At 65.2% G+C, this 57,671-nt stretch carries 55 protein-coding genes (1 of these 55 running past the window's edge); 7 read left to right on the forward strand and 48 right to left on the reverse strand.

Annotated features, from left to right (window positions below):
* The 9 genes from QZ149_RS03745 to QZ149_RS03785 all read right to left on the reverse strand — a co-directional run.
* A partial coding sequence (locus tag QZ149_RS03745) for a histidine phosphatase family protein (RefSeq protein ID WP_291449942.1) occupies positions 1-698 on the reverse strand: 698 nt, incomplete at its 3' end.
* Positions 695-1,120 (reverse strand): ribosome silencing factor, encoded by a 426-nt coding sequence (gene rsfS, locus QZ149_RS03750; protein WP_009649150.1) that lies wholly within the window; start codon positions 1,118-1,120, stop codon positions 695-697. The genes QZ149_RS03745 and rsfS, both read right to left, overlap by 4 nt.
* 13 nt (positions 1,121-1,133) lie before the next feature.
* Positions 1,134-1,844: a nicotinate-nucleotide adenylyltransferase gene (nadD, locus tag QZ149_RS03755; protein WP_291449943.1), complete on the reverse strand. Its 711-nt coding sequence runs from the start codon at positions 1,842-1,844 to the stop codon at positions 1,134-1,136.
* The gene (locus QZ149_RS03760; RefSeq protein WP_291449944.1) at positions 1,841-3,121 is read right to left on the reverse strand and encodes a glutamate-5-semialdehyde dehydrogenase; all 1,281 of its coding nucleotides are present in this window, start codon (positions 3,119-3,121) and stop codon (positions 1,841-1,843) included. Before QZ149_RS03760 ends, nadD begins: the two co-directional genes overlap by 4 nt.
* 37 nt (positions 3,122-3,158) lie before the next feature.
* Positions 3,159-4,286: a glutamate 5-kinase gene (gene proB, locus QZ149_RS03765; RefSeq protein ID WP_291449945.1), complete on the reverse strand. Its 1,128-nt coding sequence runs from the start codon at positions 4,284-4,286 to the stop codon at positions 3,159-3,161.
* Positions 4,283-5,806 (reverse strand): GTPase ObgE, encoded by a 1,524-nt coding sequence (gene obgE / locus QZ149_RS03770; RefSeq protein WP_291449946.1) that lies wholly within the window; start codon positions 5,804-5,806, stop codon positions 4,283-4,285. Before obgE ends, proB begins: the two co-directional genes overlap by 4 nt.
* A gap of 75 nt (positions 5,807-5,881) precedes the next feature.
* Complete coding sequence (gene rpmA, locus QZ149_RS03775) at positions 5,882-6,139, reverse strand: 50S ribosomal protein L27 (protein WP_003792637.1); 258 nt, start codon at positions 6,137-6,139, stop codon at positions 5,882-5,884.
* Positions 6,140-6,173: 34 nt separating this feature from the next.
* The gene (gene rplU / locus QZ149_RS03780; RefSeq protein ID WP_291449947.1) at positions 6,174-6,494 is read right to left on the reverse strand and encodes a 50S ribosomal protein L21; all 321 of its coding nucleotides are present in this window, start codon (positions 6,492-6,494) and stop codon (positions 6,174-6,176) included.
* A 219-nt stretch (positions 6,495-6,713) separates the two neighbouring features.
* Positions 6,714-9,494 (reverse strand): Rne/Rng family ribonuclease, encoded by a 2,781-nt coding sequence (locus tag QZ149_RS03785; protein ID WP_291449948.1) that lies wholly within the window; start codon positions 9,492-9,494, stop codon positions 6,714-6,716.
* A 385-nt stretch (positions 9,495-9,879) separates the two neighbouring features.
* Here QZ149_RS03785 and QZ149_RS03790 point away from each other — a divergent pair, with 385 nt between their 5' ends.
* The 5 genes from QZ149_RS03790 (at position 9,880) to QZ149_RS03810 (ending at position 17,744) form a co-directional block, all read left to right on the forward strand.
* A complete protein-coding gene (locus QZ149_RS03790) occupies positions 9,880-11,427 on the forward strand; it encodes a cytochrome ubiquinol oxidase subunit I (RefSeq protein WP_291449949.1) in 1,548 nt (515 codons plus the stop codon).
* Between the two features lie 16 nt (positions 11,428-11,443).
* On the forward strand, positions 11,444-12,565 hold the full coding sequence (gene cydB, locus QZ149_RS03795) for a cytochrome d ubiquinol oxidase subunit II (RefSeq protein WP_291449950.1): 1,122 nt from the start codon (positions 11,444-11,446) through the stop codon (positions 12,563-12,565).
* Between the two features lie 120 nt (positions 12,566-12,685).
* Positions 12,686-14,353 carry a thiol reductant ABC exporter subunit CydD gene (cydD, locus tag QZ149_RS03800; protein WP_291449951.1) on the forward strand — a complete coding sequence of 556 codons (1,668 nt, stop codon included), beginning with the start codon at positions 12,686-12,688 and terminating at the stop codon, positions 14,351-14,353.
* Positions 14,350-16,104 carry a thiol reductant ABC exporter subunit CydC gene (cydC, locus tag QZ149_RS03805; protein ID WP_291449952.1) on the forward strand — a complete coding sequence of 585 codons (1,755 nt, stop codon included), beginning with the start codon at positions 14,350-14,352 and terminating at the stop codon, positions 16,102-16,104. The genes cydD and cydC overlap by 4 nt, the downstream gene beginning before the upstream one ends.
* Positions 16,101-17,744, forward strand: coding sequence for a GAF domain-containing protein (locus tag QZ149_RS03810; protein WP_291449953.1), 1,644 nt, complete (start codon positions 16,101-16,103; stop codon positions 17,742-17,744). Before cydC ends, QZ149_RS03810 begins: the two co-directional genes overlap by 4 nt.
* Positions 17,745-17,778: 34 nt before the next feature.
* On the opposite strand, the gene QZ149_RS03815 is transcribed toward QZ149_RS03810, so the two are convergent.
* The 9 genes from QZ149_RS03815 to QZ149_RS03855 all read right to left on the reverse strand — a co-directional run bounded on the left by QZ149_RS03815 (position 17,779) and on the right by QZ149_RS03855 (position 25,853).
* A complete protein-coding gene (locus QZ149_RS03815) occupies positions 17,779-18,018 on the reverse strand; it encodes an immunoglobulin domain-containing protein (protein WP_291449954.1) in 240 nt (79 codons plus the stop codon).
* Between the two features lie 254 nt (positions 18,019-18,272).
* Positions 18,273-18,887, reverse strand: coding sequence for a response regulator transcription factor (locus tag QZ149_RS03820; protein ID WP_291449988.1), 615 nt, complete (start codon positions 18,885-18,887; stop codon positions 18,273-18,275).
* Positions 18,888-18,962: 75 nt separating this feature from the next.
* Positions 18,963-19,688, reverse strand: a complete 726-nt coding sequence (rnc, locus tag QZ149_RS03825; protein ID WP_291449955.1) for a ribonuclease III — start codon at positions 19,686-19,688, stop codon at positions 18,963-18,965.
* Positions 19,688-20,257 (reverse strand): YceD family protein, encoded by a 570-nt coding sequence (locus tag QZ149_RS03830; protein ID WP_291449956.1) that lies wholly within the window; start codon positions 20,255-20,257, stop codon positions 19,688-19,690. The genes rnc and QZ149_RS03830 overlap by 1 nt, the downstream gene beginning before the upstream one ends.
* Positions 20,250-20,960 carry a hypothetical protein gene (locus tag QZ149_RS03835; protein WP_291449957.1) on the reverse strand — a complete coding sequence of 237 codons (711 nt, stop codon included), beginning with the start codon at positions 20,958-20,960 and terminating at the stop codon, positions 20,250-20,252. The genes QZ149_RS03830 and QZ149_RS03835 overlap by 8 nt, the downstream gene beginning before the upstream one ends.
* Before the next feature lie 30 nt (positions 20,961-20,990).
* Positions 20,991-21,461 (reverse strand): pantetheine-phosphate adenylyltransferase, encoded by a 471-nt coding sequence (coaD, locus tag QZ149_RS03840; RefSeq protein ID WP_291449958.1) that lies wholly within the window; start codon positions 21,459-21,461, stop codon positions 20,991-20,993.
* Entirely contained in the window at positions 21,458-22,093 is a 636-nt protein-coding gene (gene rsmD / locus QZ149_RS03845) for a 16S rRNA (guanine(966)-N(2))-methyltransferase RsmD (RefSeq protein WP_291449959.1), read from the reverse strand. The genes coaD and rsmD overlap by 4 nt, the downstream gene beginning before the upstream one ends.
* Before the next feature lie 23 nt (positions 22,094-22,116).
* Positions 22,117-24,255 carry an ATP-dependent DNA helicase RecG gene (locus QZ149_RS03850; RefSeq protein ID WP_291449960.1) on the reverse strand — a complete coding sequence of 713 codons (2,139 nt, stop codon included), beginning with the start codon at positions 24,253-24,255 and terminating at the stop codon, positions 22,117-22,119.
* Positions 24,243-25,853, reverse strand: a complete 1,611-nt coding sequence (locus QZ149_RS03855) for a DAK2 domain-containing protein (protein ID WP_291449961.1) — start codon at positions 25,851-25,853, stop codon at positions 24,243-24,245. Before QZ149_RS03855 ends, QZ149_RS03850 begins: the two co-directional genes overlap by 13 nt.
* A 204-nt stretch (positions 25,854-26,057) precedes the next feature.
* On the opposite strand from QZ149_RS03855, the gene rpmB reads away from it, so the two are divergent.
* Positions 26,058-26,249: a 50S ribosomal protein L28 gene (rpmB, locus tag QZ149_RS03860; protein ID WP_003792657.1), complete on the forward strand. Its 192-nt coding sequence runs from the start codon at positions 26,058-26,060 to the stop codon at positions 26,247-26,249.
* Between the two features lie 192 nt (positions 26,250-26,441).
* Here rpmB and QZ149_RS03865 read toward each other — a convergent pair whose 3' ends face one another.
* From QZ149_RS03865 to QZ149_RS03945, 17 genes are all read right to left on the reverse strand, one after another.
* Entirely contained in the window at positions 26,442-30,005 is a 3,564-nt protein-coding gene (locus QZ149_RS03865) for a bifunctional proline dehydrogenase/L-glutamate gamma-semialdehyde dehydrogenase (RefSeq protein ID WP_291449962.1), read from the reverse strand.
* Between the two features lie 277 nt (positions 30,006-30,282).
* The gene (locus tag QZ149_RS03870) at positions 30,283-30,927 is read right to left on the reverse strand and encodes a TetR/AcrR family transcriptional regulator (protein ID WP_291449963.1); all 645 of its coding nucleotides are present in this window, start codon (positions 30,925-30,927) and stop codon (positions 30,283-30,285) included.
* A gap of 137 nt (positions 30,928-31,064) precedes the next feature.
* Complete coding sequence (locus tag QZ149_RS03875) at positions 31,065-32,267, reverse strand: hypothetical protein (RefSeq protein ID WP_291449964.1); 1,203 nt, start codon at positions 32,265-32,267, stop codon at positions 31,065-31,067.
* 227 nt (positions 32,268-32,494) lie between these two features.
* A complete protein-coding gene (locus QZ149_RS03880; RefSeq protein ID WP_291449965.1) occupies positions 32,495-33,628 on the reverse strand; it encodes a hypothetical protein in 1,134 nt (377 codons plus the stop codon).
* A gap of 201 nt (positions 33,629-33,829) precedes the next feature.
* Positions 33,830-34,948, reverse strand: a complete 1,119-nt coding sequence (locus tag QZ149_RS03885) for a hypothetical protein (RefSeq protein ID WP_291449966.1) — start codon at positions 34,946-34,948, stop codon at positions 33,830-33,832.
* A 184-nt stretch (positions 34,949-35,132) separates the two neighbouring features.
* The gene (locus QZ149_RS03890; RefSeq protein ID WP_291449967.1) at positions 35,133-35,825 is read right to left on the reverse strand and encodes a hypothetical protein; all 693 of its coding nucleotides are present in this window, start codon (positions 35,823-35,825) and stop codon (positions 35,133-35,135) included.
* A gap of 176 nt (positions 35,826-36,001) precedes the next feature.
* A complete protein-coding gene (locus QZ149_RS03895; RefSeq protein ID WP_291449968.1) occupies positions 36,002-36,778 on the reverse strand; it encodes a hypothetical protein in 777 nt (258 codons plus the stop codon).
* A complete protein-coding gene (locus QZ149_RS03900; protein WP_291449969.1) occupies positions 36,771-37,034 on the reverse strand; it encodes a hypothetical protein in 264 nt (87 codons plus the stop codon). The genes QZ149_RS03895 and QZ149_RS03900 overlap by 8 nt, the downstream gene beginning before the upstream one ends.
* Before the next feature lie 200 nt (positions 37,035-37,234).
* Complete coding sequence (locus QZ149_RS03905; RefSeq protein WP_291449970.1) at positions 37,235-37,426, reverse strand: hypothetical protein; 192 nt, start codon at positions 37,424-37,426, stop codon at positions 37,235-37,237.
* Positions 37,427-37,507: 81 nt separating this feature from the next.
* Positions 37,508-38,503 (reverse strand): thiamine-phosphate kinase, encoded by a 996-nt coding sequence (gene thiL, locus QZ149_RS03910; RefSeq protein WP_291449971.1) that lies wholly within the window; start codon positions 38,501-38,503, stop codon positions 37,508-37,510.
* Between the two features lie 49 nt (positions 38,504-38,552).
* Positions 38,553-39,401, reverse strand: a complete 849-nt coding sequence (locus QZ149_RS03915) for an RNA methyltransferase (RefSeq protein WP_291449972.1) — start codon at positions 39,399-39,401, stop codon at positions 38,553-38,555.
* A gap of 3 nt (positions 39,402-39,404) precedes the next feature.
* Positions 39,405-39,785, reverse strand: coding sequence for a 50S ribosomal protein L20 (gene rplT, locus QZ149_RS03920; protein ID WP_007587751.1), 381 nt, complete (start codon positions 39,783-39,785; stop codon positions 39,405-39,407).
* 27 nt (positions 39,786-39,812) lie between these two features.
* Positions 39,813-40,007 carry a 50S ribosomal protein L35 gene (gene rpmI, locus QZ149_RS03925; RefSeq protein WP_005871559.1) on the reverse strand — a complete coding sequence of 65 codons (195 nt, stop codon included), beginning with the start codon at positions 40,005-40,007 and terminating at the stop codon, positions 39,813-39,815.
* A 36-nt stretch (positions 40,008-40,043) separates the two neighbouring features.
* Positions 40,044-40,709: a translation initiation factor IF-3 gene (gene infC / locus QZ149_RS03930; RefSeq protein WP_081445781.1), complete on the reverse strand. Its 666-nt coding sequence runs from the start codon at positions 40,707-40,709 to the stop codon at positions 40,044-40,046.
* Positions 40,710-40,997: 288 nt separating this feature from the next.
* Positions 40,998-41,765, reverse strand: a complete 768-nt coding sequence (locus QZ149_RS03935; RefSeq protein WP_291449973.1) for an SseB family protein — start codon at positions 41,763-41,765, stop codon at positions 40,998-41,000.
* Positions 41,765-42,487 carry a HisA/HisF-related TIM barrel protein gene (locus tag QZ149_RS03940; RefSeq protein WP_291449974.1) on the reverse strand — a complete coding sequence of 241 codons (723 nt, stop codon included), beginning with the start codon at positions 42,485-42,487 and terminating at the stop codon, positions 41,765-41,767. The genes QZ149_RS03935 and QZ149_RS03940 overlap by 1 nt, the downstream gene beginning before the upstream one ends.
* Positions 42,484-43,131: a hypothetical protein gene (locus QZ149_RS03945; RefSeq protein WP_009647305.1), complete on the reverse strand. Its 648-nt coding sequence runs from the start codon at positions 43,129-43,131 to the stop codon at positions 42,484-42,486. The genes QZ149_RS03940 and QZ149_RS03945 overlap by 4 nt, the downstream gene beginning before the upstream one ends.
* Positions 43,132-43,224: 93 nt before the next feature.
* Here QZ149_RS03945 and QZ149_RS03950 point away from each other — a divergent pair, with 93 nt between their 5' ends.
* Positions 43,225-43,455, forward strand: coding sequence for an RNA-binding S4 domain-containing protein (locus tag QZ149_RS03950; protein ID WP_291449975.1), 231 nt, complete (start codon positions 43,225-43,227; stop codon positions 43,453-43,455).
* Positions 43,456-43,506: 51 nt separating this feature from the next.
* Here the strand turns inward: QZ149_RS03950 and dnaE are convergent, their stop codons facing one another.
* From dnaE to murD, 13 genes are all read right to left on the reverse strand, one after another.
* A complete protein-coding gene (gene dnaE / locus QZ149_RS03955) occupies positions 43,507-47,049 on the reverse strand; it encodes a DNA polymerase III subunit alpha (protein ID WP_291449976.1) in 3,543 nt (1,180 codons plus the stop codon).
* A gap of 120 nt (positions 47,050-47,169) precedes the next feature.
* Positions 47,170-48,075 (reverse strand): RluA family pseudouridine synthase, encoded by a 906-nt coding sequence (locus tag QZ149_RS03960; RefSeq protein WP_291449989.1) that lies wholly within the window; start codon positions 48,073-48,075, stop codon positions 47,170-47,172.
* Between the two features lie 8 nt (positions 48,076-48,083).
* Positions 48,084-48,587, reverse strand: a complete 504-nt coding sequence (locus tag QZ149_RS03965) for a signal peptidase II (RefSeq protein WP_291449977.1) — start codon at positions 48,585-48,587, stop codon at positions 48,084-48,086.
* Positions 48,588-48,657: 70 nt separating this feature from the next.
* Complete coding sequence (locus tag QZ149_RS03970; RefSeq protein WP_291449978.1) at positions 48,658-49,230, reverse strand: DivIVA domain-containing protein; 573 nt, start codon at positions 49,228-49,230, stop codon at positions 48,658-48,660.
* Between the two features lie 173 nt (positions 49,231-49,403).
* Positions 49,404-49,715, reverse strand: coding sequence for a YggT family protein (locus QZ149_RS03975; RefSeq protein ID WP_291449979.1), 312 nt, complete (start codon positions 49,713-49,715; stop codon positions 49,404-49,406).
* Between the two features lie 8 nt (positions 49,716-49,723).
* Complete coding sequence (gene sepF / locus QZ149_RS03980; protein ID WP_291449980.1) at positions 49,724-50,197, reverse strand: cell division protein SepF; 474 nt, start codon at positions 50,195-50,197, stop codon at positions 49,724-49,726.
* A gap of 176 nt (positions 50,198-50,373) precedes the next feature.
* On the reverse strand, positions 50,374-51,132 hold the full coding sequence (locus QZ149_RS03985) for a polyphenol oxidase family protein (protein WP_291449981.1): 759 nt from the start codon (positions 51,130-51,132) through the stop codon (positions 50,374-50,376).
* Positions 51,132-52,385 carry a cell division protein FtsZ gene (gene ftsZ, locus QZ149_RS03990; RefSeq protein ID WP_291449982.1) on the reverse strand — a complete coding sequence of 418 codons (1,254 nt, stop codon included), beginning with the start codon at positions 52,383-52,385 and terminating at the stop codon, positions 51,132-51,134. The genes QZ149_RS03985 and ftsZ overlap by 1 nt, the downstream gene beginning before the upstream one ends.
* Before the next feature lie 127 nt (positions 52,386-52,512).
* A complete protein-coding gene (locus tag QZ149_RS03995; protein ID WP_291449983.1) occupies positions 52,513-53,625 on the reverse strand; it encodes a cell division protein FtsQ/DivIB in 1,113 nt (370 codons plus the stop codon).
* On the reverse strand, positions 53,622-55,013 hold the full coding sequence (gene murC, locus QZ149_RS04000; RefSeq protein WP_291449984.1) for a UDP-N-acetylmuramate--L-alanine ligase: 1,392 nt from the start codon (positions 55,011-55,013) through the stop codon (positions 53,622-53,624). Before murC ends, QZ149_RS03995 begins: the two co-directional genes overlap by 4 nt.
* Positions 55,006-56,130: an undecaprenyldiphospho-muramoylpentapeptide beta-N-acetylglucosaminyltransferase gene (murG, locus tag QZ149_RS04005; RefSeq protein WP_291449985.1), complete on the reverse strand. Its 1,125-nt coding sequence runs from the start codon at positions 56,128-56,130 to the stop codon at positions 55,006-55,008. The genes murC and murG overlap by 8 nt, the downstream gene beginning before the upstream one ends.
* Before the next feature lie 34 nt (positions 56,131-56,164).
* Positions 56,165-57,421 (reverse strand): putative peptidoglycan glycosyltransferase FtsW, encoded by a 1,257-nt coding sequence (locus QZ149_RS04010; RefSeq protein ID WP_291449986.1) that lies wholly within the window; start codon positions 57,419-57,421, stop codon positions 56,165-56,167.
* On the reverse strand, positions 57,408-57,671 hold part of the coding region annotated (murD, locus tag QZ149_RS04015) for a UDP-N-acetylmuramoyl-L-alanine--D-glutamate ligase (RefSeq protein WP_291449987.1) (this coding region is incomplete at its 5' end). The annotated region continues 1,154 nt past the right edge of the window; 264 of 1,418 annotated nt are visible. The genes QZ149_RS04010 and murD, both read right to left, overlap by 14 nt.

Consider the following 57,671-nt stretch of genomic DNA (forward strand, 5'->3'; position numbering starts at 1 on the left):
TGCGCCGCCACGCGCCAGCCGGTGCGCGCCGCGCTCTTGGCCGTCGAGACGCCGACAGACACGAGCTCCGACCAGTGGCAGTTATCGACGCCGCGCAGCCCATTGAAGACCGCCGGATCCAGGCCCAGCAGCGACACGATGCCACGCGCGATCGCGGAGCCGTGCGAAACGACGATCAGAGACTGGTCCCCGCGGCATGCCCGTGCCGCTTCCAAGACAGCATCGCGAACGCGCTCACCCACGACCTCGGAGCGTTCCACCTCGGCGAGGTCACACTCCCCCGGCGCGCGGTACTGGGCATAGGCCTCGGGCTGCTCGCGGGCGATCTCCTCGTAGGTCTTACCCTCGAAGCTTCCGTAATAGCGCTCCGTGAGCCGTTCATCGAGCTCCGGCCCTTCGCAGGGGTAGCCCGCGATATCGAACACACGGGCGACGATTGTCGCGGTATCGACCGCACGCCCCAGGGGCGAGCTCACGATACGCACTCCCCCGTCGTCGTAGCTGCGCCCATCTTCGGCGGCAACCATGCCAACCTCGGCGCTCGGCTCGCACAGTCGGCTCACCAGCACACCGGCGGCGCCCGCCGCCTGGGACCGTCCGGCCTCATTCAGGGGCTTATCGATGCGCCCTTGGAAGCGCCGCGCCAGGTTGAAGTCCGTCTGGCCGTGGCGCAGCAGGACGATACGCGACGCGCTCACTGCGCGGACTCCGCGCCATGGGTCGCAGCACGCTCAGCTGCGGCTGCGCGGGCCTCCTCCGTATCCACGTCGATGGGCACCGCCGGGCAGTCACCCCACAGGCGCTCGAGCGCGTAGTACTCGCGCTCCTCCTCGGAGAGAACGTGCACGAGCATATCCGAGTAGTCGAGGAGCACCCAGGTGCCCTCCGCGCGCCCCTCAATGTGAGCGGGACGGCGATGCTGTTCGGCCCAGATGCGGTCCATGATGTCCTCAGCGATGGCGCGCACCTGACGGTCCGTCGGGGCCGAGACAACCACGAAGGCATCCGCCAGGGCGAGTTTGCTGGTCACGTCAACGAGCACCGGGTTGATGCCGCCGCGGTCGTGTGCGGCGCGAGCAACCAGGCTCGCCAGTTCTGCGGTAGCGTCGGGAAGGCTCACGTTTCTCCTTGAGTTAGAACCGGTACAGGCCGTATTTGTTGATGTATTGGACGACGCCGTCGGGCACCAGGTACCAGACCGGTTTGCCCTCTTCGACGCGCGTGCGGCAGTCCGTCGAGGAGATCGCCATGGCGGGAACCTCCAGCAGCGACACGGACTCGTGCGGCAGGCCGGGGTCCGACAGGTTGTGCCCGGGACGCGTCACGCCGATGAAGTGCGCCTGCTCAAAGAGCTTGTCGGCGTTCTTCCACTGCGCGATCTGTGCCAGCGCGTCGGCACCCGTAATGAAGTAGAAATCCGAATCCGGGTACTCGCGCGACAGATCCGCCAGAGTGTCGATCGTGTACGTCGTGCCCCCGCGGTCGATATCGACGCGCGAGACTGCGAAACGTGGGTTCGAGGCGGTCGCGATGACCGTCATGAGGTAGCGGTGCTCGGCTGAGGTGACGCGCCGCCCCGCTTTGAAGGGCTGCATAGCGGCGGGTACAAACACAACCTGGTCGAGTCCGAATACGTCCATGACCTCTGAGGCGGCGACGAGGTGTCCGTGATGGATCGGATCGAAGGTGCCGCCCATGATGCCGATCGCCCGCCTCCTGCGCAGGGCGCGCGGAGGATGCTGGGGCAGCGCGGGGGCGGCTGTCGCGCCCGCGGTGGCCTCCGTGGTCTTTTCGATCACTTCCCCGTCCGAGGCCGGGCCTGCTTCCTTGTCCTGCGTGCTCACGGGCGGATGGTTCCTTCCCCCTCGTAGATCCAGGTGGTCGTCGTCAGCTCCGTCAGCCCCATGGGGCCGCGCGCGTGGAGCTTCTGAGTGGAGATGCCGACCTCGGCTCCCAGCCCCAGCTGGCCGCCGTCGGTGAAACGCGTCGAGGCGTTGATCGCGATCGCGGCGGCGTCCACCCCGGCGCGGAAAGCGCGAATGGCGGCGACATCGGATGCGACAATGCCCTCAGTGTGGCCGGTCGAGTAGCGGCGGATGTGCTCGGTCGCTTCCTCCACGCTGCCGACGACGCGCACCGCGAGGTCCATCGACAAGTATTCGGTCGACCAATCGGCCTCGGTGGCATCCACGATCATGTCGGCGTCGATGGAGGGCTGGTCGTCCACGATGGCGCGAGTGGCACCGTCAGCGTGGATGGTCACACCCGCGGTCGTCAGGCGAGTGATGGCGGCGGCCAGGAAGCGGGCGGCGACGGCGGCGTGAACCAGGAGGGTCTCCGCCGCATTGCACACGCCCACGCGCTGCGTCTTGGCGTTCATGATGATGGCTTCCGCTGCCTCAAGGTCAGCGGAGGCGTCGACGTACAGGTGGCAGTTGCCGGTGCCCGTCTCGATAACGGGCACGCGTGACTCCTCGACGACGGCGTTGATGAGGCCCGCTCCCCCACGCGGGATGAGTGCGTCAATCGCACCGCGCGCACGCATCATGGCGCGTGCACCCGCGCGACCCCACTGGTCGACGGTCTGGATCGCGTCAGCGGGCAGGCCGACGGAGGTCAGTGCGTCGCGGCACACCTCGATGAGAACCCGGTTCGAGGCCTGGGCTGCGCTTCCGCCACGCAGGATGACCGCGTTACCAGCCTTGATCGCCAGGGTCGCGGCGTCAATGGTGACGTTCGGGCGGGCCTCGTAGATGATGCCGACGACACCGAGGGGCACGCGCTCCTGAGTGACGCGCAGGCCGATCTCAGTGCGGGTTCCTCGCACGACCTGGCCGACCGGGTCGGGCAGGGCAACGATCTCGTGAACGGCGTCAGCGATGGATCGGATGCGGTCCTTTGTCAGGGCAAGACGGTCGAGGAGGCCCTCGCTCATCTGCTCCTTGCGGCCGCGCGCCACGTCCTCGGCGTTGGCGGCCAGGATCTGGTCGGAGCGCTCGATGAGCGCCGCCGCGATCGCTTCAAGCCCGCGGTTCTTCAACTGGGTCGTCGCGTTTGCGAGCACGCGCGCCGCGTCGCGGGCAGCGTCAGTCACCTGGGAAATATCAGCAACAGTATCCACTCGCACATCATGTCACACGAGTGCGGGGCGGTCCCTGTCAGTCAGCGCTCAGCGCAGAAAATGCGTCACCTAACACCGCCAGATCATCGCGATGAATTGCTGGCCTGGGATGCTCGTATCCTGCCGCCACCAGCTGCTCCATACCCGCGCCGGCGATCTGGCCCAGTGTGTCCGAATCGTAGCCGGACACGCCGCGCGCGATGAGTCCGGTCGGGCTGGCAACGTCCACAACGTCCCCGGCCTCGAAATGACCGAGCACCGAGTGCACGCCAGCAACCAGCAGAGACTTCTTGCCGACCGTGATCGCCTTCGCAGCTCCCTCGTCGACAATGATCTCGCCGCGAGAGGGTGCCACGTGTGCGATCCACAGGCGACGAGAGGCTGGACGCTGGGCCGACGGTTCGAACCAGGTGCCGACGCGGCGGCCTTCCAGGACGGACCCCAGGTCGTTTGCGCTGGCCAGCTGCACGCCGATGCCGCTGGCCGTCGCCAGCATCGCGGCCTGCACCTTCGTCGCCATGCCGCCCGTGCCAACGCGAGAACCCGCACCGGTCACGAGCACACTCATGAGGTCATCCGCACTGGCGACGCGTTCGATCAGCTCCGAACCCGGATGATCTGGAGGAGCCGTATACAGGCCGTCAACGTCCGTCAGCAGCACGAGGGCATCGGCCTTGATCATCTGGGCGATGAGCGCAGCAAGTCGATCATTGTCGCCGAAACGCAGCTCGCGGGTGGTCACCGCATCATTCTCGTTGAGGATCGGCACGACGCCGAGGCCGAGGAGCCGCGAGAGGGCCGCGCGCACGTTCGTGTAGTGGTCGCGGCGCATCACGTCGTCCGTGGTCAGCAGCACCTGGGCGGCGTCGAGGTGATGCGCCTGGAAGGCGGCGGTCCACCTCGCTATCAGGAGCCCCTGGCCCATCGCGGCGGCGGCCTGCACGCTCGGCAGGTCCTTCGGCTTGGCCGAAAAACCGAGCGGATCCAGCCCCGCGGCGACAGCGCCCGAGGAGACAATCACGACCTCGCGGTCGCGCCCGCGCCAGCGAGACACGAGGCGAGCGACGGCGTCAATACGGTTCAGGTCCAGACCGCCGTCCTCGCGCGTGAGCGAGGAGGATCCGATCTTGACGACAATGCGTGAAGCCGCAGTCATTCCGCTCATGACTGATCCGATGCATCCGTCCAATGACCGGCCTCACGCTCAGTCCACAGCTGCTCACGGGCCGCGCTCTTGGCATCCATGACCTGGTGGTACACCTCGCGGCGCTCCTTACGGCTCGGGCGGGTGTTCTGGTCTAGGCGCAGGTCGGTGCCGCGAGAACCCAGCAGCTCGGGACCAGTCGTCAGGGTCGGCTCCCAGTCAAAGACGACACCTCCATCCAGGTCGCCGATCACGACGGTGTCGCCAGCGACCGCGCCAGCCTTCATCAGCTCGTCCTCAACGCCCGCGGCGTTCAGACGATCCGCAAGGTACCCCACGGCCTCGTCGTTGGCAAAGTCTGTCTGACGCACCCAGCGCTCGGGCTTGTCGCCACGCACCTGGAAGACATCCTCGCCGTCCTTGCGGGTCTTGCGCACCGTGATCTCCACGCTGCGGCCCACGGCCTTCGGGCGAATGATGGGACGTGCGACCTCGAGGGCGGGACGCTTCGCGCGCTCCTCCTCGACGATGCCGGCCAGAACAAAAGACAGCTCCTTGAGGCCCTCGTGGGACACTGCGGAAACCTCGAGGACAGGCCACCCGAAAGACTCGAGGTCCGGGCGCGTGATCTCGGCCAGGTCACGGCCATCTGGGATGTCGATCTTATTCAGAACGATGACGCGGGGGCGCTCCATGATCGGCACGTAGCCCTCGACCTGGGTGAGGTCACCCTGGTACGCCCGCAGTTCGGCCTCGATGATGCGCAGATCCTCCACGGGTTCGCGATCAGTCTCAAAAGCAGCCGTGTCCAGCACGTGCACGATAACCGCGCAGCGCTCAATGTGACGCAGGAAATCCAAGCCAAGGCCTCGGCCCTGGGAGGCGCCAGGAATAAGGCCGGGAACATCAGCGACCGTGTAACGCGTGTCGCCAGCGGAGACAACGCCGAGGTTCGGAACCAGCGTCGTAAATGGATAGTCGGCAATCTTCGGACGAGCCGAACTCATGGCCGCGATCAACGAGGACTTACCCGCCGACGGGAAACCGACGAGGGCCACGTCCGCCACGGACTTCAGCTCCAGGATGACGTCGCGTTCCTCGCCCGGCTCACCCAGGAGCGCAAATCCGGGGGCCTTGCGAGCCTTCGAGGCCAACGCCGCGTTGCCCAGACCGCCGCGACCGCCCTCGGCGACCACAAAGCGCGCACCAGCGCCCGTCAGGTCGGCCAGCAGCTCGCCCGACATCGACTTCACGACCGTACCCTCGGGGACCGGCAGGATGATATCCGCACCGGTCTTACCCTGGCGGAAGTCACCCATGCCCGGCGTTCCGTTGTCTGCGCGGCGGTGCGGGCTGCGGTGGTAGTTCAGCAGCGTGGTCTCCTGCTCACTCACCTCCAGGATGACCGAGCCGCCGTTGCCGCCGTCGCCGCCGTCGGGGCCGGCCAGCGGCTTGAACTTTTCACGCTTAATCGAGGCAACGCCATTACCGCCGTTACCGCCTGCCGCGTGCAGCGTCACGCGATCCACGAAGTCTGCCACTGGTGCTCCTGATGACTGAAAATGAATGTTGAAAAGGGCGCCCGGCAACGCCGGACGCCCTTCATGCGCGCGGTCTCAGGCAGAGACCGGCGAAACGCTGACAACCTTGCGATCACGCTTGCGACCGAACTCGACCGCACCCGCGCGCAGGGCGAACAGAGTGTCGTCCTTGCCACGGCCAACGCCGTCGCCAGGGTGGAAGTGGGTGCCGCGCTGACGAACGAGGATCTCACCAGCGTTGACCAGCTGGCCGCCGTAGCGCTTCACGCCGAGGCGCTGCGCGTTGGAGTCGCGGCCGTTACGGGAGGAACCAAGGCCCTTCTTATGTGCCATCAGTTGCTACTTTCTGCTCGTGGGTCCGTCGGATTCAGGCGATCGCGGTGATCTTGACGACCGACATCTTCTGACGGTGTCCCTGGCGCTTGCGGTAGCCCGACTTGTTCTTGTACTTAATGATGGAAATCTTGGGGCCCTTGGCCGAGTCGACAACCTCAGCCTTAACGGAAACCTTGTCCAGCTTGGCTGCGTCAACAGTGATGGCGTCGCCATCCACCAGCATCAGCGGCTGAAGCTCGATGCTCGAACCGATTTCTTCTGCCAGCTTGTCGACGACGACGACGTCACCGACGGACACCTTTTCCTGCCGGCCGCCAGCCTTGACGATCGCGTAGACCACGTTGGAGCTCATCTCTTCTCGTATTCCTAACCGGAATCTCGCCTCGAAACTGCCGAGGGCTTGTCTGTTTTCACGATTCCGTTGGCGCTTGTTGCGCCGACGATCAAATTTAGCCGATTGACACGCCCGAGTGCAACCCGGCATGGCCACCGGCCAGGTGGAATAGCTGTGCGATTCCACACCTCGAGGCGACGGGAGAACCCACAGGGCCCTCCCGTCGACGCTCAGCGATTAGCCCGCATCCACGATTCCCGTGGACACGACGCGACGGCGGCGCTTGGCGCGCGGCTGCTCAGACGCCTCGGGGAGCAGGATGTCGTCGGTCGAGCGCGTCGGCGCGGCGGGTGCGGCGGCCTCGGCACGGACAGGCAGCTCAATGACGAGGGGAGCCGGTGCGGCGTCGGGTTCAATGACCCCCGAGGACGCGGCGGCGCGGCGCTTGCGGGTTTTACGCGGCGCGGGAGCCTGGGCGTCCTGCTCAGCGGCTGCCTCGACGAGCGCGTGAGATGCCGGAGCCTCGGGGGCACCCGCCTCGGCAGGCAGCGTGGAGGTCACCTCGGGAGCGGGGGCCGCGGCAGGCTCAGCGGACGAGGCCGTGGCCACCTTGCGGGAGGCGCGACGGCGGCTAGTCGGTGCTTTCTCATGCTGCTCGGGCAGCTGGATATCGGAGGCATCCTTGAGGGGCACTGCGGGCTTATCGGAGGCCTCAACGGGGTCGGGCAGCTCGATGTAGATCGGCAGCTCGGGCACGGGCGCGGTTTCCGCGACGCGGCGACGGCGGCGGGGACGCTTGGTCCCACCATCCTCGGCGGCTGCCGTGACGGAGGCTGCGGGAACCTCAACCGTCGGCGCGTCGGCCGCAGACTCCCCGTCCGCGGACTCGGACACGGCACCACTGTCCTGAGCAGGCACAGCAGACTCGGCGTTCGCGCCGCGCGGGCGGTGTTTCTTGGCGGGCGTCTTCTCGTGCTCAGCCGATGCCTCGTCACCCTTGTGCGCCGATGCGGCAGCGATCGCGCTCAGCGCTTCCTTGGCGCGCTCATGCTCGGCGTTATCCTCGATGCGGCGTGCCTCGGCCTTCTTCTGCTGCTTTTTCGACGCCTTGGAGGACTTCGCGGAGTTGTCGGCCCCGGAGGTCTCCACCGGGTGGTGGTGAACGATGAAGCCGCGGCCCTCGCAGGCCTCACACGAGGAGGAGAACGCCTCGACGAGGCCCTCGCCCACGCGTTTGCGGGTCATCTGCACCAGGCCCAGCGACGTGATCTCAGTGACCTGGTGGCGCGTACGGTCGCGTCCCAGGCACTCGACCAGGCGACGCAGCACGAGGTCCCGGTTGGATTCCAACACCATATCAACAAAGTCGATGATGACGATGCCGCCAATGTCACGCAGGCGCAGCTGACGGACAATTTCTTCGGCCGCCTCAAGGTTGTTGCGGGTCACCGTCTCCTCGAGTGTGCCGCCGGCACCGATGAACTTGCCGGTGTTGACATCGATGACGGTCATCGCCTCGGTGCGGTCAATGATGAGGGTGCCTCCCGAGGGCAGCCAGACCTTCCGGTCCATACCCTTCGCCAGCTGCTCGTCAATGCGGTGCGCGTGGAAGACATCCTCCGTGCCCACCCACTGCTCGACGCGGTCGGACAGCTCGGGGCTGAGCTCGTCCACGTACTCCTTGACGGTCGCGTAGGTGTCGCGGCCCTCAATGATGAGCTTCGAGAAGTCCTCATTGAAGATGTCGCGCACGACGCGCACGGCCAGCTCGGGTTCGCCGCGCAGCAGCGTCGGGGCACTCTTCGTGTTGGTGCGCTTCTTCTCGATGTCCTCCCACTGACGGGTCAGGCGAGCGACGTCGTCGCGGATCTGTTCCTCCGTCGCACCTTCGGCGGCGGTGCGCACGATGACACCCGAACCCGAGGGCACGACGGCCTTGAGGATCTTCTTCAGGCGAGCGCGCTCCTTATCCGGGAGCTTGCGGGAAATACCCATCATGGAGCCGCTGGGAATCAGGACCAGGTAGCGGCCAGCCAACGTAATCTGCGAGGTCAGGCGCGCACCCTTGTGCCCGATCGGGTCCTTCGTCACCTGGACGAGGACGGGGTCACCGGACTTGAGCGCGGACTCGATGCGGCGGGGCTTACCCTCCAAGCCGACGGCGTCCCAGTTCACCTCACCGGCGTACAGGACGGCGTTGCGTCCGCGGCCCACGTCGACGAACGCGGCCTCCATCGACGGCAGGACGTTCTGGACGCGGCCCAGGTAGATATTGCCAACCATCGAGGACTGCGTGCGCCGGGCGACGTAGTGCTCGACGAGCAGGCCATCTTCGAGGATCGCGATCTGATCGAGGCCATCCTGGTCTCGAATGACCATCGTGCGCTCGACCGACTCGCGGCGCGCCAGGAACTCGGACTCAGAGATCGAGTGGCGGCGGCCCTCTCGGCGCCCCTCACGGCGGCGCATCTTCTTGGCTTCCAGGCGCGTGGACCCCTTGAGGGCCTGCACCTGGTCCGCGGGATCGCCGCCCTCGTCGGAGGAGGCGGAGCTGCGCGCGCGGCGACGGCGGCGACGACGGCTCGAGGATTCTTCCTCGTCGCCGCCCTCGGGTTCGCCGGAGGATGCATCGGTTTGCTCAGTGCTGTCCTCGGTCGCTGCCGAGGCCTCGTCTGCCTTCTTGGAGCGGCGGCGACGGCGGGTCTTGGGTTCCGAGGGGGTCCCCTCGGTATCCGTGCTCGGCGCGCTGTCCTCGGTGGGGGCCGAGGCCTCGTCAACAGATTTCTTGGAACGACGGCGACGCTTGGGGGTCGTCTCCTCCTGCGAGGCACTGGCCTCGTCGTCGGAGGAGCCGCGGCGGCGCTTCGGCTTCGTCTCAGGTTCCTCAAAGGCGGCAGGCGAGGCCACCTCGGGCGCGGCCTGGAAGACGGGTGCCTGGAAGAGTAGCGACGCGGCGGGAGCCATGGGCGCATTTGATTCGGTTGTCACGATTCTCCAATGGTGGGGCGCGCGCCCCATGCCAAGACGCGCCCGTTGTATCGCTCGCGAGGGGCGGAAACTTAGTGGAGCGCTGGTGCGCAGGTGCCGGCGGCTCGTCGATAGGGTCATCGCTCGGCTCTCATCGCGGAGGCATGCCCGCGACATCCATTCACCTCAATTGTCGCACAACACCGACCTCCATCAACCGATGGGAGACACGTTCAACCTCACACACCCACAATCTCAGGGAACAATCCCTCCAAAACAATCGGACACATATGTCACAAAACCGTCACATAACCGGCATTTCAGGCGTTCCACCTCTGTCTTTTGAGCTACATTAAAAACAGCCCGTGACGTAGGTCCTATCACCTCCGCTGCGGGGCATACTCGATCCCCAATCCCTACACGGGAAGGTCCCATCATGACCCTCGCGCAAACAGCGCTCGACGCGGTCACGGTCGGACGGTGGCAGTTCGGTATCACGACCGTCTACCACTTCGTCCTCGTACCGCTGACGATCGGCCTGTCCCTGCTGGTCGCGATCATGCAGACCGCATGGCACCGCACCGGCAAGGAGTACTGGCTGCAAGCTACCCGCTTCTTCGGTAAGCTCCTTCTTATTAACTTCGCTCTCGGCGTCGCCACTGGCATCGTCCAGGAGTTCCAGTTCGGCATGAACTGGTCCGAGTACTCCCGCTTCGTCGGTGACATTTTCGGCGCTCCCCTGGCTGTCGAGGCCCTCCTGGCTTTCTTCCTCGAGTCCACCTTCCTGGGCTTGTGGATCTTCGGCTGGGGCCGTCTCTCCAAGGGCATCCACCTGGCGACCATTTGGTGCGTCGCTATCGGCACGATGCTCTCCGCCGCCTGGATCCTCGCGGCCAACGCATGGATGCAGCACCCCGTGGGTGCCCGCTTCAACCCTGAGACGGGCCGCGCCGAGCTCGACGGTGTCGGCGGCTTCCTGAAGCTCATCACTTCTGGCGTCTACCTGTCCGAGTACTCCCACGTCATCACCTCCGCGTGGCTGGTCGCCGGTTCCTTCGTGGCTGGCATCGCCATCTGGTGGATGGTCCGTGCGTCCCGCGAGGGCAGTGACGAGGCCGTGGCTCAGGCACGCGACGTGTGGCGTCCCATCGCCCGCTTCGGCCTGATCGTCGTCCTCATCGGCGGCCTCGGCACCGCCCTGAGCGGCCACATCCAGGGCCAGGAGATGGTTAAGGTGCAGCCCATGAAGATGGCTGCCGCCGAAGGCATCTGCGTGGACACCGACGGCGCCGCCTTCACGGTCGCGCAGTTCGGCTCCTGCCCGCTGGGCACCGACGGTACCCAGCCGACCCAGTTCATCAAGGTCGCCGGCGTCGCCTCCTTCATGTCACACAACTCCTTCACCGCTACCTCCGAGGGCGTCGCGGATATCCAGGAGCGCATGGTGACGCTGCTCAACTCGGATCCGAATTTCACCGCCAAGTACGGTGATGCCTCTCAGTTCGACTTCCGTCCCCCGCAGATGGTGGCCTTCTGGTCCTTCCGATTCATGATCGGCCTGGGCATGGTGGCCTTCCTGCTGGCTGCGTGGGGTCTGTGGGCCACCCGCGGCGGCAAGGCTTCCTCCAACAAGTTGCTGAGCCTCCTCGCCCTCATCAACCTCCCCCTGCCCTTCCTGGCAGCTTCCTTCGGCTGGATCTTCACAGAGATGGGTCGCCAGCCGTGGGTTGTCGTTCCGAACCTGGATGCCCTGTCCATGGGTTCCGACCTCGGATCGGTCAACATGCTGACGGAAATCGGCATCTCCCCTAACGTCCCCGCAGGACAGGTGCTGGTGACGCTGATCCTCTTCACCCTCCTGTACGGCGTGCTGGGCGTCATGTGGTTCGTCCTCATGAAGCGCTATGCGCTCGAGGGCATCCACTCCTCCAAGGCCAACAAGGCCGCGGATGAGGCTCCGACCGACCTGTCCTTCGGATACTGAGAAAGGAACAACGATCATGACTCTGTCAATCCTGTGGTTCATTCTCGTCGCCGTTCTGTGGACGGTCTACCTGATCCTCGAGGGCTTCGACTTCGGCGTCGGCATGCTCCTCCCCTTCGTTGCCAAGGGTGATCGTGAGCGCACTCAGGCAGTGCGCACCATCGGCCCCCACTGGGACGGTAACGAGGTCTGGCTGCTCACTGCGGGCGGCGCGACCTTCGCCGCGTTCCCCGAGTGGTATGCGACCATGTTCTCCGGCATGTACCTGGCCCTCTTCCTCGTCCTGGCGGCCCTGATTGTGCGCGTCATGGCACTCGAGTGGCGCTCGAAGGTCGCCACCGAGAAGTGGCGCTTCACCTGGGACTGGGCGCACACGATCTCCGCGTGGCTCGTCCCGCTGCTGCTGGGTGTGGCCTTCGCGAACTTCGTGCAGGGCATGAAGATTGAGGTCATCGACGTCGCTACCGGCACCGTCGTTGACCCGACGCTGGTTGACCAGTCGCTGTCCAGCGCCACCCATCAGCTCACCGGTGGCTTCTTCTCGCTGCTGACCCCGTTCACGATCCTGGGTGGCCTGGCCGTCCTGGTCGTCTGCCTGGCTCACGGTGCCCAGTTCCTGGCTCTGAAGACCACGGGTGACGTGCGCGACCGCGCCAACGCGATTGCCGCTCCGGCTTCTATCGCCGCGACCGTGCTCGCCGCCGCTTGGCTGATGTGGGGCCAGTTCTCCTACACGACGAATGTCCTGGCGTGGATCCCGCTCGTGGTGGCGGCCCTGGCGATCATCGCCTCGACCGTCCTGTCGCAGGCGACGCTGCGCCGTGAGGGCCTGTCCTTCGTGGCCTCCGCCGTGGCGATTGCCGGCACGGTGGCGTGGGTCTTCGCTTCGATGGCTCCCGCCGTCCAGAAGTCCTCAATCAACCCGGCGTACTCGCTGACGATCGATCAGGCTTCGTCGACGACCGCGACGCTCACCGTCATGACGATCGTGACCGTCTGCCTGCTCCCCATCGTCCTGGCGTACGTCATCTGGTCCTACTGGACTTTCCGTTCCCGCGTGGGCACGGAGGACGTCACCACCAAGACGGGTCTCCTCATGAAGAAGATCCGCCTGGGCGAAAACTTCCTCGCCGGCTGATTCATCCGGCTCGCTGCGCCCGGTCCTTCGATGAGGGGCCGGGCGCAGTCGTATGCGCGACATGGACGAGGCCGGGGACTTTCGACCCATGACGTGGCCTTTTGGGGCACAATAGTACCCGTGCGTCCCTTTGATCCTCGTTTGTTGCGTTACGCCCGTTCGGCTCGCATTCCCATCGCTCTGACCGCCCTGCTGGGCACCATCACAGCCCTGTTGGTGCTGGCCCAGGCGCTGCTCATTTCCGCGGCTTTGTCTCCCATCGTCTCGGGAACGGCGATGCTGGGCGACGTTATTCCTTTTATCGTGGGTATCGCGGCTGTCTTCGCCTGCCGCGCCGTGATCGTTGCGGCGCGCGAGGCCGTCGCCGCGCGAGCCGCCACCGAGGCTGTGACCGAGCTGCGCGGGCGCGTCATCGATGCCACCATCGCGCTGGGTCCGCGCTGGCGAGCCATGAACGGAGCCGAGACCGCGACGCTGCTGTCGACCGGCCTGGAGGATCTGCGCCCCTACTTCGTTTCTTTCCTGCCCCAGCTGGTCCTCGTTTCGACGGTGACACCCGCCGCTCTGGGCGTGATCCTTCTCCTCGACTTCTGGTCGGCTCTCATCGCGCTCCTGGTCGTCCCCCTCATCCCGATCTTCATGATCCTCATCGGTCGATTCACGCAGGCCGCCTCCCAAGACAAACTGGATTCCATGAAGCGCCTGACTGCCCAGCTCCTGGACCTCATGTCGGGCCTGCCGACGCTGCGAGCACTCGGTCGCGAGAAGGGTCCGCGCGCCCACCTGCGCACACTCGGCGATGCGAACACGAAGGCAACCATGGCGACCCTGCGCGTCGCCTTCCTTTCCGGCGGTGTCCTGGAGTTCCTGACGACCCTGTCGGTGGCCCTCGTGGCCGTCGAAGTTGGCATGCGCCTCGTGTTCGGCAATATTTCTCTCTTCCATGGCTTAGCCGTCATCATGCTGGCCCCCGAAGTCTTCGAACCCCTGCGTCAGGTCGGCGCTCAGTTCCACGCGTCGGCCAACGGCGTGACTGCCTCGCGAGCGGCCTTCGACATCATCGAGGCGGCCGACGACGTGGCACGCCCCGGCTCCACGCTCTGTCCGGATATGAACAGCACTGACATCGTCATCGACGGTGTCGGCGTGCGTGCACGGGGAGCCTGGGGTCCCGCTCCCACCGATGGGGTCATTCGCCCCGGCACGGTCACGGCCTTCGCGGGTCCCTCGGGTGCCGGCAAGTCGACGCTCGTCGCCTGCCTCCTGGCCGACATCACGCCCGACGTCGGCCAGATCCACCTGCGCGCCCAGGCCTCGTCCGAGGAAGGACTCCCTCTGGCTGACGTGGATCCCGATTCCTGGCGCTCCGCGCTCTCGTGGGTCCCCCAGTCTCCCACACTGGTCCCGGGATCGATTCTGGACAACATGGGCGGCCTGCCTCTGGCTGACCTAGAGCAGGCAGCCAAGGCGACCGGCTTTGATGCGGTCCTGGACACCACCCCCGATGGCTGGAACAGCATGATTGGCGTCGGCGGCGTCGGCCTGTCCGTCGGTCAGCGCCAGCGCCTGGCGCTCACTCGCGCCCTCGCCGCCCACTCACAGATCGTCATCCTGGACGAGCCGACCGCTCACCTGGACGCCGTCAGCGAAAAGACCATCGTGCGCGCCATCACCACCATGCGCGACGAAGGCCGCACGGTCATCGTCATCGCCCACCGCAATGCCATCATCGAGGTCGCCGACGCAATCATCGACGTCGTGTCCGCCGACGAGGAGGCACTGGCATGAGGCTCTTCCTGACCCGCTCCGAATCCGCCGCACTGCGCCGGTGCATCTCCATGCTGAACGTGTCGCGCTCGGGCTTCGCGTTGGCCCTTCTGCTAGGTATCACCGCCCTCGGCTCAGCCATCGCCCTGGGCGGCACAGCCGCGTGGCTCATCGCGCGCGCCTCCCAGCAGCCGCCCGTCCTCTACTTGACGGTCGCGGCCACATCCGTGCGTCTCTTCGGTGTCTCGCGCGCACTCGCACGCTACCTATCGCGCCTGGCCTCACACAAGGTCGCGTTGGCGGGCATGGATGCGCTGCGCGGCAACCTCTACGACCGTCTCTGCGAGGAACCCGCCGCATCCCTGACGAGCCTGCGCCGCGGCGACCTTATGACCCGAGCTGGCTCTGACGTCGACGAGGTCGGCAACGTCGTGGTCAAGACACTGCTGCCCTCCCTCGTCGCCCTCGTCGTTGGCGTGGGAACGGTTGGCGTCATCTCCCTCATTTCGTCGGCGGCCGGGCTGGTCCTCGCGCTCACCCTCATCGTCTCCGGCATCATTGCGCCCGCACTCATCGCGCGCTCAGTGCGTCTGGCAGAAACTCAGGGGGCGAACGCACGCACCGACATCGCAGCTACGACCCTCGCTATGCTCGAGGGAGCCACCGAGCTGTCCCTCGCAGGCACACTCCCCCACGCACGTGCTTCCCTTGACGAGGCCGAGACCATCTTGGCGAGTGCGATCACCCGATCGGCGAAGCTGTCAGCCCTGGCACGTGCCCTCGACGTGTGCGCGATGGGTGCAGCCGTCATCGGCGCACTCCTCATCGGCATTCCGCAGACCACGTCGGGTGTCCTGGCCCAGGTACTCCTGGCCGTCATCGTCCTCGTCCCCCTGTCCTCCTTCGAGGGCACCGCCGAACTGGCCCCCGCCGCGGCACAACTGGTTCGCAGCGCGCAAGCAGCCGAGCGAATCTGCGTGCTCTTGAGCGAGGAGGAATCCGCCCCGGCCCACGAGATTCCCCAGGGCGAGTCCGTCATCGAAGCGCGCGACCTGGCGATTGGCTGGCCGGGCGGCCCCACCCTGGCCACCGGAATCTCGCTGACACTGCGCCCCGGGTCCTCCCTGGCCATCGTTGGAGCGTCCGGCATCGGCAAGACCACGCTGCTGGCAACCCTCACCGGCGTCATCCCTCCCAAGTCGGGCCAAGCACTAATTAACGGCGTTCCCGCCTGGGGAGCGGAGCGCCACCAGGTAGCCGCCCACATCACGATGACAGCCGAAGACGCCCACGTCTTCGCCACGACCATCTTTGAGAACCTGCGCGTCGCGCGCGCCTCCCTGACCCGCGACGAGGCCACCGACCTCCTTGCTCACGCTGGCCTGAAAGAATGGATTGCTTCCCTGCCCGAGGGGATCGACACCCTCGTCGGCTCAGGTGGCACCACTGTTTCCGGCGGCGAGCGACGCCGTCTTCTCATGGCCCGGGCACTGGCCGCCCCTGCCCCCATTATGGCGATCGACGAGGCTTCGGAACACCTCGACGCTGCCACCGCCGACACACTCATGGATACGCTCCTGGCCCCCTCACCGACACGCGCTACGCTGGTCGTCACGCACCGGCTCAGCGCTCTCGACCAAGCCGACCACGTCCTCGTGCTCGCGGCGACGCAGCCCGGAGCGTGCGCACACGTCGCCGCCCAGGGGACCCACAGTGATGTCCTTCGCGCCCTCCCCACTTACCGATGGGCCCTCGATCAGGAGGAACAATGAGTCCCGATCACACCGATTTCACCCTGCTCAAGGCCGCGCTGGACCTGACCAGCTCGCTGGACCTCAAGGCAGGCTTGCAGAACTTCGTGAACCAGGCCTGCGCACTGACATCCTCGCCGCACGCGACGCTCGCCGTGCTCGACACCTGGGGCGCAACAACCATGCAGCTCGAGCACCACGATTTCCGCCCGGTACCCGCGGTTCCCGACGCACTGACGACGGCCATCCCAGTGGCTAGCCCACTCCTCGTCAACTCCCCTGCGGATGCGCCCGATCTGAAGCTGCCCGCGGATGCTCCGCCGTTCCTGGGCGTGTCGGTCCTGGTGCACGAACAGGTCTATGGGCGCCTCTACCTCACGGGTAAGCCCGGCGGCTATACGCACGAGGACGCAGCCGTCGTCGAAGCTTTGGCACCCGCCGCCGGCATCGCGGTCGAAAACGCGCACCTGTACGCGGATTCGAAGCGCACCGCCCGATGGATCAGTGCTTCGCAGTCCCTCACAACGACGATGCTCGAGGGGGCCGACGAGGAGGAAGCCCTCGAGCTCATCGCCAAGACCGTGCGCGATGTCTCCCACGCCGACACGGCGATCATCGTTCTACAGTCCGTGGGCGACACATGGGCCGCCGAGATCACCGACGGCAAGAATGCCTCCGCACTGCTGGGCCTGACCTTCCCACCCGAGGGCCGCGCGATGAGTGTCCTGCACGAGGGAACGGGCATGATCGTGGACTCAATGTCGCGCGCCCAGACCATGCGGGTCCCCCAGCTGGCAGCCTTTGGCTCCGCGCTCTACGCTCCCCTGCGCTCGCGCGGTGTCTCCTCCGGCGTGCTCATCCTCCTGCGACAGATTGGGGCTCCCGAGTTCGACGCCTCCGAGCTCTCCCTCGCCGAATCGCTGGCCTCCCAGGCGACGCTGGCCCTCGAGCTGGCCTCCGCGCGCCACGCCCAGGACGTGGCCGCCCTGCTCGACGAGCGTGATCGCATCGGGCGCGATCTGCACGACTTCGCGATCCAGCAGCTCTTCGCGACCGGTATGGCCCTGGACGCCGCCAAGCAGAAGGTCGCCCAGGGACAGGCTGATCCCGTGGCCATCGAGTCCCTGATCGACGACTCGCTGGCGTCCATCGACGAGGCCGTGCGCCAGATCCGCACGATCGTGCACAACCTGCGCGAGCGGGATAAGGCCGTCGGCCTGGTCGAGCGCATCCGCCGCGAGTCCTCCTTGACGCGCTCAGCGCTGGGATTTGCTCCCTCGCTGCTTATTACGCTTGACGGCGAGGCGATCAACTCTGACCTGGACAACGAACTGGTCGTCATCGACGAGTTCAATGGCCGCGTCGACCCTGACTTATCCGACGACGTCGTCGCCATCGTGCGCGAGGGCCTGTCCAACATTGCCCGCCACGCCCACGCGACGGCGGCGACCGTCAACGTCGACGTGTCCGGGCAGGGCAAGTGCGGTCGCGTGCGTATCCTCATCACCGACGACGGCCGGGGTATCGATCCGAATCGCACGCGCAACTCAGGCATAGCGAACATGACCGAGCGTGCCCGTCGCCACCGAGGTAGCTTCGACGCGGGACCCGGCGAGGGCGGGGTTGGCACGCTGCTACGTTGGATCGCGCCCTTGGAGTAGAGCGTTCGTCGCCACCGCGTAGAACTGGGTACCGTCAGCGGCCAGCATCGTTTCCAGCGAGTACGAGGCATCGGGGTCCCTCGATCATCGTGGCCTCTGTTCCGTCCTTGGGCATGCGGCGCCACTGGATGGTGGCGAGCGTGCGACCGGAGGCGACGACCATGAAGCTCGCGACCTCTCCCTCGGTCGTGGACGTCGAGGCGGGGTCTGCGGCGATGACGGGCGGCTGTGTCGCGGCGGCCACACAACCGGCAAGCGTTCGCTTGAGGTTCACGGTGTGTCCTTTCACAGGGGTAGTGGACTGCATTGCCCGTCCTCGTCGATGAGGATGAGGTGAACGTTACCTCATGTAACTTATCCGCAAACCATTTTGATTGGAGCTTCCCCACAACCAGTAGAATCCATGATGAGAGCGAAACTGACACGCTCGTATGATTCTTGACTGTCGGCATCGGGTACAGCGAAGCGGGCCGGTTGATCCGACCCGCTTCCCGTCGTGCTCATCCCCGCAGGGGACGAGGCCTGGGTTCAGTTACGCCACGCGGCTGCCCTCTGCCCGGCCACCCACGCCGCCACCTGCGTGCGTCGCTGCAGACCCATCTTCGACAGAAGAGAGGTGATGTGATTCTTCACGGTCTTTTCCGCGACGCCAAGCTTCTCTCCGATCTCGCGGTTGGACAGGCCATCGCCGATAAGGTCCAGGACCTTGCGTTCCGACGGCGTCAGGTCGGCGGTCGGATCCTCGTGATCGACGCGGCGGCGTGTCAGTGTGCGCTCGTCGAGCAGGACGCGGCCGTCCGCGACCGCCTTGATGACGTCGGTGATCTCAGCGCCGCGCACGGTCTTGAGGATGTACGCGCGGGCACCCGCCTCCAGGGACTCAGCCAAGGCCTCGTCGTCGTCAAAGGAAGTCAGGACGACGGGGAGGATCTGCGGGTGGGTGGCGCGCAGACTGTTCATAATGTCGATGCCGGTGCCGTCGGGCAACTGCAGGTCGACGAGGATGACGTCGGGGCGTACTAGGTCGGCCCGACGCACCGCGTCTGCGACCGAACCGGCCTCGGCGACAACCTCCAAAGACTCGTCGCGGTCGACGATTTCGGCAATACCACGCCTGACGATCTCGTGATCGTCGACGATCATAACGCGCGTGCGCGCGGAAGTATTTTCACTCACGAGTTCATACTAACTGTTAGGAGGGCGGACGCCCTCGGGTACCTATTCTTCTTCTGGGGACAGCCGATTCATTGCGTCCTGCGCGGCCGCATTCTCCGCGTGCTTCTTCGACGAGGCCTGCCCCGATCCGACCGCGTCGGAGCGCTCGGCGACGAAGGCATGGGCGGTAAACACGCGCTGATGATCGGGACCCTCGCCCTCCACCGCATAGGTGACTTCACCCAGGCCCTCAGACTGTGAGTACTCTACGAGAAGGGTCTTCCAGTCCTGGTGATGGCCGCGCGAGGGAGCGTCCACCAGCAGGAAACGCAGGCGCTCAAGAACGACTCGACGCGCCTCCTCCAATCCGCTGGTCAGGTAGGTCGCACCGATGAGTGCCTCGAAGGTGTCTGACAGGATCGAGTCCTTCTCGCGTCCCCCATGCATGGATTCACCCTTGCCCAGGAACACGAAGTCGCCCAAGCCGATGCGGCGGGCGGCCGCCGCGAGGGGCTGCTGGGAGACGGTAGCCGCACGCATGCGCGACAGGTCCGACTCGGCCACGTCCGGATACTGCTCGTAGAGCTTCTGCGCAATGATGATCGAGAGCACCGAGTCGCCCAAGAACTCCAGGCGTTCATTGTTCGCGATTCCGCCGGCCTCGTTCGCGTAGGAGCGGTGCACGAGCGCGAGCTGCAACAAGGGAGCATCAATGCGCGTGCCCCACGCCTCCACGAGCGCGTCGGTGTCGGTGCGCGGCGGGACGGGAAGGTGCTTTGAGCGGGCCATCAGGATCGCCCCGGCTCGGTGTGCTCGTCCAGCAGGGACGCCAGGGAGGCCAGACGCGGATCGACGACAAAGTGCTCGTGATCGGCAGGCAGGTCAGCCCACTTGTCTCCGCACACATCGCATAGGCCCGCGCAGTCGGGGCTGCACAGGGGAAGCGGGTCGACGAGGGTAATGATGGCATCGCGCAGCTGCGTGTCGATATTGATCGTGTCGCGTTCACCGATCACAAAAAGGTCGTCGGCTTCCTCGTCCTCCTCATCGGAGGACGTCAAGGCAGGAGCGCCGGGTTCGAAGTAGACCTCCGCACTGGACACGTCGTGGTGGTCGCGTACCTCGTCGAGGCAGCGCACGCACTCCCCCACCAGGTCCACGGACGTCGCGACCTGAACAAGGACGCCGTCCTCGACGCTGGTCAGGTCAACGGACACATCCAGGGGCGTGCCGGGAGCAACCGCCATGGAGGGGGTACCCAGGTCATCTGGGGTGCTCCACACGATGTCTTCGTGGAGCGTGGATCCCAGCGCGCGCGGTAGGCGCGCCAGGGATAGGGTCAAGGTCTTGTCATTCATCACTCAGGTCCACATCGGTGACGTCGACGCCGCGGCGTTCGGCGATCGCTCGGCGACCGGCCTCGGTGCGGCGTGACACGTCGGAAATAAGGCGCGCGAGTTCGTCAAGGGAGGTGGCGACGTAGTCGTCGGCACCCTCGCGCAGCTGGGTCGCCGAACGCTTGGCTTCGGAGACGATTTCGCGGGCACGGTCTTCGGCCATGCGCACAATGTTCTCGGTGGAGACGATGCGCTCGGCCTGCGCGTTCGCGTCGGCAATGGTGGCTTCGGCGTCAGCGCGCGCCTGGGAGATCAGGGCGGTAGCCTCGGCGTCGGCACGTGCGTGCGTGCGCTCAGCCTCTTCTTCGGCGTCAGAGCGGATCTGGGCGGCACGCTCATTGGCCTGGTCGAGGGTGGAGGAGGCACGCGAGTTGGCCTCGGCGATGCGCGTCTCAGCGGCGGAATCGGCACGTCCCAGGACAGCGTCCGCGTCGGCGACGACGGCGTCAGCGGCGACGAGGTCCTCGGGCAGGGCTTCGCGCGCCTGATCCAGCAGGTCGAGGATTTCGGCCTTGTTGATCATGATGGAAGCTGACAGGGGAAACGCGCGGGAGGACTCGACGAGGTCTTCGATCTGGTCGAGGGCGGCGATCACGGTGGAGGGACCGTAGACGGTCTCCTCGTTCCACTCGTCCTGGTTCTTGTCTGCGTGTACGTCAGCCATGAATCCCTCCTACGTTCCACCGGGCATACGTCACTGTCTATTGTCCGTCAAATAGCGCACAACCGCTGGTGGGACATACCGTGACACATCTTTTTCGAGGCTGAGAAGTTCACGCACGGCGCTCGAGGACACATGCCCGAGTCCGGGCCGCGTGGGAATCCACCATGTGTCAATGTCTCCGACTTCGAGGTTGAGGGCGGCCTGCGGCGCTTCAAAATCCGTGTCCTGCGCGCCGCGAACGCCCTTGACGATGAGGGTTGCACCCAGGCGGGAGGCTTCGTCCATGGTGGCACCTGCGAGAAGGGTGACCTCCACGCCCGGCAGGTACGCGGTTGCCTCCCGAACTAGGTCGACGCGGTCCTCTGGCGCGATGAGTCCACGTTTGGCGGGGTTAATTCCCACTCCAATAATGAGGCGATCTGCGACAGCGGCGGCGCGCTCGGCCACGTCGAGGTGACCGAAGGTGAAGGGGTCGAAGGAACCGGGGAACAGAGCGATCACTGGGCGTTCCCGTCGTTCATCGACGAGGCCGGGGTACCGGCGGACTCGTCAGTGTCCTCGAGTTCCGCCTCGGGTAGGGGTGGACCCGCGAAGTAGGCGACCGTCTCTCCCCAGGCGCGCGCGTCTTCGAGGATCAGGAATGTCGGCCAGGTGGGGGCGGGCGCGCGCGTGGAGCGTTCGACGACGACGAGAGCGTCGGGTCCAATCCACGGGGCGAGGCCCTCCAGGACGGCAGTCATGTCAACCTCGGCGATATCGTAGGGCGGATCGATGAACACCAGGTCGACCTCGCCGCTCAGGGCCTGGCCGCTGCGCGCGGCCAGGTAGGCGCGAGCGTCGGCGGTCACAACGCGGGCACTCAGACCGGTCGAACGCACATTGGACGTGGCGACGCGGGCAGCTCCGGATGCTCTTTCAACGAGCGTCGCGGTCGCAGCACCACGGGAGAGCGCTTCAAGGCCGAGAGCCCCGGTGCCGGCGTAGAGGTCGAGCACGACCGCCCCATCCAGGACGCTCATATGATCCAGGCGCGAAAAGAGAGCTTCGCGCACTCGCTCGGACGTGGGGCGCGTGCCCGACTTGGGCACGGCGAGGGTCCTGCCTTTGGCGCTACCTGCGACGATTCTGGTCATGCCTCTACCCTACCGGCCTGTACCTAGGAGCGTTGCATCCATTCGAGCTGACCATCGGACGCCTGACGCAGGGCGCGCGCCAGGTCAGGGTGAGAGCGCAGCGTCGGATCCTCGGCCAGCAGAGCCTCGGCCTCGTCCTTCGCGGCTCGGATGAGGGCCTCGTCGCGGCGCACCGACAAGAATCGAAGGTGGGTCGCAGTCCCCGACTGCCCGGCCCCGAGTACGTCGCCTTCCTTGCGCAGGCGCAGGTCGGCCTCGGCCAGCTCAAAGCCGTCAGTCGTGCCTGCGAACGCCTGAAGGCGCGCCCTGCCCGCATCCGTCAGCTCGTGACGGTGCATCGCAATGCACAGGGAGGGCAGGGAAGAACGCCCGACGCGCCCGCGCAGCTGGTGCAGCTGAGCCAAGCCAAATTGCTGAGCATCGAGGATCACCATGAGGGTCGCCTCGGACACATCCACCCCGACCTCGATGACGGTCGTGGCCACCAGGAGCGGGGCACGACCGGCGGAAAAGTCTTCCATGATCTGCGCCTTGAGCGCGGAAGGAGTGCGCCCCGTCAGCTCATGAATGGCAACGCCCGCAAGCGCGGGGTGGGAACGCAGGTAAGCGGCGACCTGCTCGACCGACGCTAGCGGTCGCACTCCTTCCTCCTCGGCGTCGGCGACCTCATCGGAGGCATCGATGCGCGGGCATACGACGTAGACGCGCCGCCCCTGGGCGATTTCTTCGGCGGCGCGCGCCCAGGTGCGCTCCACCCAGGTGGCGTTGGCCGCGTCCGCAAGGTAGGTGGCCACGGGGGTGCGCCCAGCAGGCATGCCACCCATACGGGTCTCGTCGAGGTCCCCGAAAACGGTCATGGCGATCGTGCGCGGGATGGGCGTGGCCGTCATGACGAGTTCGTGGACGCCGCGTCCGTCCTCGCGTGCGCCTCGCAGGGAGGCGCGCTGCTCGACGCCGAAACGGTGCTGCTCGTCAACGACAACCAGGGCAAGGTCCGCAAAGCGCACGGATTCCTGGAAGAGCGCGTGCGTGCCCACGACGATGAGGGGCGCAGACGAGGCCATAGCCTGGGCGATTTCTCGGCGCGCAGCGGGGGTTGTCGACCCAGTGAGCAGGCGCACGTCGGGCGCGTCATCGCCGAGGGGCACGAGCAGAGCCCGCAGGGATGCGGTGTGCTGCTCGGCGAGCACCTCGGTGGGTGCGACGAAGGCCCCCTGGTGGCCTGCGGCGACAACCTGCAAGAAGGCGATGAGTGCGACCACCGTCTTGCCGGACCCCACGTCTCCTTGCAGGAGGCGTTGCATCGGGACCTCGTCCGCCAGGTCCGCCCCGATCTGGTCGACCGCGCCCCGCTGAGCGTCTGTGAGCGTGAAGGGCAGGCCTTGGATAAAACGGTCAACGAGCGGCACGTCAGCGGGCGAGGCCAGGGCCGGGATCGAGCGCGCACCCCGACGCTGGGTGGCCAGTCCCACCTGAAGAACAAAGGCCTCTGTAAACGCCAGTGCTCGGCGTGCCTGCTGGTAGTCCTCGTCCGACTCCGGTTGATGCAGCCGACGCAGGCACTGAGCGTAGGTGCCGATGCGCTGGCGCTCGCGGATCGCGGCGGGCACTGTGTCGGGCACGTCGGAGTCGTCGAGCACCATGCCGACAGCACGAGCAATCGCCCATGAGGTCAGTGTGCCGGTCACGGGATAGATCGGGATGGGGCGGGATGCGATGCGCTCAATGTCTTCCCCGTCGACGCCCTCGAAAGACGGGTGTGTGAGCTGGAGCTTGCCGCGGTAGGCACCGACCTTGCCCGCGAAGAGGAAAGACTGGCCCGGTACAAGGAGACACTCGATGGGAGCTAGCTTGAATTGACTCTTCGCGAAGAACGTCGCTGACAGATACTGGACGCCGTCGGTGAGGCTCACCTCCAGGCGTACTCCTGAGCCGCTTCTGTTGGCGACCAGGTGCGCTCCGGCGACTTCGGCGAGGATCGTCACGTCCTCGCCCTCACGCAGGGAGGACAGGGGGGTGAGCCTGCCCCAGTGGTAGTAGCGACGCGGCGCGACCATGAGCAGGTCTCCGACCGTGACGATGTCAGCGTTGTGAAGGGCCTTTGCGATTTTCTTGGGCAGTCGTAGCGACAGCGGGACATCCAGTGCACTCACAGGGTGCACCCCACCAGGCTCGGGCCCGCCTGCCCACCATCCCATGTCTCCAGGTCGATCAAGATACCGGGGACACGCGTCGCAAGCAGCTGACGCACGGTCGCCAACGTGTAGGGACCATCGTCCTCCCGGGAAATCAAGAGGCGCCACGCACACGGTCGCTCTTGCGTGACCTCCGCCAAGGCCTCGGCGATGCCAGCGGGATCCCCGTCACGAGGCAGGGGCGCGCTTGCGCTCATCATCAGTGCTTCATGCGCACTGTCGCGCAGGATCCGGGCGAGGGTCGGTGCTGACTCCACCCCACCCGGCTGGGGCACGAACAACGGTGCGCAGGCGCGAGCCACGGCCAGCACTCCCAGGTCGTCGCGGCTATCCGCCCGCAGGATCGCGGGCACACCCGGTACCACTGAGGGCAAGACCGAGGCCACCGTACCTACCAGGGCGGCGCTGGCATCATCGCAGGGGGCCACGAGTGTCACGCCCGTGCGCGAGACCGCGGCCGACACGATCCCCACCGCATCAACCACACTCGGTTCCAGGAAGACGACCGCGCCAGCGCGCGCCAGGTCTTCGACGAGGCCGGGGGCGCGCGTGCAGGCGATGACGCGGGCACGCTCGACCCGACGCATCGGACGACGCTGGAGCAGACGCACCCCACGGTGCGTCAGGCCTTCGTCCGCCAGTTCGTCGATGCCGATCTGATCGTCGGGCCGCGCGTCGCTGACTTGGAAGCGCACGACCTGCCCCGACGTTGGGTGTGCCGCCAGCGGCGCGGAGGTATCCACGTGCAGGCGCCACTCCCCCATACCGAACAGGTCGACGCGCCCCACATAGGACAGGCATGCACCCAGGCCAGCCAGGCGTCCCAGGAGGCAACGCAGGTCCTCCTGCGTGCCCTCCAGGATGATATCCACCGTGAAATCGCGCCCCGGCGGTGGGGAGGCGGGTTCAGGCGCACACGAATGGCGACGCGCCAGGTCGGCGAGCATCGCCGTGAAAGACTGCAGAATGCCCGCATCATCCCTCATGGATGCATCAATGCAGGCCAAGACCAGGGCGATAAACGCGCCGCCCGGGTCAATGCGTCCCGTCAGCTCATTCGTGGCATCGACCAGGCCGATCTGAGCTTGGGTGGAGAAACGGGAAAAGACGTCTTCCACGTCGGGGAGCGTCGGCCCCAGCTCCGCGAGCTCCCGCACCGCGCCACCCAGCATCTCCACCAGGGCATCGGACCACTGAATAAAGGAGGAGGAGGGAACCAGCGAGGAGGCCAGCATGCGACGCATCGCGACGGGTGTCACCTCCCGATCGTCTCCCAGAGCACCGACCCAGGCCTCGAACAGGGCTGCGAGCGCGACGCTGCTGTGCCCGACGCCTCGACGGATCAGAGTTTCGACACCTACCTCAAGCGCGACGCGCGGGTGTGCGCGCGGCTCCAGGGAGTCCATGGCTGCCGCCAGCGCAGCCATCGTCGCCGCAGCATTTGTGCCGGTGTCGCAGTCCGCGCCATCCCACCCGTCCAGGTCGTCAAGGAAGGGCGCGAGCCTGGCAGCCTCCTCAGCCCCCACCCGACATGCCGCAATGATCACCGATGCATTCAGCTCCATGGCTCCCCTTTCACGACTATCAATTGTCCCCACCGTGCACGCTGTGTGCGACCTGACACGACCAAAACCTCGTGCGAGTTGTTGACAGCGCACATCATCCGCTATTCTGTCATGGTTGCCTTCGGTTCAAGCACCGAAGGATGCGTTTCCCCGCGACCGCGGGGAGCCAAAGACTGAACTGGAAGACATACCGAGGAGAACATCGTGGCTGCCGTTTGTGACGTGTGCGGTAAGGGACCCGGCTTCGGCAAGAGCGTGTCGCACTCGCACGTTCGCACCAACCGCCGGTGGAATCCGAATATCCAGCGCGTTCGCGCCCTGGTCAACGGGACGCCCAAGCGCCTGAACGTGTGCACCAAGTGCCTGAAGTCCGACAAGGTTGCTCGCGCGATCTGACGGATCCTACCTGCCCCACGTGGGCATGGACAAACGCCCGCGACGAAGAGTCGCGGGCGTTCTTTGTCGCCTACCTATCCCTTGGGCACCGCTCCCCGACGCGTTGCCAGCGCCCCTCACATTGGCCGGAGGACGGCAGTACCCCGCGACATTGACCCATCGGATGGGTCAATGCCGCGGGGCATGCACCGATCAGAGGAGGTTCGCAGCCAGGTCGAGCGGCGTTCCGAAGCGGTGGTTCGTGATCGAGACTGCCTGCTCACGCAGGAAGGGCAGCAGCTCCGAGTGCGGGCATGCCGTGACAGCACCCGTGTACAGGGCAACGTCAGGGCTGCCCCAGCTCGCGCGGGTCGCGTGAGTCCACCGCTGCGCCGAGGACTCTTCACGCGGGCCGAGGACACGCACGCGCATCCCCAGACCACCCGACGTCGCAACCATCGCCAGGCGAGCATCCCACGAGCGCGCATCCTCAATCGTCACCTCGATGCCCGCAGCCTCCGCCAGTTCCAGCACCGCGCCCGGCAGCTGGTCGGCGACGGACAGGCCGATGGGACCGCCCGCAAGGATACCCGCAGCGAGGACGCGAACGGTATCCGCCAGGACAGTTCCGCTCCCGGCTCGCACGAGGACCGGGGTGGAGCGGTAGCGCAGGATATTGCGCTCACATGCCATGCCGGTCACGTCGCGGTTGGCACCGTAGTCGCTGGCCCAGGCAGCGGCGTCGGCGGCAACAGCGCGGCTGAGTTCGGCCGCGTCGGCCGCGTCCACGTGAGGAGCAGTCGCGTTGCACAGCGCGAGGACACGCGGGTCAACCGGCACCGTAGACACGGCACGGCCCGCCGCGCTGGTGTCACGCACGGGTTCGACCTCTCCCAGCCCCAGCAGGTAGGAGGGGCCACCGGCCTTCGTGGTCGAGCCGATAGCCGAGCGCTTCCACCCACCGAAGGGCTGACGACGCACAATGGCACCCGTGATGCCGCGGTTGACGTAGAGATTGCCAGCCTCAATGCCCTCCAACCACGTTGCGAGTTCCTCGGTATCGAGGGTGTGCAGGCCCGACGTCAGACCGTAGTCGACGTCGTTCACCGCCTCGATGGCCTCCTCGAGTGTATCGACGCGCATGACGCCGAGGACGGGCGCGAAGTACTCGGTCAGGTGGAATTCGCTGCCGGGCACGACGCCCGCGCGAATACCCGGAGTCCACAGTCCATCGCCCAGGTAACGGGGCTTAAGCACCCAGTGCTCCCCCTCGCCCAGCGTCGTCAGGCCGCGCACAGCCTTCTCATCGTCGGGAACCACGACGGGACCGACCTGGGAATCCAGCGATGCCGGCAGCCCCACGCGCAGCGACGCGGTCGCATCCACCAGCTGGCGCGCGATGCGCGCGGACTTACCGGCCGAGCCGACGAGGATCAACAGGGAGGATGCCGAGCACTTCTGTCCAGCGTGCGCGAACGCCGAGTGGACGATGTCGCGCACAGCCAGATCCGGATCGGCCGAGGGCGTGACGATGATGGCATTCTTACCGCTCGTCTCACCCAGCAAGTGCATGTCGGGCTTCCACGAGCGGAACAGGCGAGCCGTGTCGTAGGAACCCGTCAGCACAACGCGACCGACGCCCTCATGGGTCACGAGGTACCGGGAGACATCCCCGTCCTCGAGCGGGGCCAGCGCCACCAGATCCTTGGGTACCCCGGCCTCATGGAAGGCGGCGACCAGCTCGGCCGCGCAGCGTTTGGCAGGCGGGGCAGGTTTAAGGATGATCGCGCTACCCGCCGCAAGGGCTGCGGCGACGCCACCGACCGGGATGGCGATGGGGAAGTTCCACGGGGAGGCGACGACGGTGACATCCACGGGGACGAATCGCGCGCCCGCCATATGCGCCTCGTCGGCCAGCTCCAGGGAGGCTGCAGCGTAATGGTGGCAGAAGTCGATGGCCTCGCTGACCTCAGGATCAGCCTGATCGATGGTCTTACCGGCCTCGGATCCAGCGACCTCGATCAGCTCGCCACGCCGCGCAGCCAGGACATCACCCACGCGGTGCAGCACAGCTGCACGCTCCTCGGGGGCGAGAGCCTGCCAGGCGTGGGCTGCCTTGGCACTCGCCTCGATCAGCGCATCCACTGCCTCGTTCGTAGCCAGGGCCTGTGCACCGGCACGAACCGCCTCGACGCCGCGCGTCGACGCCGGGATAGCCGCAGCAATTTCACGGGCCCACTGGCGGTTGGCCGCCAGCGCAGGGTCGGAGTCGGCCTCGGAGGCGAAGGGACGACGCGCGCGCTCGGCAACACTCCCCTGCTCGGTGGGCACCCCGGCCGCACGCTCAGCCAGGCGGTCCTGACCGCGGTTGGGTACGGGCACCGCAGCGTCGGGATCGACGTCGGACAGGGCGGCGAGGAAGCGGTCACGTTCACGGGTGAACACGTCCTCATTTGTGGCGATATCGAAGACGCCGGACATGAAGTTCTCGGGTGCAGCATTCTCTTCGAGGCGACGCACCAGGTAGGAGATGGCGACGTCGAACTCGCGGGGGTTGACGACCGGGACGTACAGGAGCAGCGAACCAACATCGCGGCGCACGACTTCCTGGATGCCCGTCGCCATGCCGGAGAGCATCTCGAACTCGACACTATCCTCGACGCCGCGTGCTGCGCGCAGCTCGTAAGCGAAAGCGATGTCGAAGATGTTCTGACCGGCCACGCCCAGCCGGATCGCTCGGGTACGCTCGGGCGTCATGGCCCAGTTCAGCATGCGCTTGTAGTTGGTGTCGGTAGCCTGCTTGGACGGCCACGTGGTGAGCTCCCACCCGTGGATTTCGGCGTCCACCCGCTCCATGGACAGGTTCGCGCCCTTGACGATGCGGACCTTGATGCGCGAACCGCCAGCGTCCACGCGCGTGCGCGCCCACTTCTGGAGACGCTGAAGGGCACCGAGGGAGTCGGGCAGGTAGGCCTGAAGAACGATGCCGGCCTCGTAGCCGCGCATGTCCGGCTGGTCGAGGATGGCGGTGAACACCGCAATCGTCAGATCGAGGTCCTTGTAGTCTTCCATGTCAAGATTCAGGAAGGTCCCGTGATCGCGGGCCAGGCGGTACAGAGGCAGGAGCGCATTCACGCCATGGTCAACGACCTCCTGGAAGCCCCAAGGATTGTGCGGGCCAGTCACCGCAGAGACCTTGATGGAGACGTAGTCGACGTCCTCGCGCGTCACGAGGCGCGAGACCTCGGCCAGACGGTGGGATGCCTCCTTCTCACCCAGAACCGCTTCGCCAAGGAGGTTGACGTTCAGGCGGTTCCCACCCTTACGCAGGCGAGCGAGCGCCGGGCCGAGTCCCTTGTCCGTTGCATCGACGACGAGGTCACCGACGATCTCACGGAACACGCGACGCGCCGTGGCCGTCACGGTGCGCGGGGCCAGGCGCGACGCCGTTGATCCCAGCCCCATCGCCACCGCCAGCGCCGGAGGCAGGAAGCTCTTGCGGCCAGCCGACAGACGCTTCATAGCCGCGCTGGCCACGTCCAGGTCCGCGGGGCGCACGACGTCGTCGACGAATCGGGTTGTGAACGTCAGACCATCCGGATCCGCGAGAATGCGGGACAGGAGCTTGGCCGACTGTGGCGTGGGTTCGTGAGCAGACTCATCAGCCCACCGGCGGGCTCGGGTCACTGCGCGCTCCCCCAGGATCCACAGATCATCGGGGCACCGCCGAGCGGTGGAATCAGGGCGGGGCGGGGTGGGAACAGCGGTGTTCGTCATGCGTAGACCTCCAGGCGTGAGAATGCGTCGGATCCTCTGCGTCGCATGCAGCGTCACCGCTGGGCACGTTCGGCAAAACTCCCGACATTGTGAAGCATGCTGGTTTGTCTATCCTAACGCGCATGAGGCACGCCCGTACCGCCAGATGATGACTACAAGCCACCACGCTCAAGGGACCTAAGCCCCATTCCCTGTAAAATGGTCAACGAGGCTCATCACCCGTGATGCATTTCACCAGACAAGCATCTTTTTCACAGGAGGGCAACCCCGGCCTCGTTCATGACCGAACGAGCCAGCGATCCTTCACGTCGGCAACCACACCAGCCGTCACCCCGTGCATGTCAACTTCTCCTCCCCCATCCACGCGCGCACACAGCCACTGAACCTGAAGACCATCAGAGAGGGCAACCAGCTTACGGGCGATCTGCTCACTCGGCGCGTCCGCACGCACCTCGCCTGTCGTCTTTCCACGCTCGAGGGCATCGACCAGGTAGGCGATCGCGCTCATCAGGTGCTGACGGAACCACGGATGAGCCTGATGATCAGCATCGATGACCGCCGCCGACATCGCCGTGTACAGGGCCACCCCGTCAGGATGGCGCTGATTGTGGGCGACCATCTCCACCCACGCGTCGAGCGCGACTTCCGCCCCCTCGTCGCCACCGGGCAGCCGGCTCATCGTGCGACGATCACGCTCGTCCAGGACAGCGGCCAGCAGCTGGTCCTTCGACGAATAGTGGTGCAGCAGCCCCGCCTTCGAAATATCCGAGGCCCGCGCGATGTCCGCCAGGGAGGTTCCCACATACCCGCGGGTCGAGAACAACGTCAACGCCTCGGCAAGGATGCGCGCCTTCTTGTCCTCACTGCCAGCCTTAGGCCGACCGGGCCGCCGTGTACTCGTTGCCTGCGCGTCATTGCTCATGGGGACTGCTCCACTCTCGCTGTGACAGAGTTACTAACAACCCATCATAGCGTGCCTCCAGCGGCTTGCCACCACATTGAAGAACAACCATGAAGAGACGGGGCGGCGCGAGGCTTGCGCCCCACGCCGCTTTCCAATCAGTAACCGAAGGTCACCTTGAACACCGGCTGGCCCGATGAGTCGAGTTTGATCAACCCGTTCTCGTCGAGCGTCACGGTTGCAGTGACTGTCGAGTTCACGTCATGAGGTTCTTTGTCCCAGCTGCTCGTGCTCTGGATCGAGAACACTGCTTCCCCGGTGTAGCTGCCCTTCTCGCCCGACTTCGTCATGGTGGTAGGCGTCTTCTTGACTTGCAGGACTGCCAGGTTTGTGGCGCGAACAGCGTTCGGGCAGGCCTGGTCAATGTTTCCGGGGACGGTGGCGCACGAGTTCGTCAGGGCGACGGCCGCGCTCAGGGCCGCGTCTGACAGCTTGGAGTTGTAGGTTCCCTTGAGCTGGACGCGCTGGGCGGTATCCCCCGATCGGCTGGAGCCGGTCTCCGGCTTAACCCGCACGGTCACCGGATCGGCGTCGATATACTCGCCCACGTCGACGGGAGTGACCGTGTAGATGCCCGGGTAGAACACAAACTCCGTGCCAGTGCTCATTTCGCCGGCGTTCACCGACGTCATTACCTCGCCGATGGAAAACTTCGAGACTTTGTCTCCCATAATGCGTACGGGCATGACCATCGAGTTTTCGAGCTTCCAGTTTTTCAGCACACCGAACGTCGGCTTTGCGGAGGAGACGGTGAAGTTGTAGGTGAAACGCTCCCCGTCGAGCTGCATGGTGGCGGTGACCGTGCGCGTCTTTGCGTCTTCGTTGGGGTCGGCGACGATGTCCTCGATGACGATGCGCGCGTCGGCCGAGGCCATGACATCGTCCGCGAGGAATGCGCGCTTGTCGTTAGCCAGGCCGGGGTCTGCCATTGCTGTCGCCGCGCTGGCCTTGCCAGCGGCCAAGTAATCCAGGTACTGGCGCACTGTTGCCTCCGGCGTGCGCGTCCAGTTCGCGAACATGATGCTGAGCGCACCCACTCCCGCGACAACTGCGAGGACAACGACGGCGATTACGCTCCGCTTGATGCGGCGGCGGCTCTTCGTGGACATGGGAGTGAAGGCGATGGTCCCGCTCATCAGCGCGGCAGGCGGCACCTCGCCAGGCACCGGAGCCATGACGGGAACCTGCTGCGTCACGTACGTCTGCGGCGCAGCGGGTACCGGAGGCACGGGGACAGTCTGTTCGGGGATGGGAGGCGGCTCGCTCGTCCCCTGGGTCGTGTGCTGCGCGTTCGGTTCCACTGTTTCTCCTCACTGTGCGACGCTCTGCCCCGGTCCCGCGCCTGGGATGTGGTGCAGGGTTCGACGGACACAACCTGACAATTGTTGCATAAGCATTGTGGGACCTCAAGGCTACACGCGGCTCACGTTCCTGGAACGAGGCCGGAGTCAGGTTCCGGCGCACACACGCATGTCGCCCGTCCGCTACGCGGACGGGCGACATCACGGGTCAGAGGGCGGCGATGGCCTTAACGGGATGCACCAACGAAGAAATCAGGCTTGCCGTCCGACGTGAGCTTGAGCAGCCCGTCGTTGCTGAATTGGACGTTGACGACTACCTTCGCATCAACGTCGCGCGTTCCCGGCATGTAGTACTTGTCGGAGTACGTCACCGCGAAAGTGACTGGCCCTTGGAAGACCCCCGGATCAATCTCCAGCGGCTCCAGCGATGTGGGCATCGTCTTGACGGAGATCGCGGTCACCGCGTCGCTTTGGAGGGCGAACGGACAGTCAGAATTCTGATTCCCCGGGATGGAGGCGCAGGAGTTCAAGAATTCCTTCGCGGACTCGAGCGCCGCCTCCTTCAGCTCGTCGCTGTAGGTCGCAATCAGGGAAACGTCGGCGTCATCAGCATAGGAGGTAGTCCCACCGTGGACGCCATCGAGGACGGCAACTGTCTTAGGGTTAACATCCACGTATTCGCTCGGGGCGACGGGCGTGAACGTGTACACGCCCGGGTAGAAGAGGTAGGTGGCCGGCTTGCCAGAGACAAGCTTGTGCGGAGCATCGGCGCTCACGCCGCCGACCGTGAACTGGGTGTACCCGCTGGCGTCGACGCTCACCGGCGCGGCAAGCGACCCCTTCACTGTCCAGTTATTCAGAACACCCATCGTCGGCTTTTCCTTGGTCACGGTGAAGGCGTGGGTGAAGCGCTCCCCGTTGACCTGCAGGGTGGCCGACACCTGACGGGTCTCAGCGTCCTCATTCTTGTCGGCGGCTACTTCTTCGACGACCAGCAGCGAGGTCGCCGAGGCCATCACGTCATCGGTCAGGAAGACCCGCTGATCGTTCGGAGCGCCCGGGTCGACCATCGCCGTCGCCGCGCTCGCCTTACCAGCAGCCAGCAGATCCAGATACTTACGCACCTCAGCCTCGGGCGTACGAGAACTATTAGCAACCTTGATCGCCACCACACCAGCAATCACCAGCACCACGAGAACGCCGACCAGAATCCCAATCAGCTTCATGCGCTTCTTCCCCTGAGCAGACACCGGCGTAAAAGCCACACCCGCACCAGCAGGCACCGGCGGACCCGGAACCGCAAGGGTCACAGGCGGTGCCGGTATCGGAGCCACGCTCGCATCGTTCTTCTCGGTGCCCATCGTGCACTCCTCACAACGTTTGACAAACCACAGCCTGGAAAGCGACGCGCTCTACACGCCCCACCGTCCAACCACTTGAGCGTGCCAAGTATCACACCCCACAAGCGCTGAGTCAAAGAACGATCACAGTACGGATAAGTGGTGCCCATCCGCTTCACGCGGACGGGCACCATCACGGGTTGGCAACGCCTAGACAACACCTCAGCGAAGGAAGTCGACCGTGAACTCAGGCTTGCCATCCTTGTCCATCTTGAGCACCTTGTCGTCATCGAGCTGCGCGCGAATCTCCACCTTAGCGTCGACGTCGCGCGTGCCCGCCATGTAGTACTTGTTGGAGTACGTCGCCGTGAAAATTACAGTTGCCCGAAATACTGTCGGTTGGTCTGCGGATTCCGCCCCCAAGGCCTTGGGCATCGCCCCCGAGACCTCGGTGACCGCATCACTCTGGATCGCAAATGGGCACGAAGAACTCTGGTTGCCCGGAATGGACGTGCAGGAATCAACAGCCTGTTGTCCTGCCGCTTGCGCTGCTGCGATCAGCTTGGTGTTGTAGGTGGCCTTCAGAGAGACAGTGCTACCGTTCCCGCCAAACCCGTCATCGAGAACGGCGACTGTCTCAGGGTTGGAATCCGCGTACTCGCTCGGGGCGACCGGCGTGACCGTGTAGACACCGGGGTAGACGACATAGGACCCCTCCCTACCGCTGAAGCTCTTGCTGGGGATATCCGCAGTGACGCCACCGATTGTGAACTGGGTGTATCCCTCGGCGTCGACGTTCAGCTCCACGGCCAGGGAGTCCTTCACCTTCCAGTTGTCAAGAACCCCCATCGCCGGGTCGTCTGCTACGACGGTGAAAGTACGAGTGAAGCGCTGCCCATCAACAGATAAGGTGGCGGTCACCGAGCACATGTCGGAGTCGCCGTCACTATCGGCCACGACGTCTTCGACGACCAGCAGCGAGGTCGCCGAGGCCATGGCGTCGTCGGTCAAGAACGTGTGCTGATTGTTCGGCACGCCCGGGTCGACCATCGCCGTCGCCGCGCTCGCCTTACCAGCAGCCAGCAGATCCAGATACTTACGCACCTCAGCCTCGGGCGTACGAGAACTATTGACGACCTTGATCGCCACCACACCAGCAATCACCAGCACCACGAGAACGCCGACCAGAATCCCAATCAGCTTCATGCGCTTCTTCCCCTGAGCAGACACCGGCATAAAAGCCACACCCGCACCAGCAGGCACCGGCGGACCCGGAACCGCAAGGGTCACAGGCGGTGCCGGTATCGGAGCCACGCTCGCATCGTTCTTCTCGGTGCCCATCGTGCACTCCTCACAATATTTGATAAACAGCAGCCAGAAGGCAGTGCTCTGCACGCCCCACCATCCGACCACGCAGGCGTGCCCAGTATCATATCTGGCTTGTGGCCAGTCAACACCGATCACAGTGGGGATACAACCATGCTCCCCGGTCACCGAGCGACCGGGGAACACATATTGTTGGCGGTTACTCCGCTTCGAACTCCACCCAGAAATGCGGCTTACCCGACGCGTCGAGCAAGACCTTGCCGCCATCGTCGAACTCAGGGGTCGCAATCGCCGTCGTCTTAATATCCTGGATCACTGTCCCCGCACCCCGCTGGATTCTGAAGGTCACGTAGCCTTGGAAGCGATTAGGTTCCCACTCACCGGTCTTCAGCTCTGTCGGCAGCTTCTTGACTTCGAGGAGTGAGAGAGTGCGCGACTGCAGGGCAAAGGGACAGGCGGCATCGAGGTTTCCGGGCGGGGTGACGCACGAGTTCGCCTGCGCCACGACCTCGTCGAGCGCAGCGTCCAACAGTGACGGACTGTAGGTGGTCTCAATCGACACATTTATGAGGGGATCGGCACCATACTGGTACTCAGTTCGCGTCGCCCTGAGGGTGGCCGACTCGGCCTCAACGTAATCCCCAAGGCCGACGGCATTGACCGTGTAGACACCCGGGTAGAACATGTAGGTCGGCGACGTGAACGGGAACGAATCGTAGTCGTTCACGGGTGCCGTCACGCCGCCGAACGCTGCCGCGCCGGCGGGGGCCGACATCGATGCCGGGGCAGCCACCTGATACTGCCCGTATCCAGGCACCGGCGCAGCTGTCTGCCGCGGAGGGGCCGGTACAGCTGAGAGCGTCGGTGGGTCGGGGACGGGGTCATCGTCCATGACACCAGCGAATGATGGGATCGAGGCCCCCGTCAGGTCATTGTGTCGAGTAGCCGTTACGCGTTCCTTACGACGTCCCGGGCGTCACGTCACGGGAAAGCCGCCAGGCACTTCCGCGGCAAACGGTTACCGTGACAGGGTAAGAATTAGCGGCGCTCTCAACCTCCGTCTTATATTCACGAAGAAGGCGAATCCCCTGCCGACGAGGGGATGCTGAGAGTGACGGAGATGACGGGTTTTCCGTCAATATCGGTAACCGGAATTCCTGCGTCTGAGAGCGCGACCGTGGCTGTAGTTTTAATGACGAGATCACGGGGCTGTGCGCCCAACGCAGCACCTGACGTATCCCGCACGGAAATCACAGCGTCGGATCCTACGTAGCTTCCCTCTTTGCTGCCATTTTCCACCGTTGCGGGGAGGGTGGACGCAACCAATTCGCTGATGTTTGCCGAGCGCACCTCTGAGGGGCATCCCGCTTTCATGTTTGTACCGAGCGTCGCACATTCCTGGACGGCTCCACGCATGGCACGAAGCGCCTCACCTCTCAGCTCTGCATTGAGCGTCCCATCGAAATGCACCGACGCAGTTTCATAGGACGACGAACGCGCCCCGTTTTCGATCACGACGGTGGCCGAAGGTGCATCGACATAGGCACCCAGCCCTTCGGGCTTAAAGAAATAAACGCCCGGAAATAGCACATACTCTGTGGGTGTGGTCTGGTCAGCCCCCACGGGGGCAACGACACCACCAACGCTAAATTCGTTGACGCGTGTACCCGAAACAGGAATCGTGACGAAGAGTCCATCGCGAATCTTCCACACGGATGAATCGCCCTCACGTTTCTCCCGTCGGTCAACCGTAAAGATGTGCGTAAAACGATGCCCGTTCATCCGGAGGACTGCCGTCACTGTCTTGCTCTGGATATCAGAACTGCTGTACTCGGGTTCACCCACCGATTCGATCTCGAGCCGAGCAGCGGCTGGCGAGGGTGATGAGAATCGTCGGCATTCCGTTCTCGTTCAGTTGGGGGATCCCCGTCGCGGTCAGGGGGACCTGCGCGTAGGGAGTGACCGCCACGGTGCGTTCGCTGGACCCGGTTGTGCCGCCCGATTCGCTGATCGTCACGAACGCGTCGTAGCCGGTGAAACTCCCACAATCCGTGTCGGTGGCAAGCATGGATGGCATCACGGACAGCTTCAGAGCGGTCACGTTCGGGGAGTGCAGCGCAGCTGGACACGACGCGTTCGTGTTTGATCCCAGCGTTGCGTTCACGAATGCTCGCGACGACAAGCGAGCGTTCTACGGCGGGTCATCGATGGATTCAATGACGAGGGGCGCGCTGAACCAACTCCGCGTACGTGTGTCCCTCGTCGTCCTCATCGATGTTTCTTCCCCTGCTTGGTGCCGCGTTAGTTGGCGTCGTCCTCGTCCCGGGTGACGACGGGCAGGGCCTTCGTTGGCGGCACCACCGCGTCGCCGCGCAACGCCGGGAGTGACAGCCCAGCGGTTGCTGGGATCTCCTGGGAGGATTCGGCGAGTTTGCGCGCCACGCGCGACATGGGACGGGACGAGGCCTGGGTTCCCTCGGTCGAAGCAGCCATGCTAACGTTCTCCATTCCTTGCAGATACACCGCTCGGTGTACGCCGTCCCATCGACGGGGAAACCAGCGGTCTACATCACGCTAGTGTACGGAATCAGAATCGAAATGGTCCCACGCCCCGCGCAGGATCTCCCCATCGAACATCGCACAGGCCTTCTCCCCCTCTTCGCGCGCCCGCACGCGACCAATGACACGGAATCCGTCGGGCAGTGGCGCGTCGGGCGGGAACGCGGCGAGCATCCCATGTTCCTCACCGCCCTGGAGCACCCACCACACGGGGTCCGTTCGACAGATCAGAGCCGGTGCTTGGAGCTTCCACGCCTCCTCCTCGATGGCGTGCCGGTCGAATTCGATGACGACGTTCGAGGCCGTGGCCATGCGGGCGGCATCGGCGGCCGGTCCGTCGGACAGGTCCATCATCGCCCGAGCACCCGCTGCAGCGGCGGCAACCCCTGACCCCAACGGCGGGTGCGGCGCGCGATAGGTCTCGATAAAGGGAGCGAGTTTCCCCAGCTGGTCAGTACCACGCACGGCAGGGTCGACGTGCCCGCCCGAGAGCAGATCGAGGCCAGCGTAGGAAAAGCCCAACGTACCACTCACCGCGATGACGTCGCCGGGGCGTGCCCCGTCGCGACGCACCACTGGCCCCGGGCAATAGCCGAAGGCAGTCACCGAGAGGACGAGCTTGTCTCCCGCGCTCAGGTCGCCGCCGACGACACCCGCGCCGACCTCGCGCGCCCGCTCCCCCAGGCCTCGGACAACATCGAGAAAAACATCCGCGTCCATGTCTCGCGGCGCGACGACCGAGGCAACGAGACCTGAGGGACGCCCGCCCATCGCGTCGATATCCGCTAGGTTCTGCGCCGCCACGCGGGCACCGACCTCGTAGCCGGTGGACCAGGACAGGTGAAAGTGCTGGTCTTCCACCATGACATCCGTCGTCACGATGAAGGATCCTTCGGGTACCGCGATCTGCGCGCAGTCATCGCCAATGCCTATGAGGGTGCGCTCGCCTGCGGGGAACGATGCGCGGAAATGAGAGACCAACTGGGCCTCGGACAGGTCACCTAACTTCATGACACCCAGGGTAGTCGCGAGCGCCACAATGCACCGCGATCAGGAAACGTCAGAGCGCCATGCCTCGCACGGTCTGGGAGGCGAACAGGCAGGCTGTCGCCGCGCTGGCAACGTTAAGGGACTCGGCGTCCCCCGTCATCGGGATCGACACGAGCGCGTCGCACAGCCGCATCTCTGCCCCCGACAGGCCCTTTGCCTCGTTACCGAAGACCCACGCGTGGGACTGCGACAAGCGCGAACGGCCGGAAACGCCCTGAGCGAGCATCTGAGAAAGGTCAAGGGAGCCGGCCCCGCCACTGGTCCCCAGCAGTGCGGCGCTGCGGCGATGGATGAGGGCGTGCGCTTCCTCGAACGAGGGAACGATGCACACGGGAATGTGAAACACCGAACCCGCGCTGGCACGCACGACCTTCGGGCTGGTAGCTTCCACCGTGCCCGAAACCGTGATGACACCGACCGCGCCAAACGCGTCGGCCGTGCGGATAATCGTGCCCACGTTGCCGGGGTCGCGCCCCTGAGCAAGGACCACAAGAGTCTCGCCCACGCTCGGTTCAGGTAGTTCGCGCGACACAGCGTCTGCGGAGGCCACCGCACACACTCCCTGCGAATCCCGCGAGAGCGCAACCGAAACCTCGGCAGTCACGGGATGCACCCAGCGAGTCGCGCGCTGCGCGGCCTCCACGATATCAGCGTGGGTCACCCACGCGTCCTCGCGCACATACACGTCCCGAACAGCGCCGGGACGAAAGCGCGCGAGCTCGCGCACGGCTTGAGGCCCCTCCACGAGCATCAGGCCCGAGCGCGAACGCGCCGAGCGCCCGACCAGACCCGACACCCTGCGCACGCGATCGGCGCGGGGATTGTCGAGAACGGTCAGGCGCTCGGGATGAGAGTTCACCAATCAGGCCTTGGGGGCGTTGATGTCGGCGGGCAGCGCGTCCTTGGCAACCTTCACCAGGGCGTTGAACGCGTTGATGTCGTTCACGGCCAGCTCGGCCAGCATGCGACGGTCGACCTCAACGCCGGCCAGGTTCAGGCCCTGGATGAGGCGGTTGTAGGTCAGGCCCTGGGCGCGGGACGCAGCGTTGATACGCTGGATCCACAGACGACGGAAATCGCCCTTCTTGGCCTTGCGGTCGCGGTAGGAGTAGACGAAGGAGTGAGTAACCTGCTCCTTGGCCTTACGGTACATGCGCGAGCGCTGGCCACGGTAGCCGGAGGCCTGCTCGAGTACGGTACGACGCTTCTTCTTGGCGTTGACAGAACGCTTAACACGTGCCATTTTCTACTGTTCTCCTCTAACTCGAGCTCACTTGCCCAGCAGACGCTTGACGCGCTTGACGTCGGCGGTCTCCAGGACCTGGTCGGTGGCCAGGCGGCGGGTCTTGCGGCTGGACTTGTGCTCCAGCAGGTGGCGGGCTCCGGCCTGCTCGCGCATGATCTTGCCCGAGCCAGTCGTGCGGAAGCGCTTCTTAGCACCGGAATGAGTCTTGTTCTTCGGCATTTCTATTCCTTCGTTGTGAGGCGATTACTATCGCCGTCAGTCCTGTTCGTCAGCCTTGTCGGCTGCCACGCGGGCCTGGTCCTTGCTGGCGCGTTCGGCGCGTTTGCCCCGGCGTTCGGCGCGCTCGGCCTCGCGGCGCTTGCGCTGCTCGGTCAGGGCGTCGGCCTTGCGCTTGGTGGGGGCCAGCACCATCGTCATGTTGCGCCCGTCCTGACGGGGCATCGACTCGACGGTGGCGAGATCACCGATCTCCTCGGCGAGGCGCTGCAGGAGGCGAACGCCAGCCTCGGGGCGAGACTGCTCTCGACCGCGGAACATGATCATGACCTTGACCTTGTCGCCGGCGGACAGGAAGCGCTCCACGTGGCCCTTCTTGACGCCGAAGTCATGATCGTCGATCTTGAGTCGGAAGCGGATTTCCTTCAGCTGCGTGTTCGCCTGGTTGCGGCGAGCATCGCGGGCTTTCTGGGCGGCTTCGTACTTGTACTTGCCGTAATCCATGAGCTTTGCGACGGGCGGCTTAGCATTCGGCGCAACCTCAACCAGGTCAAGCCCGGCCTCTTCGGCCAGACGCAGCGCATCCTCAACGCGGACGACGCCGACCTGTTCACCTCCGGGTCCCACGAGGCGAACCTCGGGGACTCGAATACGCTCATTGATGCGAGTCTCGCTGATGAGCGGCTCCTTCCACAGAATCCTTATGCGCGAAACGAAAAGCCTCCGTTACGCGACGCGCACGGAGGCTTCCATAGGGTCAACACGCACAGGTGTTGACCGCCGAACCCGATCCCCTGCGCTTCGCCCCTGCGGGCGGCATTCTCCCTGTCGAGAGGCGGGTATCCAGGTGGGATTTCTCCGCTTGCGTTCCGGGCGTATGCCCAGATGATCACATCCACTCTACCAGAGATGACGCCCCCGCGCCAGGTCAGGGGTCATTGCGCGCCTCACGCTCACGGACAAGGCCGTGGCACGTCGGCAATCACCGTGGCCTCAGACGAGGATGGGCGCGATCTCGACGCGATCAGCCGAGGCAATGAGACGGCGGTTTGCCCCGACGTGCGACAACGCCTGGGTCAGGCTCTGCTTCATCGCCGAGGCATTGGCCGCTTCCGTGAAACAGGATCGTTCCACGGACACGATGACGCGCGTCAAACCACCGCCCGCGTAGGTGATGGACAGGTCGGTGATGGCGGAGCAGACAGCGTTTGCTTCGTCGAACAGCAGGTCACGTAGGGCCACATCGCGCCATGCGGGCAACCACTGATCGCCCTGGGCGAGGGCGGCGACGGCGGGGCGCGGCAGCAGCACCGCGTCGGTACCCGGATTGACGACGACGCGCCCGCCCGTCTCAATCAGGGCCGTGAGTCCAATCGTGCGGAAGTCCAGGGCCATCGGTCGATCGCCGGGGCGGTGAGCGGACAGCGCACGGACCGACGAATAGATCGCGAGCGCCTCCCCCGCTGGGGTCTGCACGCGCACGAAGTCAATCGGGTTGTGCCCACTGTCGCCGGCATGAACGCCCGTCACGCGCGGGTCGGGTTCGACGTCGATGGGCACGATCACACGCTCGAACACGAGGGCATTGACGAGGGCTTCGAGGCGGGCGGCTCCCGCGTCGTTCCCCTCCCCCAGCGCCAGCGCGCGCATCGTGCGTGGCAGGCCCTGGCCACCATCGCCGCGGTCGTGGCTCATCATCGACAGGCGCTGAGCCAGTCGATTCTTCTGTTCCTCGGAGAGATTGGGCATTCCAGCGGCCATCAATCCTCCTCGTATCCCGCAACGGCCAGCGCGTCCACCAGGGTAAATGCCCCCTGATAGAGGGCCTTTCCGACGATGGCCCCCTCGATACCGAGGGCACGCAGCGCCTCGATATCGGCCAGTGAGTTGACACCGCCCGAAGCGATGATGCGCGCGTCAGTCGAGTCTGCGACGCGCTCCAGCAACTCACGGTTCGAGCCGGTCATCTGCCCGTCCCGCGTCACGTCGGTGACGACCACGCGGGCCACCCCGGCCTCGTTCAAAACGCGCAGTACCTCCCAGACGTCACCCCCCTCGCCGCATCCGCCGCGCGCGGCCAAGCGATCCCCGTGCACGTCCAAGCACACGGCGACGCGCTCACCGAAGGAATCGACGGCCTCACAGACGTCATCGATGCGCGCGAGCGCCTGCGTGGCCACGTTGACGCGCTCAGGTCCCATCGCCAATCCGGCCTCGATGGCCGCGCGGCTCGTGATGCCACCCGACAGCTCGACGCGCACGGGCGTCTCCCGAATAACTCGGGCCAGCAACTCAGAGTTCTCGCCGCGACCAAACGCCAGATCCAGGTCCACGAGGTGCACCCAGCGCGCCCCGGCCTCGTCGAAGGAACGAGCGACATCAATCGGACTACCCCAGCTCCCGACATCGACCGACCCGGAGGACAGACGCACCGCCTGCCCGCCCGATACGTCGATTGCGGGCAGCAGTTCGAGGACGCTCATGACTGCTTGCGGCGGAACCAGCCGAGCGGGCCGCCACCCTTGCGAGAACCGTCGGCGCTCACCGAATCCGAATAGTCACTGGGCGTCGTGCGCCCCAGCAGCAGATCCTCCGTGGCCGGAGGCATCGCGCCCAACAGGAGGCCAGCGGGGATCGCTTCCTCCGGCTCACCACCCACGTAGCGCTGGGCGGAAATACGACCTGAGACGCCCGGCTCCACGCCATCGCCCTCGACGAGCCAGCTCATGAGAGCAACCGCCCCATACTTCGACAGATTCGACACGGCGCGCGCCACACGGTCTACCACATCCGGCATCGGGCGCTGGCCGGTGAGCAGAGCATCCAGCTCCTCCTCGTCCGTCGGCGTCGTCTCAACACGTAACCACACGGCAGTCCACGGCTTGAGACGCACAATGGACTCTCGGACGCCCGACAGCGCCAGCAGCGAATGCAGGGCCTCCGGGTACGCGATCGGTGCCAGCACCAGCGCGACCGACAGACGGCCACCCTCCAGGTGCAGCGACTCGTCGACGGGAGTATCGTCCGGGTCACGCGTCGGCTGAGACGACGCCTCTGTCCCTGTCTCCCCCAGCGATGCGACCAGCGACTGGAACTCCGCATCGATATCGTCGTTGTGAGCGCTCACCGCTCCTCCTTATTGTGTGTCTTTGCCACCAAGGATACTGTTCATACACGCCCTCGCGCGTCATGCGCTCTCCACCAGCGAAAGGACCCCACCATGACCATCCCCACGATCCCTGTACGCGGAGAGATTAAACTCGGCCAATTCGTCAAGCTTGCCTCCCTCGCGGAAGACGGTGCGCAGGCCCGCGAACTCATCCAGGGCGGCGACGTGACCGTCAACGGCGAGGTAGAGACACGCCGCGGCCACCACCTGAGCGCGGGCGATCTCGTCGAGGTCGACGCCCCCTGGGGACGGGCCGCCGCAATCGTCGGGACCGCCTCCTAAACTTCCCCGTCAACGACACGAGCCGGGCCGACCGGCCCGGCTCGCATCATCTTAGGACGAGGACACGACGCCGCCCGCGCCGACCACGGCCTTGATATGGCTGAAGAAGGCGCTGGTCTGCTCCACGCGCAGCTTCGGATCCAGCTCGACAACCGTCGTGCGCCCCGGCTCCGTCAGGTGCAGGCGCACCGGGGAGCCACCCGGATAGGACTCGAGGACGCCTCGCAGGTCGGTGAGAAGCTCGGGCGTGCACCGGGCAGCCGGCAGGCGCAGGTCGAGCGGCAGGTCCGCCCCGCCTGACAAATCCAGGAGAGTCATCGACTGACCGTAGATCGTCATACCCTCCTCACGGACGTTCACCTTTCCTTCAATCTGGACGATGATGTCCTGAGCGAGGTAGGTCTGAATCGACTCGTACGAGCGCGGGAAGAAGAGAACGTCCACCGAGCCAGACAGATCCTCGATGGTTGCAATCGCCCACGCATTTCCCTGCTTCGTCACCTTCGTCGTCACGCCGGAGACCAGGCCCGCGATCTTGACGATACGGTCCGCCATCGCACCCTCCGAGCCCACAACCTGCGCGATCTCATAGTCCTGGTGGCGAGCCAGCGCCGCCTCGACGCCGCGCAGCGGGTGGTCGGAGACATACAGGCCTAGCATCTCGCGCTCGGCAGCCAGCTTCGTCTTGCGATCAAACTCGGGCAGGTCCGGGATGTCGATCGCCAAGCCGGAACCCGAGTCATCGTCCTCACCCAGTGCGCCGAACAGATCGAACTGCCCGATGGCCTCGTTGCGCTTGACGTCGATGATCGCGTCCACGGCCTCGTCGCAGCGCGCAAGGAAAGCGCGGCGCGTGTGCCCCATCGAGTCGAAGGCACCGGCGCGGATCAGGGACTGGATCGTGCGCTTGTTACACACCACCTGCGGGACCTTGTCCAGGAAATCCTGGAACGAGGAGAAACGCCCCTTCTGCGCGCGAGTCTCCACGATGGCGTCAACGACCGGCCCACCGACGTTCTGGATGGCGTTCAGCCCGAAGCGGATCGCCTCACCGTCAGGCGCGAAGTTACCCATCGACGCGTTCACGTCCGGGGGCAGGACCGTGATGTCCATGTGGCGACACTCGGCCAGATAGAGAGCACGGCGGTCCTTGTTGTCCTTCGTCGAGGTCAGCAGGGCGGCCATGTACTCGGTCGGGTAGTTCGCCTTGAGGAAGGCAGTCCAGTAGGAGACGAGGCCGTAGGCCGCCGAGTGCGCCTTGTTGAAGGCGTAAGCGGAGAAGGGAACGACGACGTCCCACAGGGCCTTGATCGACTCCTCGGAATAGCCGTTGTCCACCATGCCCTGCCGGAAGCCCTTGAACTGCTGATCCAGGACCTCCTTCTTCTTCTTACCCATGGCCTTACGCAGAATGTCTGCCTGGCCCAGCGAGTATCCCGCCAGCTTCTGGGCGATCTGCATGACCTGCTCCTGGTACACGATCAGACCGAAGGTCGTGCCCAGGATGTCCTTGAGCGGTTCTTCCAGCTCCGGGTGAATGGGCGTAATCTCCTGACGCCCGTTCTTACGCAGCGCGTAGTTCGTGTGCGAGTTCGCACCCATCGGGCCCGGGCGATACAGGGCGCCGACGGCGGAGATGTCTTCGAAGTTGTCGGGCTTCATGAGCTTGAGGAGGTCGCGCATGCCGCCACCATCCAGCTGGAACACTCCGAGGGTCTCGCCTCGTCCCAGTAGCTCATACGTCTTCTTGTCGTCGAAGGCCAGGTGATCGAGGTCCGGGTCCGGCTTGCCGTTGAGCGCGATGTTCTCAAGGGCGTCGGACACGACCGTGAGGTTACGCAGGCCCAGGAAGTCCATCTTCAGCAGGCCGAGCGTCTCGCACGTCGGATAGTCGAACTGGGTGATGATCGCGCCGTCCTGCGGGCGCTTCATGATCGGGATGATGTCCGTGAGCGTGTGGGAGCTCATGATGACCGCGCACGCGTGCACGCCCCACTGGCGGGTGAGCCCCTCCAGGCCGAGCGCGTACTGGACGACCTCGTGCGTGTCGGGGTTCTCCTCGTAGAACTTACGGAACTCCGAGGCCTCGGCGTAGCGCTTGTCCTTCTCATCGAAGATGCCGTGGACCGTGATGTCCTTGCCCATGATCGCCGGGGGCAGGGCCTTGGTGAGCTGCTCGCCGACCTTGAAGTCCTTGCCGAGAATGCGCGCGGAGTCTTTCAGGGCCTGCTTGGTTTTAATCGTGCCGTAGGTGACGACCTGGCTGATGCGGTCCTCGCCGTACTTGCGCTTGACGTAGGCGATGACTTCGTCGCGCCTACGTTCGTCGAAGTCGACATCGAAGTCAGGCATGGAAATTCGCTCGGGGTTGAGGAATCGCTCGAAGATCAGGCCGTGATCGAGGGGGTTCAGCTCGGTGATCTTCATGGCGTAGGCGACCATCGATCCAGCACCCGAACCACGGCCTGGCCCCACGCGGATGCCCTGCGACTTTGCCCAGTTGATGTAGTCGGCGACGGTCAGGAAGTAGCCGGGGAAACCCATCGAAATAATGACGTCTTCCTCGTACTGGGCCTGCTTGCGCACGGCGTCAGGGATGCCGTTCGGGAAGCGATCGCGCAGGCCTCGTTCGACCTCCTTGATGAACCACGAGGTCTTGTCTTCGCCCTCGGGCACCGGGAATTCGGGCATGTAGTTCGCGCCCTCCTTCGTGGTCGTAAAGTGCACGTCGCAGCGCTCAGCGATCTCGAGGGTCGAGTCGCAGGCGCTGGGCAGCTCGCTCCACAGCGAACGCATCTCGTCCGAGGAACGGATGTAGTAGCCGTCGCCATCGAACTTGAAGCGGTCCGGGTCGTTAATGCGCGAACCGGAGTTGATGCACAGGAGCGCGTCCTGGATCTTGCGGTCGTCGCGCTTGACGTAGTGCGCGTCATTGGTGGCCACGAGGGGCGCATTCATAAGCTTGGCGATCTCGAGGACCTGCCGGTGGGTGCGTCGCTCAATGTCGATGCCGTGGTCCATGACCTCGACGTAGAAGTTTTCCGCCCCGAAAATGTCGCGCAGCTGCGCGGCCTCAGCCACGGCCTCGTCCCACTGCCCCAGGCGCAGGCGCGTCTGCACGGCGCCCGAGGGGCAGCCCGTGAACACGATGAGGCCCTCGTGGAACTGGCTGAGCAGCTCCTTGTCGGCGCGCGGCCACTTGCCGAACTGGCCGTCCGTCGAGGCGTAGGACCCCAGGCGGAAGAGATTATGCATGCCCGTCGTGTTGTAGGCGATGAGAGTCAGGTGATTGTAGGAACCGCCGGCGCTCACGTCGTCGGCGCGCTGCCACGGCTCACCCCACAGGACCTTCTGACGATCAAAGCGCGACGTGCCGGGGGTCACATACGCCTCAAGCCCGATGATCGGCTTGACGCCCGCGTTCTTGCAGTTCGTGTAGAAGTCGTAGGCACCGAACAGGTATCCGTGATCGGTCAGGCCAATCGCGGGCTGCCCGAGGCGCGCCGCTTCCTCCGCCATTGCTTTCGTCTTCGCCGCTCCATCCAGCATCGAATACTCGGAGTGGTTGTGGAGGTGCACGAAGGAATCAGCCATGCGTCGATTCTACTGGCCGTGGCGCGCGCGGGGCCATGCAACGCGCGAACGCGCGCGGTCGTTCATCTCACGGCCCACTCATTGACGAGGCCGTGGCTGGGATGCACTGTCGCCTCCGTCTTAGGTGCCAGGATGACGCAGCTTGTCGAGGGCCAGCTCCAGGTCGGCCGGATAGGGGCTGGACACGCTCATCGGCATGCCCGTTCGCGGGTGAGCAAAGCCGAGACGAACGGCGTGCAGCCACTGTCGGGTGAGTCCCAGGCGCTCAGCCTGAGTGGGGTCTGCGCCATAGAACGTATCGCCCACGCAGGGGTGACCGACAGCGGCCATATGCACGCGGATCTGGTGGGTACGTCCCGTCTCCAGGTGTACCTCCGTGAGTTGGGCCCCCGCCATGAGTTCCAGGGTGTCGTAGTGGGTGACAGCTCGCTTGCCGCCGTCAATGACGGCCATACGCCATTCACGGGAAGGGTGGCGACCGATCGGAGCGTCGATCGTGCCCGAGGCCGGGTCGAGGTGACCGGCGACGACCGCGTGGTACACCTTCTCGATGGTGCGCTCCTTGAAGGCTCGCTTCATGACCGTGTAGGCCAGCTCTGACTTGGCGACCATCATCGCCCCCGAGGTCCCCACGTCGAGGCGGTGGACGATACCCTGTCGCTCGGGCGGGCCATAGCTGGTGATGCGGTAACCCGCTGCCTCCAAATTCCCCAGGACCGTGGGTCCCTCCCACCCGGGACCGGTGTGTGCGGCGACGCCCACGGGCTTGTCGACGACGACAATGTCCTCATCGTCGTACAGGATTCCCATGTCAGTCACGGGCGTCGGCTTACTCTCCGGCTCGGGGATCGTCACCTCGATAATGTCGAAAGCGCCCAGTCGATCCGATTTCCCGGCAGTCACGCCATTAATCAGGACATGCCCGTCCCCCGCCAGCTCCGCACAGCGCGAGCGTGACAGGCCGAGCATGCGGGCCAGGGCGGCATCCACACGCTCGCCCACCAGGGCATCGGGCACGGGAAGCATCCGAGAACTCACTTGCTCCCTTCCTCTCGGGGTTCACGTGACAGAGCCAGCGCCAGCCACGCTGCACCGAGCACAATCCAGATATCCGCAACATTTCCAACGAACCAGGTGCCGTAGGCGATGAAGTCGGTGACGTGCCCGACGCCAAACCCAGGCTCACCGGTCAGCCGATCAATCAGGTTGCCGACCGCGCCACCCATGAGCAGGCCGATAGCCAGCAGCGTTGACGACCTACGCACGCGGATCGCCAACGCACCGAGGAAGCCCATGATGATGAGCGTGAAGACGGTCAGCAACCACGTCCTGTTAACGCCAAGGGAAAAAGCCGCACCCGAGTTGTGCACAAGCCTCAGCGAGAGCAACTCACCCAGGATCGACCGGTCACTGCCATCCCCGAGGGCGACGCGCGCCCACGCCTTCGATGCTTGGTCAGAGACTATCGCGACGACCAGGAGGACTAACGCCCAGATCCACGTCGTGCGTGAAATGAGCGAACGAGTTGAATCAGCCATGGTTCCCTATCTTAAAGGACCGGCGGCGGCACACCGCAGGGTGCACCGCCGCCGGGAAAGAAATAGGCGATCAGTTCTCGTTGTTGCCAACCTCGTTGAGGAGGGACTCGAGGTGGTTGCGCAGGTTCGAGCGGTACTCGGACTCGAAGGTACGCAGGCCGTTGATCTTGTTCTCGAGCAGCTCACGCTCCTGCTCGAGCTGCTTGAGGACGTTGTCCTTCTGCTTATGAGCATCGGCGATGATCGACTCGCGCTCGGCCTTGGCCTCGGCGATGATCTTCGCGCTCTGCTCCTCGCCATCGCGCACGTACTCGTCGTGGACGCGCTGGGCAAGGGCCAGCATGGAAGTGGCGGAATCGGGGTCCTGCGGCACGGCGAAGGCCGGCATCACGGGGGCGGGCGTCTCGACAACCGCGGGAGCGGGGGTCTCGACAGGGGTGAAATCGCCGTTGGAGAGCTCAGCGACGCGGCGCTCAGCTGCCTCCAGCTTTTCCTTGAGTTCCTGGTTTTCCATCTGCAGGGAGTAGATGGTGGAGACTACCTCGTCAAGGAACTCATCGACCTCGTCCTGGTCGTATCCCTCGCGGAACTTGACATACTGGAACTTCTTGTTGAGGACATCCTCGGTAGTGAGCAGGGCCATTGCTTCGCCTCTCGGTCGTTTCGATTGGACAAGCGGAACACCGCATGCCTGGACGACCGGGAAGGCCGCCCGCTATCACGTCACAAAAATAATAACCGATATTGTCACACAAACAACATTCATCCCGACCCGAGTGTCGCATATGTCCGACCTCTCATGCCCGAATTTAATACCTATTGGCTAATGAAGTAGAGAATGTTCGCAAACCGTTGTGCAACATATAGGATTAGGAACAACACCAGAAAACCGACATCGATTGCCATTCCTCCACCAAGTCGCAGGGGCGGAATGAAGCGACCGAACCAGCGGATCGGCGGGTCGGTGAGCGCATACAGAAGGTTCGCCACGACCAGAACGATTCCACGGGGACGCCATCCGCGCGCAAAAAACTGGACCCAGTCCAGAATTACGCGCGCGAACAGCACCATCATGTAGAGGTTGATAAGGACACTAAGACCCCACCCAACCCAGGATAGAACGATCACTGGCGAACTCAGCCCTGGTTGTAGAGGGACCCGCGGCGAGCCGAGGACGAGCTGTCACCGGCCACCTCGACCGAGGCCGGGGAGAGCAGGAATACACGAGCCGTCACGCGCTCGATGACACCGTGCAGACCGAAGGTCAGGCCGGCGGCGAAGTCCACGAGGCGACGAGCCTCCTCCTCGCCCATGTCGGTGAGGTTGATGATGACCGGCGTGCCATCACGGAAAGCCTCGCCGATGGTGACGGCGTCAGAGTAAGCGGTGGGGTGGATCGTCACGATACGTGTGAGATCCTCGGCGGATTCCTCGCGTCGGATGGCAGTCAGCGTCGGGCGGGAGACGGGGGTGATATCGGCCACGGGGGCTACCTCTTCCACTTCGTCGACCTCGTCGAAGTCCTCGAACTGGTCAAACTGGTCGATGGGTTCATTAGCCGGGTACCAGCCCATGAACTTGCGTGCTCGTGCACCGAACGAATTACTCATCATTCCTCCTTCTGCCGATGCATAGCCACAAGCTACAGGCGCTTGACGGTTACGTCGCGCAGGGTGCCCGGCGCGTCGCGAGGAGTGACACACACAGAACCCGTGCATACCCGCTGACGAGGCGAGGCAGTGGAGTCTGTGCGGATTACGCACCCTCGATGCGCGTCCCGCATCAGTTAGACGGGAATGATGATCAGCGCTTGACGACCACACCCGGAATCGGCTCGGTACGAGAAAAGATCGGAGTCTTCGAGCGTGCAGCGGGGGTCCGTCAGGACCCGCACCCCCAGCTCTCTCAGCTGGGTACTAGCTGCCGCCGAGAGGTCAAGGGAGGGAGTTCCCCACGAGGTGCGCGCCCTGATCCCCGGCATGGCGGCCTCGCTCTCGCTCGCCATGTGTTCCGGCACCTCGTAGCAGCGTCCACAGATAGCCGGACCGATGAGAGCGAGGATCGCCTCATCCGTCAGTGAACGAATCTGCTCGACAGCAGTGGTCAGGATCCCCCCGAGCAGGCCGCGCCTGCCCGCGTGAACAGCCGCAACGACTTCACCGCGTGCTGCGGAGAGGACAACGGGCAGACAATCAGCTGTCTGGACGGCAAGAGCGGGCGCACTTCGCCAGCCGCGAGCATCGATCACGACACCGTCAGCCTCGACGGGACCCCATTCTCCCGGCGCGGGACGAGCAAGAGCCGTTCCAGCACCGGCCAACATCGGTACTCGGTCTGTATGCACAATGGTCTCGACCCGGGTCGAGTGCGTCTGATTCATCCAGACAATGTCCCGTCCCAATCGGCGCGCCATAGCCTCCCGGCGTGCCCGGACCAGCGCCGGATCGTCGCCCACGTGCAGGCCCACATTGCCTGCAAGCGCGCCGGTGCTCGGGTCCACCTCGGTGAGGTGGACCCGAGCACCGGCAAGAAACTGCATCGCCATCAGCGAAGGAAGGGAGGAATATCCAGCTCTTCCTTCTCCGGGGCCTCGGGGTAGACGCGAGGCACCTCGAAGGAACGATCAGACTCGTTCTCCTCGTACTCGACGGCGGCCAGAGGCTCAACCACAGCCGAAGCGGACTCGCGCACGGGCGCAGCCACATCCAGGCGATGCTGCGGGCGACGAGTCGACAGCTGCGTGATGCGAGCGATCTCGGGAGTCGGAGCCTTCGCCTCGGGGGCGGAGGAACGCTTCCGAGCGACGGAGGCAGACACCCGAGAAACAGCAGGACGCGCCGGGGGAACCTCCGCGACATCGTCGAACCCAGCCGCAATGACCGTGACACGAATCTCGTCGCCGAGGGTATCGTCGACGACCACGCCGAAGATGATGTTCGCCTCCGGGTGAACGGCTTCGCGCACCAGCTGCGAGGACGCGAAGACCTCCTGCAGGCTAACGTCAGAACCACCCTGGAAGAACATGAGCACGCCGTGGGCACCGTCAATCGACGCCTCAAGCAGCGGGGAGGAGATGGCGCTCTCAACAGCACGCAGCGCACGATCCTCGCCCGTAGCCGCGCCGATACCCATGAGCGCCGAACCGGCGTCCTTCATGACGGACTTGACATCGTTAAAGTCGACGTTGATGAGGCCCGGGGTGGTGATCAGCTCGGTGATGCCCTGGACGCCCGAGAGCAGGACCTGGTCAGCGGCGCGGAATGCATCGAGCACGGAGATGGAGACGTCGGAGATCTCCAGGAGACGGTCGTTCGGAATGACGATCAGGGTGTCAACCTCTTCGCGCAGCGTGGTCACACCACCTTCGGCCTGCGCCGCGCGGCGGTTACCCTCGAAGGAGAAGGGGCGAGTCACAACTCCCACGGTCAGCGCGCCGGCCTCGCGAGCCACGCGGGCGACCACGGGAGCAGCACCCGTCCCGGTGCCGCCACCCTCGCCAGCGGTCACGAAAACCATGTCCGCGCCTTCAAGCGCGGCGGCAATCTCGTCAATGTGATCCTCGGCGGCCTTGCGACCGACGGCAGGATCCGCGCCGGCACCCAGGCCGTGCGTCAGTTCGCGACCGATGTCAAGCTTCGTTTCGGCATCGGACATGAGCAGAGCCTGCGCGTCAGTATTGACCGCGATGAACTCAACGCCCTTGAGGCCGACCTCGATCATTCGGTTCACGGCGTTAACTCCGCCGCCGCCGACGCCGACGACCTTGATCACTGCCAGGTGGTTTTGCGGTGTCGCCATGGATGTCTCCCTTGCATCAGACCCTCAACCTTTAGTTGAAGGTTGATGTTTAATGTGCTTCGTGTCGGAAAGAAATTAGGGGTCCGCGCGCAATCCTTCAAGCCAACACGCGGACAATGGATAAGACCTAACTGGTCACAGGATGATTGGGCGCCGATACGTCGTAGGTCGTCGCCTTCACATTCGCGAGCAAAGTGGCGAGAACCCGAGCCTTTTGGGGCGCATCTCCACTGGTTCCCCACTTGACAGTCTGCCCCCCGCGCAGGGTGAAATTCACCTGCGTTCCGGTCGAGGTAATCGCGGAAACCTGCGAACGCGTCGACTGGTCTAACGCACCCAACATGGAAGCCACATCAGAGGCTCCTGCGGCGCGATCCCCAGAGAGGGTGACAAGCGGATATCCGCCAACACTGCTCACTCGTTCAAAGCGCACACCCTGATCGTCGACCAGCCAGTAGGTTCCTTCGGCAGCCTCAACCGCGATGCCCGCGCGCATCGTCACGGACACCTTGAGGCTCGTCGGCCACCGGCGAGACACCGATGCTGACTTGACGGCCACGTTCTCCTGAACCGCACGCGAGACCGCCTGCGTGTCCAGGCGCGTGAGCGGCACACCCTCGAAAGGGGATACCGATGAACGCACCGAGTCGACGGTCACAAGCGTGCCATCCTCGCCCGTCACCTGAATATTCCCGGTCGACAAGGCAAACAGCGGCGAGAAGAACGCCAGCCATCCTGCGCCTACCACGAGCGCGACCGTCACCACGGATACCGCGATACGGCGCAGTAACAGCATGCGCCGCGCGCGCGTGCGCTCGCGCAGCCGATCCCCCAGGTCCGTCGCTTCCTCGCTGCCCAGCAGCGTGGCAGCGTCGGCCGCCGCGACGGGAGTCGCGAGCACACCGCGTGTCGTGCGGCGTTCGACGGCGCGCGAGTGTCGTTCCTCGCCCTGCTCGCGGGCGGCGCGCTCAGCACGCGCACGGGCTCGACGCTCGCGCGCCTCCTCCCGGGAACTCTTCTCGCCTCCGCGCTCACGAGTCCTGCGCTGAGCAAAACCTTCCCGAGTGCTGCGTTGGGTTCCCTCACGAGGGTTGCGCTCCTCGCTGCCCTTCCCCGGGCGCGCCCGCTGTGACGAGGCCGGGGCGGCCTCGCCAACATCGGGTTCGTCGCCCGCGGCGTCGGTGACGGCGGAGGGATGCTCGCGCTTGCCCCCCGGTCGCCTCGGGGAGGGAGGCCTCATACCTCCATCCGCTTCCACTCGTCAAGAACGTCAGTGCCACAGCGAGTGATTGACCCCGCGCCCATCGTCACACATACGCCGCCCTCGGGCGTCAGGGACGCCGCGAGGCGTGCAGCCTCGTGCATATCCTCAACGTAGGTAGCACCGGGCACGCGAGAGGAGATCAACGTCGAATCGACGCCGGGTTCCGGATCCTCGCGGGCACCATAGATCCCCGCGAGTACAACGTGGTCTGCGCCGGACAGTGCAGCGGCGAAACGCTCCGCAAAAATACGCGTGCGCGAGTAGAGATGCGGCTGGAAGACAACCGTGACCGCTCCCCCGTCCGCGACGACGCGAGCCTCACGGATCGCGGCCTCCACCTCGGTCGGGTGATGCGCGTAGTCATCGAAGAGACGGCGGGTACCCACCTGGCCGCGAGCCTCAAACCGGCGAGCCGCGCCCGTGAACTGACCCAATCCGTCGGCGACCGCCTGCGGATCCAGGCCACACTCGATACCAGCCACCCACGCGCCCGCAGCGTTGAGCACGTTATGCTCGCCCGGCACGCCCATGACCAGCTCGGCGCTGCGGTCCCCCCACGCCAGCGAAGCGGAGGCACCACGAGCTTCGACACGTACGTCGGAGATCACGACATCGGGCGTGTGCAGCGCACGACCAGCACATCCGTAGGTCACGACGCGCAGGCCCTCGGCCCGCGCCGCGGACGCCAAGCGCACCGCACCCTCGTCCTCCGCGCAGGTCACCAGGAGGCCCCCGGGCACCATGCGGCGAGCGAACTCGACGAAAATCTGCTCAAACTCCTCGCGCGAGTGGTAGCGATCCAGGTGATCGGGCTCCACGTTTGTCACGATCTCGATGGACGGAGAATAGTTCAGGAACGAGCCATCCGACTCATCGGCCTCGGCGACGAACACGTCACCCGCACCCAGGTGCGCACCCGTCCCTAGCTGCGGCAGGACACCGCCCACCGCCACGGACGGATCCAGCCCGCACGCCGCCAGTGCAATCGCCAGCATGCCCGACGTCGACGTCTTACCGTGCGCGCCCGCCACGCCGACGAAACGCATGCCCGACGCGGCCAGCGCCAGTGCCTGCGAGCGGTGGATAACCCGCTGCCCGCGCTCACGCGCGATCGCCAGTTCCGGGTTGCTCTCGCGGATCGCCGTGGACACCACGACGACGGCAGCCGGGTCCACGTGGGAGGCATCATGACCGACGTAGACTCGCACGCCTACCGAACGCAGATGCTCGAGGACACCGGAATCCTCACGATCCGACCCCTCAACCGTCGCGCCGCGCGAGGCCAACAGCTCCGCGACGACGCTCATTCCCGCGCCGCCGATACCAATCAGATGGAAACGATCCTGCAGCGTCGGCTCACTCATGGCCGTCCTCCTTCACCTGTGCCAATGCCAGATCCGCCAGCGCGCGAGCCGCGCCCGCACGCCCCAGCGACTGCGAGGCAGCCGCCATCTCCGCCAGACGCGTCGACCCCAGCAGCGGGAAGACGTTGCTGCGCACAAAGTCGGCGGTGAAATCCTTGTCATCGATGAGCTGCGCGCCACCCGCCTCAACGTGGTCCTTAGCGTTGAGGCGCTGCTCACCGTTACCAATCGGCAGCGGCACGTAGATACATGGAAGCCCCAGGGCCTCCATCTCGGCGACCGTCCCCGCGCCCGAACGGCACACGACCAGGTCCGCCACCGCCAGCGCGTCCTCCATCGTCCTCAGGTAATCAATGACATGCCAACGATCCGACAGACCGGCGGCCTCAACGGCGGCGCGTACCGGCTCGTCCTTGCCGCGACCCGTCAGGTGCACGACCTGCGCGCCCTCGGGCAGCGCATCCGCGCCGCCCGTCATCGACTCGTTCATGTGGAGCGCCCCCAGCGATCCACCGGTCACAAGCAGGGTCGGAGCCTCGGGGTCAACTCCCAGGCGTTCAGCGGCCTCGCGGCGCGCCTGCGCGGCCCCCTCGGAGGTTGCGCGGCGGTTCGCCAGATCAGCGATGGCGGAACGCAGCGGCAGGCCCGTCACAACCGTCTCACCCACGCGAGCAGCCAGCGGCGACGAGGGGAACGTCAGGGCGACGACCCGCGCATTGCGCGCACCCACCTTATTCGCCAGGCCCGGACGCGCGTTCTGCTCGTGGATGACGATCGGAACGCCAGCGCGCTTCGCAGCGATATAGGCGGGGGTCGACACGTAGCCGCCAAAGCCCACCAGCACGTCCGCGCCCTCAAGCGCCTGCTCACAGCGCTTGACCGCTTCCGAGAAGCGAGAGGGCAACGTGAAGAAAGCCAGCGAGGGGCGGCGCGGGAGCGGTACGCGCGGGATCTCCACAAGCGGGAACCCTGCGGCCGGAACCAGGTCCGCCTCCAGGCCCGCCTTCGTGCCCAGCACAACCACCTCGGCGCCACTGTCGCGCAGCTGCGCGGCCGTCGCCAAAAGAGGATTCACGTGGCCGGCGGTTCCGCCGCCAGCCATCACAACCTTGACCATAAGCGTCTCCTTAACGCAAGCGTGAGCTGAAAATTTATCGAGCGGAGCGCCTGCGGGGTGCCACCCGCGGGTCGCGACCAGCCGAGGCCTCGTCCGGCCTCCCAATCATCCACATCCCCGCGCGCGCACGCGCAAAGGACGCCACGACCGCCACTGAGGTGATCGTGAACAGGAAAGACGAGCCGCCGTAAGACACGAGCGGCAGGGGCACGCCGATGACCGGACCCAGGCCCGTCACCGACAAGACATTAATAACGGTCTGCACGCCAATCCACGTGCCGACACCAGAGGCCGCAATCACCACGAAAAGATCCTCGGCCTCGCGCGCCACGCGGAACATACCCCACACGAGCAGCGCCAAACACAGGAGCACCGCAAACGTGCCGAGCAGGCCGAACTCCTCGCCAACGATCGCGAAAATGAAGTCCGTGTGCGCCGCCTGCAGGTAGTTCCACTTCTCACGCGATGCACCCGGCCCAAGGCCCGTCAGGCCACCCGAACCCAGCGCCCACAGCGAGTGGTCGATCTGCTCGGGGGCGGACTCGTCCGGCCCCTTCGACGTACCCGGCAGCACCGCGAGGACGCGACGAATACGCGTCGGATTCGACAACACGAGCAGAACCAGAGTCGGAATCGCCAGCATCAGGAGAACACCAAACCAACGCTTGGGAAGGCCCGCAACCCACACGGCACCCAGCGCACCCATGGCGACAACCATCGCCGTGCCCATGTCGCGGCCCAACATGACCGCGCCCAGCGCGACGAGAATGGGCAGCACAACCGCGATACTCATCGCCTTCAGATCCGAGCGCTTCGACGCGGACTTCGCGACAATCCACGCGAGGAAAACGACGAGCGCCAGTTTTAGCAGCTCTGACGGCTGGGCCATGATCGGCCCCATCTTCACCCAGTTCGCGTTGCCGCCCTCCGAGCGCCCGAGCGGAGTAATAACGAGGCTCTGAAAAACAAGCGCAAACAGAAACAACAGGGCGGCTACGGTCCTCAGCACGCGCTGCGGAATCAGCTGAACAATCGCCGCAATCACAAGTGATGACACAATGATAAGGAGCGGACGCGCGTACGCCGTATACGGATTTTCCCCCTCGGCGATCGACGTCACCGTCTGCGCGGAAAAACCCATGACGAGACCGAAAAACGAGAGCATCAGGGCCGGAATGATGACCAGAAAATAAGTCATCACCGGATTCGCCGGGTGTTCCTGCCCCGACCCGAAACGGATTCGGGGAACGTTCACCGTCGGAATGTGCCAGCCGCGCTTATTCGTCGCCACCCGCGCTCCCCCACTGGGCCGCCAGACGCCGCACCGCGTCGGCGAAGACATCGCCGCGCTGACCATAGTTGTCGAACTGATCCCACGACGCGCAGGCCGGAGCGAGCACCACGGTGTCACCCGGACGTGACAAAGCCACGGCCTCGTTAACGACGGAGAACATCCAATCCTCGTGGCCGTCCACCTCCACGAACGGAACGTCGGGGGCGTAGGCCGCCAGCTCCTTGACGAGCACGCTGCGGTCCGCGCC

Source organism: Actinomyces sp. ICM47, from assembly GCF_905369875.1.
Lineage (GTDB): Bacteria > Actinomycetota > Actinomycetes > Actinomycetales > Actinomycetaceae > Pauljensenia.

Excerpts from the sequence above, each read along its gene's own strand:
- proB (WP_291449945.1), bottom strand. The coding sequence starts at position 4,286 with ATGAGCGGAATGACTGCGGCTTCACGCATTGTCGTCAAGATCGGATCC.
- rpmA (WP_003792637.1), bottom strand. The coding sequence starts at position 6,139 with ATGGCACATAAGAAGGGCCTTGGTTCCTCCCGTAACGGCCGCGACTCC.
- rplU (WP_291449947.1), bottom strand. The coding sequence starts at position 6,494 with ATGAGCTCCAACGTGGTCTACGCGATCGTCAAGGCTGGCGGCCGGCAG.
- QZ149_RS03785 (WP_291449948.1), bottom strand. The coding sequence starts at position 9,494 with ATGGGGCGCGCGCCCCACCATTGGAGAATCGTGACAACCGAATCAAAT.
- QZ149_RS03790 (WP_291449949.1), top strand. The coding sequence starts at position 9,880 with ATGACCCTCGCGCAAACAGCGCTCGACGCGGTCACGGTCGGACGGTGG.
- cydB (WP_291449950.1), top strand. The coding sequence starts at position 11,444 with ATGACTCTGTCAATCCTGTGGTTCATTCTCGTCGCCGTTCTGTGGACG.
- cydC (WP_291449952.1), top strand. The coding sequence starts at position 14,350 with ATGAGGCTCTTCCTGACCCGCTCCGAATCCGCCGCACTGCGCCGGTGC.
- QZ149_RS03810 (WP_291449953.1), top strand. The coding sequence starts at position 16,101 with ATGAGTCCCGATCACACCGATTTCACCCTGCTCAAGGCCGCGCTGGAC.
- QZ149_RS03820 (WP_291449988.1), bottom strand. The coding sequence starts at position 18,887 with ATGATCGTCGACGATCACGAGATCGTCAGGCGTGGTATTGCCGAAATC.
- rnc (WP_291449955.1), bottom strand. The coding sequence starts at position 19,688 with ATGGCCCGCTCAAAGCACCTTCCCGTCCCGCCGCGCACCGACACCGAC.
- QZ149_RS03830 (WP_291449956.1), bottom strand. The coding sequence starts at position 20,257 with ATGAATGACAAGACCTTGACCCTATCCCTGGCGCGCCTACCGCGCGCG.
- QZ149_RS03835 (WP_291449957.1), bottom strand. The coding sequence starts at position 20,960 with ATGGCTGACGTACACGCAGACAAGAACCAGGACGAGTGGAACGAGGAG.
- rsmD (WP_291449959.1), bottom strand. The coding sequence starts at position 22,093 with ATGACCAGAATCGTCGCAGGTAGCGCCAAAGGCAGGACCCTCGCCGTG.
- QZ149_RS03855 (WP_291449961.1), bottom strand. The coding sequence starts at position 25,853 with ATGGAGCTGAATGCATCGGTGATCATTGCGGCATGTCGGGTGGGGGCT.
- QZ149_RS03865 (WP_291449962.1), bottom strand. The coding sequence starts at position 30,005 with ATGACGAACACCGCTGTTCCCACCCCGCCCCGCCCTGATTCCACCGCT.
- QZ149_RS03870 (WP_291449963.1), bottom strand. The coding sequence starts at position 30,927 with ATGAGCAATGACGCGCAGGCAACGAGTACACGGCGGCCCGGTCGGCCT.
- QZ149_RS03880 (WP_291449965.1), bottom strand. The coding sequence starts at position 33,628 with ATGGGCACCGAGAAGAACGATGCGAGCGTGGCTCCGATACCGGCACCG.
- QZ149_RS03885 (WP_291449966.1), bottom strand. The coding sequence starts at position 34,948 with ATGGGCACCGAGAAGAACGATGCGAGCGTGGCTCCGATACCGGCACCG.
- QZ149_RS03890 (WP_291449967.1), bottom strand. The coding sequence starts at position 35,825 with ATGGACGATGACCCCGTCCCCGACCCACCGACGCTCTCAGCTGTACCG.
- QZ149_RS03905 (WP_291449970.1), bottom strand. The coding sequence starts at position 37,426 with ATGGCTGCTTCGACCGAGGGAACCCAGGCCTCGTCCCGTCCCATGTCG.
- thiL (WP_291449971.1), bottom strand. The coding sequence starts at position 38,503 with ATGAAGTTAGGTGACCTGTCCGAGGCCCAGTTGGTCTCTCATTTCCGC.
- rplT (WP_007587751.1), bottom strand. The coding sequence starts at position 39,785 with ATGGCACGTGTTAAGCGTTCTGTCAACGCCAAGAAGAAGCGTCGTACC.
- rpmI (WP_005871559.1), bottom strand. The coding sequence starts at position 40,007 with ATGCCGAAGAACAAGACTCATTCCGGTGCTAAGAAGCGCTTCCGCACG.
- QZ149_RS03935 (WP_291449973.1), bottom strand. The coding sequence starts at position 41,765 with ATGGCCGCTGGAATGCCCAATCTCTCCGAGGAACAGAAGAATCGACTG.
- QZ149_RS03940 (WP_291449974.1), bottom strand. The coding sequence starts at position 42,487 with ATGAGCGTCCTCGAACTGCTGCCCGCAATCGACGTATCGGGCGGGCAG.
- QZ149_RS03950 (WP_291449975.1), top strand. The coding sequence starts at position 43,225 with ATGACCATCCCCACGATCCCTGTACGCGGAGAGATTAAACTCGGCCAA.
- dnaE (WP_291449976.1), bottom strand. The coding sequence starts at position 47,049 with ATGGCTGATTCCTTCGTGCACCTCCACAACCACTCCGAGTATTCGATG.
- QZ149_RS03960 (WP_291449989.1), bottom strand. The coding sequence starts at position 48,075 with ATGCTTCCCGTGCCCGATGCCCTGGTGGGCGAGCGTGTGGATGCCGCC.
- QZ149_RS03965 (WP_291449977.1), bottom strand. The coding sequence starts at position 48,587 with ATGGCTGATTCAACTCGTTCGCTCATTTCACGCACGACGTGGATCTGG.
- QZ149_RS03970 (WP_291449978.1), bottom strand. The coding sequence starts at position 49,230 with ATGGCCCTGCTCACTACCGAGGATGTCCTCAACAAGAAGTTCCAGTAT.
- sepF (WP_291449980.1), bottom strand. The coding sequence starts at position 50,197 with ATGAGTAATTCGTTCGGTGCACGAGCACGCAAGTTCATGGGCTGGTAC.
- QZ149_RS03985 (WP_291449981.1), bottom strand. The coding sequence starts at position 51,132 with ATGGCGATGCAGTTTCTTGCCGGTGCTCGGGTCCACCTCACCGAGGTG.
- ftsZ (WP_291449982.1), bottom strand. The coding sequence starts at position 52,385 with ATGGCGACACCGCAAAACCACCTGGCAGTGATCAAGGTCGTCGGCGTC.
- QZ149_RS03995 (WP_291449983.1), bottom strand. The coding sequence starts at position 53,625 with ATGAGGCCTCCCTCCCCGAGGCGACCGGGGGGCAAGCGCGAGCATCCC.
- murC (WP_291449984.1), bottom strand. The coding sequence starts at position 55,013 with ATGAGTGAGCCGACGCTGCAGGATCGTTTCCATCTGATTGGTATCGGC.
- murG (WP_291449985.1), bottom strand. The coding sequence starts at position 56,130 with ATGGTCAAGGTTGTGATGGCTGGCGGCGGAACCGCCGGCCACGTGAAT.